General features: G+C 48.3%; 34 protein-coding genes. 8 read left to right on the plus strand and 26 right to left on the minus strand.

Annotated elements, in window-relative coordinates; genetic code table 11:
* From ACJAYR_RS13460 to ACJAYR_RS13480, 5 genes are all read right to left on the minus strand, one after another.
* Window positions 1–649 (minus strand): sulfatase-like hydrolase/transferase (locus ACJAYR_RS13460; RefSeq protein ID WP_415237082.1); only part of this gene is annotated, 649 nt, incomplete at its 3' end.
* A gap of 6 nt (window positions 650–655) precedes the next feature.
* Window positions 656–1,288, minus strand: a complete 633-nt coding sequence (locus tag ACJAYR_RS13465) for a membrane integrity-associated transporter subunit PqiC (RefSeq protein WP_415237083.1) — start codon at window positions 1,286–1,288, stop codon at window positions 656–658.
* A gap of 2 nt (window positions 1,289–1,290) precedes the next feature.
* Entirely contained in the window at window positions 1,291–3,006 is a 1,716-nt protein-coding gene (locus tag ACJAYR_RS13470; RefSeq protein ID WP_415237084.1) for an intermembrane transport protein PqiB, read from the minus strand.
* The gene (locus tag ACJAYR_RS13475) at window positions 2,999–3,625 is read right to left on the minus strand and encodes a paraquat-inducible protein A (protein WP_415237085.1); all 627 of its coding nucleotides are present in this window, start codon (window positions 3,623–3,625) and stop codon (window positions 2,999–3,001) included. The genes ACJAYR_RS13470 and ACJAYR_RS13475 overlap by 8 nt, the downstream gene beginning before the upstream one ends.
* Complete coding sequence (locus ACJAYR_RS13480) at window positions 3,625–4,263, minus strand: paraquat-inducible protein A (RefSeq protein WP_415237086.1); 639 nt, start codon at window positions 4,261–4,263, stop codon at window positions 3,625–3,627. The genes ACJAYR_RS13475 and ACJAYR_RS13480 overlap by 1 nt, the downstream gene beginning before the upstream one ends.
* A 263-nt stretch (window positions 4,264–4,526) precedes the next feature.
* On the opposite strand from ACJAYR_RS13480, the gene cysD reads away from it, so the two are divergent.
* Together cysD and cysN are read left to right on the plus strand one after the other, a co-directional pair.
* Window positions 4,527–5,453 carry a sulfate adenylyltransferase subunit CysD gene (gene cysD / locus ACJAYR_RS13485; RefSeq protein WP_415237087.1) on the plus strand — a complete coding sequence of 309 codons (927 nt, stop codon included), beginning with the start codon at window positions 4,527–4,529 and terminating at the stop codon, window positions 5,451–5,453.
* Between the two features lie 11 nt (window positions 5,454–5,464).
* The gene (gene cysN, locus ACJAYR_RS13490; protein WP_415237088.1) at window positions 5,465–7,351 is read left to right on the plus strand and encodes a sulfate adenylyltransferase subunit CysN; all 1,887 of its coding nucleotides are present in this window, start codon (window positions 5,465–5,467) and stop codon (window positions 7,349–7,351) included.
* Here the strand turns inward: cysN and rfbA are convergent.
* Window positions 7,348–8,223: a glucose-1-phosphate thymidylyltransferase RfbA gene (gene rfbA, locus ACJAYR_RS13495; protein ID WP_415237089.1), complete on the minus strand. Its 876-nt coding sequence runs from the start codon at window positions 8,221–8,223 to the stop codon at window positions 7,348–7,350. The genes cysN and rfbA overlap by 4 nt on opposite strands.
* A 161-nt stretch (window positions 8,224–8,384) precedes the next feature.
* On the opposite strand from rfbA, the gene ACJAYR_RS13500 reads away from it, so the two are divergent.
* Both ACJAYR_RS13500 and ACJAYR_RS13505 read left to right on the plus strand, forming a co-directional pair.
* On the plus strand, window positions 8,385–9,545 hold the full coding sequence (locus ACJAYR_RS13500; RefSeq protein WP_415237090.1) for an adenylate/guanylate cyclase domain-containing protein: 1,161 nt from the start codon (window positions 8,385–8,387) through the stop codon (window positions 9,543–9,545).
* Between the two features lie 79 nt (window positions 9,546–9,624).
* The gene (locus ACJAYR_RS13505; RefSeq protein WP_415237091.1) at window positions 9,625–13,251 is read left to right on the plus strand and encodes a hydantoinase B/oxoprolinase family protein; all 3,627 of its coding nucleotides are present in this window, start codon (window positions 9,625–9,627) and stop codon (window positions 13,249–13,251) included.
* A gap of 43 nt (window positions 13,252–13,294) precedes the next feature.
* Here ACJAYR_RS13505 and ACJAYR_RS13510 read toward each other — a convergent pair whose 3' ends face one another.
* The 5 genes from ACJAYR_RS13510 to ACJAYR_RS13530 all read right to left on the minus strand — a co-directional run bounded on the left by ACJAYR_RS13510 (window position 13,295) and on the right by ACJAYR_RS13530 (window position 20,478).
* Entirely contained in the window at window positions 13,295–14,227 is a 933-nt protein-coding gene (locus tag ACJAYR_RS13510) for an ornithine cyclodeaminase family protein (RefSeq protein ID WP_415237092.1), read from the minus strand.
* 82 nt (window positions 14,228–14,309) lie between these two features.
* Window positions 14,310–14,768 carry a YHS domain-containing (seleno)protein gene (locus ACJAYR_RS13515; RefSeq protein ID WP_415237093.1) on the minus strand — a complete coding sequence of 153 codons (459 nt, stop codon included), beginning with the start codon at window positions 14,766–14,768 and terminating at the stop codon, window positions 14,310–14,312.
* Between the two features lie 80 nt (window positions 14,769–14,848).
* Complete coding sequence (gene metH, locus ACJAYR_RS13520) at window positions 14,849–18,556, minus strand: methionine synthase (protein WP_415237094.1); 3,708 nt, start codon at window positions 18,554–18,556, stop codon at window positions 14,849–14,851.
* A gap of 54 nt (window positions 18,557–18,610) precedes the next feature.
* Window positions 18,611–19,525 carry a methylenetetrahydrofolate reductase [NAD(P)H] gene (gene metF / locus ACJAYR_RS13525; RefSeq protein ID WP_415237095.1) on the minus strand — a complete coding sequence of 305 codons (915 nt, stop codon included), beginning with the start codon at window positions 19,523–19,525 and terminating at the stop codon, window positions 18,611–18,613.
* Window positions 19,522–20,478, minus strand: coding sequence for an ArsR/SmtB family transcription factor (locus ACJAYR_RS13530; protein WP_415237096.1), 957 nt, complete (start codon window positions 20,476–20,478; stop codon window positions 19,522–19,524). Before ACJAYR_RS13530 ends, metF begins: the two co-directional genes overlap by 4 nt.
* 307 nt (window positions 20,479–20,785) lie before the next feature.
* Between ACJAYR_RS13530 and ACJAYR_RS13535 the strand changes: the two genes are divergently transcribed.
* Together ACJAYR_RS13535 and ACJAYR_RS13540 are read left to right on the plus strand one after the other, a co-directional pair.
* Complete coding sequence (locus ACJAYR_RS13535; protein ID WP_415237097.1) at window positions 20,786–21,643, plus strand: VacJ family lipoprotein; 858 nt, start codon at window positions 20,786–20,788, stop codon at window positions 21,641–21,643.
* Window positions 21,644–21,659: 16 nt separating this feature from the next.
* Entirely contained in the window at window positions 21,660–22,304 is a 645-nt protein-coding gene (locus ACJAYR_RS13540) for an MlaC/ttg2D family ABC transporter substrate-binding protein (RefSeq protein WP_415237098.1), read from the plus strand.
* A 43-nt stretch (window positions 22,305–22,347) separates the two neighbouring features.
* Here the strand turns inward: ACJAYR_RS13540 and phoB are convergent, their stop codons facing one another.
* The 8 genes from phoB to ACJAYR_RS13580 form a co-directional block, all read right to left on the minus strand.
* A complete protein-coding gene (gene phoB / locus ACJAYR_RS13545) occupies window positions 22,348–23,028 on the minus strand; it encodes a phosphate regulon transcriptional regulator PhoB (RefSeq protein WP_415237099.1) in 681 nt (226 codons plus the stop codon).
* Window positions 23,028–23,771: a phosphate signaling complex protein PhoU gene (phoU, locus tag ACJAYR_RS13550; protein WP_415237100.1), complete on the minus strand. Its 744-nt coding sequence runs from the start codon at window positions 23,769–23,771 to the stop codon at window positions 23,028–23,030. Before phoU ends, phoB begins: the two co-directional genes overlap by 1 nt.
* Before the next feature lie 24 nt (window positions 23,772–23,795).
* Complete coding sequence (pstB, locus tag ACJAYR_RS13555; RefSeq protein ID WP_415237101.1) at window positions 23,796–24,596, minus strand: phosphate ABC transporter ATP-binding protein PstB; 801 nt, start codon at window positions 24,594–24,596, stop codon at window positions 23,796–23,798.
* A gap of 28 nt (window positions 24,597–24,624) precedes the next feature.
* Window positions 24,625–25,932 (minus strand): phosphate ABC transporter permease PstA, encoded by a 1,308-nt coding sequence (gene pstA / locus ACJAYR_RS13560; protein WP_415237102.1) that lies wholly within the window; start codon window positions 25,930–25,932, stop codon window positions 24,625–24,627.
* Window positions 25,925–27,166: a phosphate ABC transporter permease subunit PstC gene (pstC, locus tag ACJAYR_RS13565; RefSeq protein WP_415237103.1), complete on the minus strand. Its 1,242-nt coding sequence runs from the start codon at window positions 27,164–27,166 to the stop codon at window positions 25,925–25,927. The genes pstA and pstC overlap by 8 nt, the downstream gene beginning before the upstream one ends.
* Window positions 27,167–27,241: 75 nt before the next feature.
* Window positions 27,242–28,270 (minus strand): PstS family phosphate ABC transporter substrate-binding protein, encoded by a 1,029-nt coding sequence (locus tag ACJAYR_RS13570; RefSeq protein ID WP_415237104.1) that lies wholly within the window; start codon window positions 28,268–28,270, stop codon window positions 27,242–27,244.
* A 131-nt stretch (window positions 28,271–28,401) separates the two neighbouring features.
* Window positions 28,402–29,778, minus strand: a complete 1,377-nt coding sequence (locus ACJAYR_RS13575) for an ATP-binding protein (protein ID WP_415237105.1) — start codon at window positions 29,776–29,778, stop codon at window positions 28,402–28,404.
* 62 nt (window positions 29,779–29,840) lie between these two features.
* Window positions 29,841–30,593: an SIR2 family NAD-dependent protein deacylase gene (locus tag ACJAYR_RS13580; protein ID WP_415237106.1), complete on the minus strand. Its 753-nt coding sequence runs from the start codon at window positions 30,591–30,593 to the stop codon at window positions 29,841–29,843.
* A 129-nt stretch (window positions 30,594–30,722) separates the two neighbouring features.
* Here ACJAYR_RS13580 and ACJAYR_RS13585 point away from each other — a divergent pair, with 129 nt between their 5' ends.
* Complete coding sequence (locus ACJAYR_RS13585; protein WP_415237107.1) at window positions 30,723–31,169, plus strand: hypothetical protein; 447 nt, start codon at window positions 30,723–30,725, stop codon at window positions 31,167–31,169.
* On the opposite strand, the gene ACJAYR_RS13590 is transcribed toward ACJAYR_RS13585, so the two are convergent.
* Window positions 31,163–31,585 (minus strand): VOC family protein, encoded by a 423-nt coding sequence (locus ACJAYR_RS13590; protein WP_415237108.1) that lies wholly within the window; start codon window positions 31,583–31,585, stop codon window positions 31,163–31,165. The genes ACJAYR_RS13585 and ACJAYR_RS13590 overlap by 7 nt on opposite strands.
* A 229-nt stretch (window positions 31,586–31,814) precedes the next feature.
* Between ACJAYR_RS13590 and ACJAYR_RS13595 the strand changes: the two genes are divergently transcribed.
* Window positions 31,815–33,611, plus strand: a complete 1,797-nt coding sequence (locus ACJAYR_RS13595; RefSeq protein ID WP_415237114.1) for a tetratricopeptide repeat protein — start codon at window positions 31,815–31,817, stop codon at window positions 33,609–33,611.
* Window positions 33,612–34,045: 434 nt separating this feature from the next.
* Here the strand turns inward: ACJAYR_RS13595 and ACJAYR_RS13600 are convergent, their stop codons facing one another.
* From ACJAYR_RS13600 to ACJAYR_RS13625, 6 genes are all read right to left on the minus strand, one after another.
* Complete coding sequence (locus ACJAYR_RS13600; RefSeq protein ID WP_415237109.1) at window positions 34,046–35,026, minus strand: type II secretion system F family protein; 981 nt, start codon at window positions 35,024–35,026, stop codon at window positions 34,046–34,048.
* 13 nt (window positions 35,027–35,039) lie between these two features.
* Window positions 35,040–36,041: a type II secretion system F family protein gene (locus ACJAYR_RS13605; protein WP_415237110.1), complete on the minus strand. Its 1,002-nt coding sequence runs from the start codon at window positions 36,039–36,041 to the stop codon at window positions 35,040–35,042.
* The gene (locus ACJAYR_RS13610; RefSeq protein ID WP_415237115.1) at window positions 36,041–37,552 is read right to left on the minus strand and encodes an ATPase, T2SS/T4P/T4SS family; all 1,512 of its coding nucleotides are present in this window, start codon (window positions 37,550–37,552) and stop codon (window positions 36,041–36,043) included. Before ACJAYR_RS13610 ends, ACJAYR_RS13605 begins: the two co-directional genes overlap by 1 nt.
* Window positions 37,553–37,944: 392 nt before the next feature.
* The gene (locus tag ACJAYR_RS13615; RefSeq protein WP_415237111.1) at window positions 37,945–39,186 is read right to left on the minus strand and encodes a hypothetical protein; all 1,242 of its coding nucleotides are present in this window, start codon (window positions 39,184–39,186) and stop codon (window positions 37,945–37,947) included.
* A 25-nt stretch (window positions 39,187–39,211) separates the two neighbouring features.
* Window positions 39,212–39,904, minus strand: a complete 693-nt coding sequence (locus ACJAYR_RS13620; RefSeq protein ID WP_415237112.1) for a CpaD family pilus assembly lipoprotein — start codon at window positions 39,902–39,904, stop codon at window positions 39,212–39,214.
* 4 nt (window positions 39,905–39,908) lie between these two features.
* Window positions 39,909–41,127, minus strand: a 1,219-nt coding sequence (locus ACJAYR_RS13625; RefSeq protein WP_415237113.1) for a type II and III secretion system protein family protein, incomplete at its 5' end; no start/stop codon positions are given.

The raw sequence follows: 41,127 nt of genomic DNA on the forward strand, positions 1-41,127 counted from the left end.
TAAACGGTGGGTGCGGTCTTAAATAACTGAGATGGCAAAAGAATTTATCCTGCCGATCAAAAGTCATATACTCCAGCGCCCGTTGGGTAAGCCAGGCTGTCTCGCTATGCTCTGACTTAAAAACAGTAGGCGCTTTTGTAACATGCTCGCCGTCTTTCAGCGAATAGGACGGATCAGGATGATAAATATCATACCCCATTTTATTCACTGAATATCCCTGCTCTTTTAAGTATGACAGCCATGGCGTACCGTCTTCCGACAGACAAACCCCAACATCAAACCCCGGTAAAATACCTTCGTAACTTCGTAGCGCAGGATCATCAGGGGCCCGGTATCTTGGATCGGCCGATGTATCTGTATAACCAAACAAAGTCGGGCTATAGCCCGCTTTTCGCGCTTCCAGAGCAATATTGGTAAGAGTCTCGTTTAACGGGGTTCCGTTTCTGATGGACCGATGATTACTGGGATACATTCCCGTATGTAAGGTCGCCCGTGATGGACCACAAGGTGCAGAGTTTGTATAATGACGGCTAAATAACACGCCCTCTTTTGCCAGCGCATCCAGATGGGGTGTCTGGATAAAATCGCTTCCATTTGCACCAAGCCAGTCAGCCCGCCATTGATCGATCGTAATAAACAGTATGTTCATTTGATATTATCCAACCGTCGCAGTCTGAATGGATTTTACGATTTCAACAGATAACTGGCGCAACAATTTGCTCATATCGGCTGCGTAAGCACTGTAATCATTGGTGACAGATGCCTGCTCGAAACGGGCGGCGTTTCTGATCAAAAGAGTATTGTCCAGAAGCCGTTTAACATTCCAGCTGACAGTAAGCTTTGCCATGCCTGTATCATCTTGTATGAATTCACGGATTTCGATGGAAACCTGCAAACTGTTTGCTGACGGGTGAAAATTTGCTGGATAGGCAAAAACCTGCTGCGGACGAAGGAGGGTCGATACATTTTCGATCAATACCCGTTTCACACTTTCCTGAACAGGCTCTGCCCAGTGATGAAGGTCCGCCACAACCAATGTATTACCCGAACCAATAGTGACCATTTGAGGCCGATCCACATATCCCGGAATTTCAACCGGCCCAATGCCAATTTGGATGTGAGCGGGAACCTCCCCAACGGATGCTTCATTGCTGGCCGGCAAGCCCGCGCTCAAAACATAAAACTGAGTTGGTGCCGATGGTGTAATCACACTGCATCCGGACACGCCAAATACCAGCAACGCAATCAGCAGGTATTTTATAGGCAGGTTTGAAACCAATTTAGTCATGACTATTTATTCTTTCCGCTCAGCAGCGAGCTAGGATTGCGTTCTAGAAAATCTGCGAGATTACGCACAGACCGGCTGGCTGCGGCAAGCTCCCGAAGCATTATGGACAGGTCATATTTTAACGGTGATCCATCCTTTAATAACGCATCAGCGTTCTTGAACAAAGACGTTGCCGTGCCGAGGGTTTCATCCACTCTTTGCAACGCAACGCGGGTATCTCCGACAGTGGCTTCAATGGAAGGCAAGGTATTTTTGTCGATATTATCGATCATCGACCGGACCGAAACAGCCAACTTACTATAATCTTTGATCGCCTGATCCAGATCACCCGAATTTACGATCCGCTCCAGTCCCTCAGCTGTGTTTAGAAATGACTGAGAAATACGATCAATCGGCAACCGCTCAATTTTTTCAACAAGATGCGTAAGCGATGTAGTGATTTCTTCCAGCTCCATCGGCAATGTGGGAATCTCGTTGATCTCTTCCCCTCTGGCGCGATAGAGGGCTGGTTTATTGGGAAACATATCCAGATCCACAATCAACTGCCCGGTCAGAAAATTAGCCGATTTCAATCGAGCTCGAAGACCCCGTTCAATAAGCAGTTGCAGAACTTCACCGCGTATCTTTTCCGCCTCTAATACAGAGTAAATTTTATTCTCGCTCCCCGCGATTTTCACCCTTTGAGGCTCAATATCAATAATTACTGGGAGAAAATAATCACCCGTATCCTGATTGAATTCGAGATTAATCTGGCGAACAGAACCAATTTTCATACCTTTAAATTCAACGGCAGCACCGACTTCCAAGCCGCTAACAGAACCATCGAAGTATAAAATGTAGCTAACACGTTCTGTATATTTTGCCTCTTCCATGGCGCTACGGCTTTTATACAGAGCAAATTCACGCCCTTCTTCTGCGACCCACGTGTCCTTGAACAATTCAGGCGTCTCGAATTCAACAGCACCAGACAACAAGGTTTCAAAAGATTCCGATCCCACTTCAATCCCCGAAGTGGACAGCGATACAGTGACCCCGCCAGCATCCCAAAAGCGGGACCCTTCTTGAACCAATTCATGATAAGGGGCTTCAACAAACGCATATAATTCAACCGACTGTTTATCTTCAGCCAGTTTATGGCCCAGTATTTTACCAACCCGAATGCCGCGATAGATAATCGGGGTGCCCCGTTTACTGTTCCCAAGCCGTTTGGTCCGCAAAAGAAATTCCCGGCCTGCAGTACTGGAGGTAATAACAGGCGCCGTATCCAAGCCAACAAAATCAAATTTTTCCTCGCCCCCATCGCCTGGATCAATTTCCAAATAAGCCCCTGACAACAAGGTTTCCAATCCAGAGATACCCTCCAGACCAATTGCCGGAGCCACAACCCAGAACCGGGCTGTATCGGTCAAATATTTTTCCGCAAATTGCTGAACAGAAACAATAACCCGGACATCACTTTCTTCATCTGGAATTTCAATCCGGTCAACGACGCCAATAACAACATCTTTATATTTCAGGGGAGTTTTGCCGGCCTCCATCCCACGTGCGGTCTGGAGTGAAATACTGATTTCCGGACCCTTTTCACTGACCGTTTTCACGACAAGCCAACCGGCGACAGCAATTGCGATCAATGGGACGAGCCAGATGCTCATCAATCCGGCATAGCCTTTTTTTACAACAGGCTGCTGCCCTTCAACATCATTCATGTCTTCAACCATTTTTCTTTTGATCCAATCGATCCCAAATCAGACGCGGATCAAATGTCATTGCTGCCAGCATCGTTAGGATAACCACGACGGCAAACGCCAATGCCCCAATTTCAGGCTCCACCGTTGCAAGCGCCTTTAGTTTCACGATAGCGGCAAGAATCGAAATCATAAAGACATCAATCATTGACCAACGGCCGATCGTTTCAATAAACCGGTATAACTTCGTCCGTTCAACCGCCCGCCATTTCACATTCATTTGCACAGAGACGACAAGATAGAATAGTGCAATAATCTTGAAAATGGGCACAAATACACTGGCGACGAAAACGACGACAGCGACCACCCATTGTCCCGTTGAAAAGAGCGTGAAAATTCCACTGAGTATGGTTTCACTTTTTTCCTCACCAAAGGATATCAACGTCAGAATGGGATAAAAATTGGCGGGCACATAAAAAATTGCCGCGGCTATTAGCAAGGCAAACGTACGTCTTAAGCTGTCTTTTTTTCGGCTACTAATGACAGCATGACACCGCGGGCACATCGGATAAGAAGGATCATACCGCCCCTTCTCTACCAACAAATGACAGGTTGGACAGGAAATCGCGCCAATTTGCTTCGCGGTTTTCATCAACGTTTTTGCCCCCGAACCAATGCCAGGCGTTCCCACAAGATGTCCTGATCCAGCGAAATATACGCCATGACGGTGGTCGCGACCATACACATGAACGCAATCATGGAAAGTCCGATATTCACTTCCGCAAAATCACCAAGTTTCACAAACGCAACCATGATCCCCAGTACAAAGATTTCAGCCATCGCCCATGGGCGGACATGCTCCAACATTCGGATCTGGGTTTCAGGCCACAAAGGGGCCACTCCCAATTTTAAGGGTAGAAGAATTCCAATGAGGAAAAGAAGAACCAGCAGCGGGGCAAGCGCGCTCGAAATTAAAACAAGAATACCCAACATCCAGTAACTGGAATCTAAAAACTCCACCGCCCCATCGATAAGCCGATTGACCTGCATGTTTCCGTTCATCTCGAAAATCAGGATCGGGAACAGGTTAGCCAGAAAAAAGAAAATCAAACCCGTTGCGGCAAAAGCCAGTGGTCGGTTCAGCCCATTGAGTTGATGACGAAACAAAATGGCATCGCATCGACAGCAACGCCCAATGTCCCCGGAATCCAATACGGGTGTTGTATGCAAGAGATCGCATTCCGGACAAGCGATCAAAGCTTTCTGGGTTTCGTTCCGTATTTTTTTCACGCGCCCCTCAATCGTCCTTTCTCATCAAAAAAAGACTTCTTAGATTAAAATAGAAGGAATTATCGACTTTGCATCAAATATTTACATGGCCCCAACCGTCATTCGATTGATTTTGATGGTAAAAAGTGAAATTCATCACTTTTTTTGAAGAATATACATTAATATACATATAATTTATGTGAAATATTGCTGTTTGCCCTTGTAGAGGGCCTTAAAAGCCTATAACTGCTTAAGGCATAGAAACTCTTTTTTTCTTAAATTCCTTGAGTAGGCAGGCAAGTATGAGCCGTTCACGACTATCCCATCTCCGTCAACTTGAAGCGGAAAGTATTCATATTTTTCGCGAAGTCGCCGCTGAATTTCAAAAGCCTGTCATGCTTTACTCCGTGGGAAAAGACTCCTCCGTCCTGATGCACCTTGCGCGAAAAGCGTTCTACCCCTCGCCTGTTCCTTTCCCGTTGCTGCATGTTGATACGACCTGGAAATTCAGGGAAATGATCGAATTTCGGGATAAAATTGTAAAAGAATATGGTCTGGACCTGTTAATCCATATTAATGAGGATGGCGTCGAAAAAGGCATCGGGCCGTTTACGCACGGCTCCGCCCTTCATACCGATGTGATGAAAACAGAAAGTTTGAAGCAGGCGCTTGACCATTACAAGTTCGACGCTGCATTTGGCGGTGCCCGCCGCGATGAGGAAGCCTCACGCGCGAAAGAACGGGTCTTTTCCTTCCGGTCTGAAAATCACCGCTGGGATCCTAAAACCCAGCGCCCGGAATTATGGAACCTGTATAACGCCCGTGTCAGAAATGGGGAAAGTATCCGGGCTTTCCCACTCTCTAACTGGACGGAACTGGACATCTGGCAATATATCTATCTGGAAGATATCCCGATCGTGCCGCTATATCTTGCTAAAGAGCGCCCTGTTGTTGAACGGGATGGAATGCTGATCATGGTTGATGACGACCGGATGCCATTGCAAGAAGGCGAAACGCCTCAGATGAAATCCGTACGTTTCCGGACCCTTGGCTGCTACCCGCTTACAGGCGCTGTTGAATCAACCGCGAACACCCTGCCCGAAATCATTCAGGAAATGCTGGTGGCGCGAACTTCCGAACGACAAGGCCGATTGATCGATAAAGATCAATCCGGATCGATGGAGAAGAAAAAGCAGGAAGGTTATTTCTAATGGGCATTCAAATGAAAACGTCAAACCATGAAATTGACCTTTATCTTAAATCGCAGGAAGAAAAAGGCATGCTGCGCTTCATCACCTGCGGAAGCGTTGATGATGGTAAAAGTACACTGATCGGGCGGTTGCTCTGGGATTCCAAACTGTTGTTTGAAGACCAGTTGGCAACCCTGACGGCGGAAAGCAAACGCGTTGGCACCCAAGGCGGCAATATTGACTACGCACTATTGCTTGATGGCCTCCAGGCAGAACGCGAACAAGGCATTACCATTGATGTGGCCTATCGGTTCTTCGCCACTGATAAACGAAAATTTATTGTCGCCGATACACCGGGACATGAACAATATACCCGCAATATGGTGACCGGCGCGTCCACCGCCGACATTGCGGTGATCCTGATTGACGCGCGCAAAGGGGTGCTGACGCAAACCATGCGGCACAGCTTTCTGGTCTCTCTACTGGGCATTCGTAAAGTCGTCCTGGCGGTGAACAAGATGGACTTGAAAGGCTATGACGAAAAAATCTTTCATCAAGTAGTTTCCGATTATGAGAATTTTGCCACCCAATTGGGCTTTGAAGAAATTCAGGCAATCCCGCTATCGGCACTGAACGGTGACAATATTGCGTCCACCAGCACAAAAATGCCTTGGTATTCCGGCCCCTCGCTCATTCAATATTTGGAAACTGTGCAGATTGACGAAGACCGGGACAGCAAACCCTTTCGCCTCCCAGTTCAATGGGTTAATCGACCCAACCTCGATTTTCGTGGATTTTCAGGAACCATTGCCAGCGGTACAATCCGGGTAGGCGATCCTGTTGTAGAGCCAGCATCAGGACAAACCAGTACCGTTAAAGAAATCGTGACCTATGACGGTAATCTGGACGAAGCCAGTGCAGGGCAGGCCATTACGCTAACGCTGGAAGATGAAATCGATATTAGCCGCGGTGATATGATCTGTGCGCTTCAGGATCGTCCGGCGACAGCCGACCAATTTGAAGCCAAGCTTGTTTGGATGGGGGAAGAAGAATTACTGCCCAGCCGGAATTACATCTTGAAACTGGGCACAAATTCAACCACCGCACGGGTAAGTTCGCTTAAATATAAAGTGAACATCAATACGCTGGAACATACAGCAACCAAAACCCTTGCACTCAACGAAATAGGGATCTGCAATCTGGCACTTGATAAGGCTATTTCGTTCGATCCGTATGTGGAAAACCGTGATACCGGTTCCTTTATCCTGATTGATCGCTTTACCAACGCGACAGTGGGTGCCGGTGTCATTGATTTTGCCTTGCGACGGGCAGACAACATCCATTGGCAATCCGTGGATATCAATAAAGAAGCCCGGGCCGAACAAAAAGGGCAGAAATCCTCTGTCCTCTGGTTTACCGGGCTGTCTGGCTCCGGAAAATCAACAATTGCCAATCTGGTCGAGAAAAAGCTGTTTAGCCAAGGCAAGCATACTTATCTGCTGGACGGAGACAACGTTCGGCATGGACTGAATAAAGATCTTGGTTTTACAGATGCTGACCGCGTGGAAAATATCCGTCGTGTGGGTGAAACAGCCAAACTTTTCGCCGATGCCGGATTGATTACTCTGGTGTCGTTTATCTCTCCGTTCCGCAGTGAACGACAGATGGCCCGCGGTCTTCTGGAGGAAAGTGAATTTCTTGAGGTGTTCATTGATACGCCGATCGAAATCTGTGAAGAGCGGGATATCAAGGGTCTGTACGCAAAAGCAAGAGCCGGCGAAATCAAAAACTTCACCGGAATTGATTCAGATTATGAGCGTCCGGAAAACGCGGAAATTGTCATTGATGGCGCAAAAATGACGGCTGAGGAAGCAGCCGACGGCATCATCGACTATTTAAAAGAAAAGCGCTTTATCTAAGCGCCTTTCAGCAAACTCATCAAATAGGCGCCATACCCGCTTTTTAACAGCGGGGTGGCCAAGGCTTCCAGTTCATCAGGGGTAATATAGCCCCGTTGATACGCAATTTCTTCAGGGCAGGCGACTTTCAGCCCCTGCCTTTTTTCAATGGTTTGAACAAAGGACGACGCATCCATCAGGTGATCATGGGTCCCCGTATCAAGCCATGCACTGCCGCGTCCCAGATGTTCCATATGAAGCTGGCCTTTTTCGAGGTAAAGGCGGTTCAAGTCCGTAATTTCCAATTCACCCCGCGCACTAGGCTTAAGATTTTTTGCCATCTCCACCACCTGATTGTCATAGAAATACAAACCCGTAATTGCAAAATTTGATTTCGGATTGACCGGTTTTTCTTCGACACCAATGACCCGCCCCTCGCGATCAAACTCGGCGACACCATATGCTTCGGGGTTGGAAACGTGATATCCAAAAATAGTGGCCCCGTCCGTTCTGGCGGCCGCACTTTTCAACAGTTTGGTAAATTGGGTCGCATAAAAAATGTTATCGCCCAGGATCAACACAGACGGATCATTACCGATATGCGCTTCGCCGATTGTAAAAGCCTGCGCCAACCCATCGGGGGACGGCTGCACGGCGTAAGTGATCGAAATGCCCCATTTTTCACCATCCCCTAACAGACGCTGAAAAAGATATTGTTCTTCGGGTGTGGTAATGATCAGAATATCCCGAACGCCGGCAAGCATCAGCGTTGTCAACGGATAATATATCATAGGTTTATCATACACCGGCATAAGCTGTTTGCTTACACCCAATGTCAGCGGATGAAGCCTTGACCCCGTTCCCCCAGCCAGAATTATTCCCTTATGCGCCATTTCCGTTACCCCTCGTTCGTCAGATTAAACACAACAGGCCCCCTAGCCTGTTAAGCCCTATGTCCATGCATAGGTTAAACTAAACCCGCTATGACTTGATCCAATTGTATTCATACCCGATATTTAGGATACAAACTATTAACAATCCGAAAAGAGCCCGAATGACAACAGTTGAAAAATGGCTACTGACAGAAGGCCGTCTGATTCCAGAAGTGCTGGAGTTCATTGAACAACTTTGCGAACGGATCAACCAAACGGGCATTTCACTTTCACGATGCCGGATTGGTGTGCGAACTATTCACCCGCAAAATGACATCTGGGCGTATACATGGACGGATGAAGATAGAAAAGCAGAAATCTGGGGTGCCGCCCATGGCATTCGTTCAACAGATAGCTACTTTGGAAGCCCTGCTGAATTCGTGCATTCACAGAAAAAGCCGTTCCGAAAGATCCTGACAAACCTTGATCCGGATAAAGACCACCTTGTTCTTTTCGAACAACGGGATGCCGGACAAACTGATTATATTATGTTTCCCTTGCCATTTTTAGATAAAAGCAAGGCCTTGATCTCTTTTGTTACAGCCAACCCAGGCGGGTTTTCTGATGATCAACTGACGGAACTTGAGGGACTAGTTGACTATATAGCGCCGATTATGGAAATCCATTCCACTCGCAAAATCGCTATTACGTTGCTGAACACGTACCTTGGCCGCAGATCAGGGGAACAAGTTATGAACGGCCGAATTCAGCGAGGTACCGGAGAGACGATTGAAGCCGCACTCTGGTTCAGTGATATCCGTGGATATACCCGGCTCTCTGAAACACTTGATCCTCCCGACGTCTTTTCGCTGCTTAACACCTATTTTCAAATATTGTCTGATCTGGCACTGGACTACGGCGGCGAGGTTCTAAAGTTTATTGGGGATGCTGTCCTGATCATTTTTCCTGTCGATCAGAAAATGAATGCTCAGGTAGCCTGCGAGAATGCTATACATGCCGCTCAGAATGCCTTCAAACAGTTTGAATTAGAAAACAGAAAACGGGCTTTGGAAAAACAGCCTCTTATTGATTCTGGGGTCGCGCTTCATTTCGGAGAGGTAATGTATGGCAATGTCGGTGCCGTCGATCGTCTGGACTTCACGGTTACGGGACCGGCTGTCAATCTGACGGCCCGTTTGGAAGAATTGACTAAAGAAACCAAGGAACCCCTTCTTTTATCGGCTGCCCTTGCAAATCAACTCACAATACCCACCAAACATATCGGGACTTTCCCACTAAAAGGGATCCGCGAAGCAACCCCGGTTTTCGTCCTTGCCGATTAACGATCGTGTCTTGGAATGACTTTCCAATTCGCGTAAAAAAGAAATCACAAAAAATTATTCCACCCAAGGGATTAAAATAATGAACGACATCTCCGCTTCCCAAAAAACAAAAAAATGGCAGTTTTGGGTTGATCGCGGGGGTACCTTTACAGATCTGGTCGCCCGCACGCCATCCGGGGCAATCAAAACACACAAGCTTTTGAGCGAAAATCCGGAACAATATGAAGACGCGGCGATTGAAGGCATTCGGCAGCTTCTTGGTATAGAAAAGGGCCACGCGATCCCCGATGATTTGGTTGATGCTGTCAAGATGGGGACAACGGTTGCAACCAATGCTCTGTTGGAAAGAAAGGGTGAAAGAACCCTTCTTGTAACAACACAAGGGTTTCGTGACAGTCTTAGGATTGGATACCAAACACGGCCCCGATTATTTGATTTGAAAATCACACTTCCTGAAATGCTGTACGAAACCGTCATCGAGGTGACAGAGCGAATTGGCGCGCGCGGCGAAGTCATAACATCATTGGATAAAGAGGACGCCAGACAAAAATTTCAGGCCGTCTTTGATACGGGGATCAGGGCTTGTGCCATCGTTCTGATGCATGGCTACCGATATACACAGCACGAAGCTGAATTGGCGGAAATTGCCGCTGAAATCGGGTTCACGCAGATCTCGACCAGTCACGGGACAAGCCCTCTGATGAAACTGGTCAGTCGCGGCGATACAACCGTTGTCGATGCCTATCTCTCCCCTATTCTTCGGCGCTATGTGGAACAGGTGGCCACTAAACTGGGAGATAGCCAGTTGATGTTCATGCAGTCCAATGGCGGACTGACAGATGCTCATTTCTTTCAAGGCAAAGACGCAATCCTGTCGGGTCCTGCCGGGGGTGTTGTTGGCATGGTTCAAACTTCTGCCCTTGCCGGTTTTGAGAAGGTCATCGGATTTGACATGGGCGGGACGTCAACCGATGTCTCTCATTATGGTGGCGAGCTGGAACGCACTTTTGAAACAGAAGTCGCAGGCGTTCGCATGCGGGCACCAATGATGCTGATTAATACGGTTGCGGCCGGTGGTGGCTCCATTCTTCATTTCGACGGCGCCCGCTATCGGGTCGGACCGGACAGTGCCGGAGCCAATCCTGGGCCTGCATGCTATCGCAAAGGTGGTCCTCTAACTGTCACTGATTGCAATGTTATGCTTGGTAAACTCAATCCGGATTTCTTTCCACCTGTCTTCGGCCCCAATGCAGATTTGCCGTTGGATGCCGATATCGTCCGAGAAAAGTTCCAAGCCTTAACGAACAAAATTAACGAAAGTACCAACAGCAACAAAACACCGGAAGAAGTTGCGGAAGGGTTTCTCTACATTGCCGTTGAGAATATGGCCAATGCCATCAAGAAAATATCGGTCCAGCGCGGCTATGATGTATCTGAATATGTCCTGACCTCTTTTGGGGGGGCCGGTGGGCAGCATGCCTGCATGGTTGCGGACAGTTTAGGCATCAAAAAAATTCTTCTTCATCCTTATGCAGGTGTTCTTTCCGCGTTTGGCATGGGGCTGGCCGATTTGCGTATTATGAAAGAACAGGCCGTCGAACAGGAACTAACCTCAGAAAACCTAACGTCCATTCAAACTGTTTTGGACGAATTGGCAGACAATGGAACAAAAGAAATGCAGGCACAGGGGGTTCTACCGGTTCGCATTCTTGCCGAAAGAAAACTCCACATTCGGTATGATGGGTCAGATACCAGCCTTGTTGTTGATAACGATACACTGCAAAATGTTCGGGACAGATTTGAAATGGCTCACAAGCAGCGGTTTGGCTTTATCAGCCCCGACAAAACTTTAATTGTCGAGGCTGCTTCGATCGAGGTCATCGGAAAATCAGAAGAAGTTTTACTGCCCCTGCTTGAAAAGCCCGAAACGCCCCCTACCCTAACGGCCATCGCAACACATCCGTTATTCACAGGGAACAAGCATCATCGCTGCCCCTTTTATGAAAGAGAAACGCTTGTCTTCGGTCAAACCGTTACGGGCCCTGCCGTTATTGTCGAAAAAACCGGAACAACCGTGGTCGAGGAGGGTTGGCAGGCTGAATTAAACAACCGCTCCGATCTGGTGCTAAGTCGTGTTGTGCCTCTTGAGCGCGTGCAGGCAATTGGTACAACTGTAGACCCTGTTATGCTTGAAGTTTTTAACAACCTTTTCATGAATGTCGCCGAACAGATGGGCACTGTTCTGGAAAAGACCGCGTTTTCCGTCAATATTAAGGAACGGCTCGATTTCTCCTGCGCTGTTTTTGATCTAAATGGTGATCTCATTGCCAACGCCCCTCATATGCCGGTTCATCTGGGGTCAATGTCCGAAAGCATCAAATCAGTTATGCGCAAACATGGTCCGGCCATGAAGGCAGGAGATGTATTCGTCCTGAATGCGCCCTATAACGGTGGAACCCATTTACCCGATGTCACTGTTATTACGCCAGTTTTTGACGAGGATGGAAAAGACATTCTGTTTTATGTGGCCAGCCGGGGCCATCATGCCGATATCGGTGGCTTGACCCCCGGCTCCATGCCCCCCGATAGCCGACGAGTGGAAGAAGAAGGCGTGTTGCTGGATAACATTCTGCTGGTCGACGGCGGTCGGTTTCTCGAAGACGAAATGACGGCCATTTTGAAGTCTGGCGAATATCCATCACGGAATACACACCAGAATATTGCGGACCTAAAAGCCCAGATCGCAGCTTGCGAAAAAGGGATACAGGAACTTCGAAAAATGGTGGACCATTTTGGCTTGGACGTGGTGCACGCTTATATGGGGCACGTTCAGGATAATGCGGAAGAATCTGTCCGGCGGGTTCTGGATGTTTTAAAAGAAGGATCCTTCACTTATCCAATGGATGACGGATTTGAAATTGTCGTCTCTGTAACGATTGACCGGAAAACCCGATCTGCCGTCATTGATTTTACCGGCACCAGCGGCCCTCACCCAACAAACTATAACGCGCCCCGGGCCGTAACCACCGCTGCTGTTCTTTATGTTTTCAGATGTTTGGTTGATAGTGATATCCCGCTGAATGCGGGGTGCCTGAAACCACTTGAAATTATTGTTCCGGACGGCTGTATGCTCTCCCCCGAATACCCGTATGCTGTTGTGGCGGGTAATGTGGAAACATCGCAATGTATAACCGATTGCCTGTTTGGCGCACTGGGAGTTATGGCCGCTGCCCAAGGCACCATGAATAACTTCACTTTCGGAAATGAAACCTACCAATATTATGAAACGATCTGCGGCGGTTCTGGTGCTGGGCCAGATTATGACGGGACAAGTGCCGTTCATACCCATATGACAAATGCTCGCCTTACCGATCCAGAAATTCTAGAATGGCGTTTTCCTGTCACACTCGAAAGCTTTGAGATCCGAAAAGGTTCAGGTGGGAAAGGCCGTCATGTCGGCGGCGATGGCACTTTGCGCAAAATAAAATTCCACGAAGCGATGACAGCCGCCATTCTCTCCAGCCACCGTAAAGTCCCGCCTTTCGGTCTTGAAGGCGGAGAGGACGGACAGCCCGGCAATCAATGGGTGATCCGAAAGGACGGCTCGAAAGAAGCGTTGGAAGGGCGGGATAAAACAGAAATGGCCCCCGGCGATACATTCGTTATTCAGACCCCAACGGGAGGAGGCTATGGGCGCGAAAATTAGCGCCCCCCCTTTTAAGGATTGAAATCGTAAGATGGCCGGTGTCTCAGCCGCTCATCTTCTGAACAATCATGGTGCCTGTCATTAGGTCCAGATGAGCACCGCCGCCATTTTTGAAAACAGTGATATCGGAAGAATGGCGACGCCCTTCGCTGCCATTGCACAGATCGGTGAGATCGCCCAGGATATCCGCTTCGTTAATAACGCCCGCTGCCATCGGGATCATCAGCTCGCCAATTTCTCCGATCGTCGTTTCTCTTGCGTCTACAAAGATTTTGGCTTTTTGCATCAAGATATCATCGGCTTCTCGCATGTCCGGTCGATACGCACCGATCAGGTCCACATGGGTCCCCGGTTTAACCCACTCTCCTTTTAGGACAGGTTCCTTGGACAGGGTTGCCGTTGAAATAATATCTGCGGCTGCCGCTGCTTCGGCCAAATCAGTGGCGACGTGAACGGGAAACCCTTCAGCTTGCATTTCCTTTGCAAATTCCCTCGCTTTTTCCGGGGATCGAGCCCAAATAGTGAAGGTTTCGATACTGGGGAAAACTTCGCGGTAAGCTTGCAGGAGCGTTTTAGCCACGGTCCCGGCCCCCACGACCAGATAGGATTTGGGGTCATCAGCGGCGAGCAAACGGGCGCCTAGCACACTATCTCCTGCGGTTTTCCACTTCGTTACCAAGGGGCCATCAACGATTGCCGTCAATGCACCGCTGCTGCTATCGAAAAGCAACATCGCGCCTTGAATTGAAGGCTCCGGAGGTTGTTTTTGGGTATTTTCAGGAAACACAGTCACAGATTTCAGGGCCAATCCCACACCATCGATCCATGCGCCACGACTCAACAGGCTTCTATCGCCTTTTGAAAGCAGCAAATCTCCAATTTCAGCTTTTTCCAGCTTATGACCGGCATACAGCGCATCCGCTGTTTCTTTCCAACTTAATCTGCTATCTGCTGCGTCAAAGCTAATGAATTGCATTCCAAATTTCCCGATATTTTTAATCGAGAGAGATTAGTCATCCAGCCCCTAAACAGCAAGCGAGTGTTCCTCACAAAGAGTGTTATTTTTTTGCAAGATACTTTTTCCAGTTTTTATCAGCATCTTTTATCCGGGCGTCAATACCGGTTCGCTCCCAACGGTCTTTACCCGCCTGATGCCCAAAGAAATACAGCTTACCCTGATGGATAAGCCACACACCCGGATCGATGTCTGATAGATTCCCCAGACTCATCTGGTTAGAACAATATCCGCCATATTGGGGTGCATAGGCTGCCGGGTCTGCAGCAAACAGGTCACGACTTTGTGCGTCAGCAAACCGCCAGGTCGCCCCCTTCCATTCAAAAAAGAAGGCTTTTTCCCCTTCAATCGAGCGCTGCGACGAGTGATAGGCCGTACTGTCATAGCCCTTCAAAGCTGTTGATCCCAGATATCCGGTATTGATTTCATCAAAAGCGAAAGCGGGAGCCGCAACAAACAGTACAATAGCAACCGACAATGACATAAAAATTCTGGAAAACATGCATAGCTCCCTTGCCTAACCTGTTTTCCAGTTTTCAGATTTCATCCCGAAAAGGAAATCAAAATTCCGTCATTTATCAATTAACTGCGGCTACGCCCCCGATCATAACCCAAGTTAGAGGCTAGAATACGCTCCGCTTCTATCATTGATATCTGCTTGCGTTTTGCGTAATCCTCGACCTGATCTTTTGCAATTTTCCCCACACCAAAATACTGTGCATTGGGATGGGCAAAATAATATCCAGAAACAGAAGACGCCGGCATCATCGCGTAAGACTCGGTCAGCGATATTCCAATTCTGTCTTCAACCTCCAACACTTCAAACAAACCCGGTTTTTCTGAATGGTCGGGGCAGGCAGGATAACCCGGCGCAGGACGGATACCTTGATAAGCCTCACGAATAAGTTGGGCATTTGAGAAGTTTTCATCCTTCGCATATCCCCAAAGCTCCTGCCGGACATAGGAATGCATATACTCGGCTGTAGCTTCAGCAAAGCGGTCGGCCAAAGCCTTCAGCAAAATGCTGCTATAATCATCGTGGGTCCGTTCAAAATCAGCAAGCTTCCCTTCAATTCCAAGTCCCCCCGTGACGGCAAAACCACCAATATAATCAGGAACACCCGCCTCCTCCGGCGCGATGAAATCGGCAAGACAGTGATTAGCCCGGCTATTGGTCCGGTTCATTTGCTGGCGTAGGAAATGGAACCGGTGTTTCTCAGTTGTCCGGCTTTCATCTTCATATACCACCACATCATCGCCGACACTTGCCGCCGGGAAAAAGCCAACAACCGCTCTAATGGTTAGCCATTTTTCTTCGATGATCTTTTTTAGCATCGCCTGAGCATCATTATACAGTTCGGTTGCCGTTTCACCGACGACGTCATCCTCAAGAATCTTAGGGAAATGCCCGGCAAGTTCCCAGGTTCTAAAGAACGGGGACCAGTCAAAGAACTCTACAATCTTTGATGGATCTATATCATCGAATTGCTTTAAACCAATAAATGTTGGTTTAACCGGTTTAAATTGACCCCAGTCGATCTTGGCCCCGTTTTTCCGGGCAACCTCAATTGGAGCAAAATTATCGGGTTTCTGTTTGCGGTAATAATTCTCTCGCACCTGTTCATACTCAGCTTTAATATCCTGAACAATCGAGTTGCTGGTATCGTCACTGATCAAAGACGTGGCTACGCCAACAGCGCGCGATGCATCGGTAACATAAATCGTTGATCCTTCATATTGCGGAGCAATCTTGAGCGCTGTGTGTACTTTTGATGTCGTCGCCCCCCCAATCAACAAGGGCTTGCTAAAGTTCCCCCGCTGCATTTCCGAAGCGACCGTTGCCATTTCTTCCAAAGACGGCGTAATCAATCCACTCAGGCCGATGATATCGACATTTTCGGCAATCGCTGTTTCGAGGATTTTTGTATAGGGCACCATCACGCCAAGATCAATGACCTCGAAATTGTTGCATTGCAGGACCACACCGACAATGTTTTTGCCAATATCGTGAACGTCACCTTTCACCGTTGCCAAAAGGATTTTACCTTTTGTTGAAACTTCTCCGCCCTTTTCTTTTTCGGCTTCGATATAGGGTAACAGATACGCAACAGCCTGCTTCATCACGCGTGCGCTTTTAACGACCTGCGGTAGGAACATTTTACCCGAGCCGAACAGATCGCCCACAATGTTCATGCCGTCCATCAACGGCCCTTCAATGACCTGAATAGGGCGGGCAAATCCCTGGCGAGCTTCTTCCGTATCTTCTTCAATATAATCAGAAATTCCTTTTACCAGCGCATGGCTCAAGCGATCCGCCACATCAAGTTCACGCCAGGAAAGGTCCTGCACATTATCTTTTATCTGACCAACCGCCTGCTCGGCAACTTCCAGAAGCCTTTCTGTTGCATCCTCGCGACGGTTTAAAACCGCATCCTCGATCCGATTGCGCATATCCTCTGGAATGTCCGAATAAACAGCCAGCTGACCCGCATTCACAATCCCCATGTCCATACCTGCTTGCACGGCATGATACAGGAAGACAGCATGCATGGCTTCTCGCATCGGATTATTACCACGAAGCGAGAAAGACATATTCGAAACACCGCCACTGATCTTGGCATGAGGCAGGGTTTCCTTGATGATTTTGGTTGCTTCAATATAGTCTTTAGAGAAGTTGTTATGATCATCAATCCCGGTTGCAATTGGGAAAATATTTGGATCAAAAATAATGTCTTCAGGTGGAAAGCCGACTACTTCTGTCAGTATCTTGTAGGATCGTGTGCAAATTTCGACCATCCTCTCTTTACTATCAGCCTGCCCGTCTTCGTCGAACGCCATCACGATGGTCGCGGCGCCATAACGGCGAATTTCCCGAGCTTGGGTAATGAACGCCTCTTCTCCTTCTTTAAGAGAGATAGAATTGACGACGGCCTTCCCTTGAACTGTCTTCAACCCGGCTTCAATCACATTCCATTTCGAACTATCTATCATAACCGGGACCCGGCAGATATCAGGTTCTGAAGCGATAAGATTAAGGAATGTCGGCATGGCTGTTTCAGCCTCCAGCATGGCGTCGTCCATATTGACGTCCACCACCTGCGCGCCATTCAGAACCTGATCCCGGGCAATATCCAGCGCAGTATCGTAATCGCCGTTCATCACCAGTTTTTTAAACTTGGCGGAACCGGCCACATTGGTCCGCTCTCCCACATTGACGAAACCAACTGTTTCATCCAGATAAAGCGGCTCCAGTCCAGACAGCCGTGCAATATGGTCAGCTTCAGGAATTTGCCGCGGGGCAATTGTCGATACCGCCTCGGCTATTGCCTTAATATGTTCCGGGCGCGTACCACAACATCCTCCAACAATATTTACAAGGTTGCTGGACGCAAATTCCTGCAACTGCTCTGCCATATAGGCGGGTGTATCATCATATTCACCCAGTTCATTGGGAAGTCCCGCATTCGGATGAACGCTCACCCCGGTCGGTGCGATTGCTGAAACAGCCTGGACGTGAGGTCTCAGGTCTTTTGCCCCTAGCGCACAGTTGAACCCGATGCTGATGGGTTCGGCATGAGCCATGGACGCCCAGAATGCTTCGGCAGTTTGCCCGGACAAGGTCCGACCAGACGCATCCGTAATGGTTCCTGAAACCATGACAGGGTAACGAACACCAACTTCATCAAAATATCGTAAGACTGCGTAAATAGCGGCTTTACAGTTCAAGCTGTCAAACACGGTTTCAATAAGGATGATATCAGCGCCACCATCAATCAATCCCCGCAAGGCGCCATCATAAGCCGTGACAAGTTCGTCGAAAGTCACATTTCTAAAACCCGGGTCATTCACATCCGGCGAGATGGAGGCTGTTCTATTGGTTGGTCCCAGAACACCCGCAACAAATCTTGGTTTATCGGGCGTTTTTGCAGTCCAGCGATCAGCAACCTTACGCGCCAGTTTCGCACTTTCACAATTTATGTCGTAGACCGCACTTTCCAAACCATAATCAGCCTGCGCAATTGTCGTGCCACTGAAGGTATTTGTTTCAAGGATATCAGATCCGGCAGCCATGAACTGGTCATGGATATCTTCGATGACATCCGGACGGGTCAGGGTTAACAGGTCGCTGTTGCCTTTCAGGTCAATCGGAGATGCCTTGAACCGATCCCCACGGTAGTCTTCTTCCTGCAGGGAAAAAGTCTGAATCATCGTGCCCATGGCCCCATCCAGAACAAGAATTCTATTCTTTAGAGCGTCTTCGATTGTTGCGTAGGAGGCAGATTTTTTCATGGGAATGTTCCCGTTCCTGATCAATTACTAATAAATAATTCGGTTGCGCGTTACTTAACGGTTGGGCCGGACACCCATTGTGTGACAAATGGCATATACCAGATCGGCACGATTTAGCGTGTAAAAATGAAAATCCTTCACTCCGGCACGCTGTAGCTGACGGCATTGTTCGGACGCGACCATCGCCGCCACCAGATTCCGGGTTGCCGGATCATCGTCCAGTCCTTCAAACAGATGAGTGAGCCATGACGGTATTTGTGTCCCACATTGCCCACTGAACTGCCGAAGTTTGGAATAACTTGTTACCGGCAATATGCCCGGAATTATTGGAATATCAACGCCTTGGGCCTGTGCCCGGTCAATAAAGCGTAAATAGGTATCCGGATCAAAGAAAAATTGCGTGATTGCCCGGTCAGCACCAGCATCCATTTTCCGCTTCAGATAATCAATGTCAGCAAGACTTGACGCAGCATCTGGATGGATTTCTGGATAACAGCCCACGCTGATCTCAAAATCGTGCATCTTTTTAAGATGCTCGATCAATTCAACAGATCCTTTAAAGCCGTCCGGATGGGCGACGAAACCGTCTTGCCCTTCAGGCGGATCCCCTCTAAGCGCAACAATGTGTTTTACGCCACTTTCCCAATACTGCTGGGCAACTTCTTCGATTTCTGATTTTGAGGCACCTACGCAAGTAAGGTGGGCTGCAGGCTCCAAATCCGTCTCTTTCCGAATTCGGCTAACAAGGCCATGGGTTCTCTCCCGCGTAGATCCCCCTGCCCCGTATGTCACCGACACAAAAGAAGGAGAGAGAGGTCCAAGGCGCTCAACAGTATCCCATAACTTGCTCGCCATCTTCTCGGTCGTTGGCGGGAAGAATTCAAATGAAATTGATAAAGGGTTGGACCCGCCAATATTGGACAAACGTTCAGTTTCTACCCGTTCTAAAAACTTGTCGGGAAGTGTCATTCTCTCTCTCCTGAGGGATTATCAGTATTAGACTGCTCAGCAATCCAGATATTTACATTCAGCGGGTCACCCGCAAGCATATGAAAATCTTTTCTTTTAAGACCGGCCTCTTCGCACCATGACCAAACCTGATCCGCATCAAAACCCATCTGGGTATGAGCATGTTCTGTGCGCAGGGTTTCAACTTCATGCGGTGCAAAATCGACGAGAACAAGGCGTCCGTTCTTCCGCAATACTCTTTTTGCTTCTGCAATGACCATTTTCGGTCGGTCTGCATAATGCAACACCTGATGGATGACCACGACGTCCTGTGAGTCATTTAAAAAAGGCAGAGTATACATGTCGCCGAGACGCACCTGACAGTTTCGCAGGTCTGCCCCCTCAATCGCCGCGCGCGCGAAAGCAAGCATTTCGCGGCTGGTATCCACGCCAACGGCAAACTGGGACAAAGGCCCAAATAGCTCCAGCATTCTACCCGTTCCGGTGCCGATATCCAGAAAGTCAGTGATTTTCATGTCCTGAACGGAGGATAGAATCAACCGTTCGACTTCTTTTTCAGCAACATGCAAAGATCGAATCTTGTTCCAATGCTTTGCATTTTCCCGGAAATAATCGTCCGCAGCGTCCAAACGGGCCTGTTTTATGGTATTCAGACGCTCCAGATCCCGAGAGACGACAGGATCTTCTTCAGGAACCAGATCAACTAAATACCGGGCTAATAAAGACGTCCCGCTTTTATTGGCAAGCCTGTAATAAACCCAACTACCTTCTTGAAAGCGATCCAGCAAACCAGCGTCGCAGAGGAGCTTGAGATGCCGGGAAACCCGCGGCTGACTTTGCCCCAAAATCTGAATGAGCTCGCTAACGGTCAGTTCTGCGTGGCCACACAAAACAAGAAGACGCATCCGCGTTTCTTCCCCCGCAGCCCGTAAACCTTGTAGCAATTGCTCCACGCATCAATCCAATCATCAAAATGTCTTTGTAATGATATAAACATATATTTATATCTTTGTACAGATGATTTTTGAGCGACTTTTTAGCAACATTTGAATTAATGAAATGTGCGAAGGTGAGTTTCCCCACTGGTATATGCCCCCTCTCTATGATACGTCTTCCAGATGTTTGGTAAAAAATTGTAACAAAGTCATGATTTTACTTTGGTCAGGTTTTATTCTGATATAAATAAAGACTTCAGTAACGATTGTTGTGTTTTTATCATGATAGATAAGCCGCGTTAGAAAGCTAAAGCTGGGTATGAATATGAGTTCAAAAAAATTCAGAGCATCATTGTTGTCAGGATGTATAGCGACTTTGGCGCTTGGTCTACTGGGCGGCTGCACAACACCTCCAGGAGAAGATCCTGCAAATGTTGTCTATAACGAGGTTCAGGATCCGATCGAACCATTAAACCGTTATTTCTTCGATGTAAATAACGCACTCGACGCTTTGGCACTTAAGCCGGTTGCGCATATTTATAATGAAGCTCTGCCTGATGCTGTACAAGACAGCGTCACCAACTTCTTGAACAACCTGTCCCAACCAATGTATTTCCTAAACAATATTGCTCAGGGCGATCTTGATGGCGCTGGCGATAATATGGGTTCCTTCTTTACAAATACATTCCTTGGATTTGGTGGCCTTTTTGACATTGCTCAAATCGACTATGATGAAGAAGATCTTGGTCAGACTTTCGCGGTTTGGGGAATTCCTGAAGGCCCTTATCTGGTTTTGCCAGTCCTTGGCCCAAACACATCACGTGAAGCCGTCGGGATCGCTGGCGAATATTTCATTGATCCGGTGAATTTGATCGCCCGCAATAATGACGTTGACAACGTGCCGCTTTATCGTGGTGCAGCACACGCAATTGACTTCCGGTCACGTTCATTGGAATCACTCGATGAAATCGAGAAGAATTCTATTGATTTTTATGCGACTGTTCGCAGTCTGTATCGTCAAAACAGGAAAAGTGAAATTCTGGATGGAGAGGGTGACTTGACACCGCTTCCGGATATCTCATTTGAACAGGATGAGGATGCACCGCTGGCAACTGATCGTGTTTCCCTCTTATTCCAGGAAGATGAAGAGACTGTAAGAAGATCTGTCCCTTCAACTAAATAAAAGGAATCTTGAAGGGATGACTTTACGCAAATTACTCGTGGTATCGGTCGCTGCATTTACACTAACCGTTGCCCCCGCTCTTGTTAGCCCTTCTTTCTTTTCAGCGCATGCTGAAGCGAGTTCAGAAAAGTCTGCAACGGCCCTTGTTGAGAATCTCGGCAAGGAAGCCGTTACGCTTCTTTCCAATGAGAAACTGGATGCTGACGCTAAACGGGCCGGTTTTGATAAATTAGTGTCTCGCGACTTTGACATGAATTTGATCGGCCGATTTGTGCTCGGAAAACATTGGCGCAAAGCCTCTTCCGAACAAAAATCCGAGTATCAGGAACTTTTCAAAAGATACATTATTACAACCTACCAGAAGCGTATTGGTGAATATTCAGGCGAGAACCTGACGATTCTCAAAGCAAAACCTCTTAACAAGAACGAGTATCTGGTCAAATCACAGATCATCCGCCCCAAAGGGCCGCCCATTAAACTTGACTGGCGCGTTCGAACCAACAAGTCAGGCGAACAGAAAATTGTCGATATCGTTGTTGAAAATGTCAGCATGGCATTGACGCACCGTGATGAATTTTCATCTGTCATCAGCAAAAATGGCGGGAATGTTGATGGCCTGATTAGCACTTTGAAAAAGCATATTGCAGCTGCTGAAAGCTAATCAAGGTTTCACATTCTGGTGGTGAAAAGGGGATTATTTTCCCCTATTCCTTTTCAAAACAATATCCAACCGCACGAACAGTTCGTATAAGGTCAACTTCATTTTCACTGTTCAATGCTTTGCGCAACCGCCTGATATGGACATCAACCGTCCTGTCCTCAACATACACATTCTGCCCCCAAACTCCGTCAAGAAGCTGCTCTCTTGTCAGCACCCGACCGGCGCGCTCCATAAAGTATCGCAGGAGCTTGAACTCCGTAGGACCTAAATGCAGCTCTCTCCCTGCCCGACTGACCTTATAGGCAACCAGATCCATGGATACATCAGCGACGGAGATCATGTCGCTTCCCAAATTTGGGTTATGGCGCCGCAATACAGCGCGAATTCGCGCCAGAAGTTCGTTCGGAGAGAACGGCTTTGACATATAATCATCTGCGCCCACATCCAGTCCACGAACCCGGTCGGTCTCTTCGCCGCGGGCTGTAATCATAATAACCGGTAGATTGCGCGTCTCTTGTTTACGGCGCAGCATCCGGCATACTTCTATTCCGGAAAGTTTTGGCAACATCCAATCCAAAAGAACCATGTCCGGAGTTTGCTCATCGATAAGCATCAATGCCTCTTCTCCGTCCATGGCGGAACTCACCTCAAAACCGGCACTCACAAGATTGTAGCGCAGCAACTCGATCATCGAGGGTTCATCTTCAACAATTAGGACTTTCATTAGTTTTCAGTTCCTCGGGTCGCAAGATCTTCTGGAAGGTCTATCATTGTAATGCTGGTCTTATCGCCTTTCGGGCGCTTTTCCTTCGGGGCTTGACCCGTTATCTGATACACGATGATTTCAGCGATATTTGTCATATGATCGCCTACTCTCTCAATATTTTTCGCCATGAAAATAAGATGGGTACAACTTGTTATGCTGCGCGGATCTTCCATCATATAAGTCAAAAGCTCACGGAACATGCTGTTGTATAACTGGTCAACATCACGGTCGCGCCGCCAGACGTCATAGGCCAGATCGACATCCTCCTGAGCATAAGCGGTCAGTATGTCATCAATCATGTGACGAACCATTTCACCCATCCTTGGGATGGCGGACACCGGCCGAATGGCCGGCGCAAGGTTGAGGGCAATCACGCGCTTTGCAATATTGGCTGAATAGTCAGCAACACGTTCCAATAACGACGCTATTTTCAGGGCAGAAATCACAAGGCGAAGATCGTCGGCAACCGGATTACGCAAGGCCAATAATTTTATCGCCAAGCTATCAATTTTCTGTTCCAGTTCATCCACAGCCACATCGGCTTCAATCGTCGCCTGAGCAAGATCCGTATTGCGGTCCATAAGCGCCCGAACAGCCGCTTCCAATTGACTTTCGGCAAGTCCCCCCATCTCGATGATGGTGTTACGCATTTCCTGAAGATCTTCGTCAAAAGACCGGACGATATGTCCTGTTCCACTCATTCTGTTTCTCCTCGATCTTCGAAATTAACCGAAACGACCCGTAATATAGCCTTGTGTGCGTTCATCTGACGGGCTTGTAAATAATTGCTCCGTGTCCCCAACCTCGACAATTTCTCCCAAGTGAAAGAAAGCCGTCTTCTGTGAGATGCGGGCGGCTTGCTGCATGGAATGGGTCACAATAATGATGGTATAATTTTGCCGTAGTTCCTCGATCAACTCTTCAACCTTTGCTGTTGCAATAGGATCAAGTGCTGAGCATGGCTCGTCCATCAGAATAATGTCAGGCTGAACCGCAAGCGCGCGCGCGATACACAGTCGCTGTTGCTGCCCCCCAGAAAGACCGGTGCCAGAGGCGTTCAGGCGATCTCGAACTTCCTTTAACAACCCAGCTTTCTCTAGGCTTGTCAGGACAAGATCGTCCAACTCGTCCTTATCCTTGGCAAGGCCGTGAATACGCGGACCATATGCGACGTTATCATAAATCGATTTTGGAAACGGATTAGGCTTCTGAAAGACCATCCCTACCCTTGCACGCAACAACACCTCATCAACGGAAGAGGCATAAATATCCTCGCCATCCAAAAGAATAGTACCTTCAACGCGACATCCAGCAACCGTATCATTCATCCGGTTCAAACACCTTAAAAAGGTGGATTTTCCGCACCCTGATGGGCCAATCAACGACGTTATTTCATTTTCGAAAACGTCGAGTGAGACGTCCTTCAACGCCTGCTTGTTATCATAAAAAACGCTAACATCCCGAGCTTCAATCATCGCGTTTTTTTCGGCGGTGTCTGTTGACGCTATATCTGCAAGCATCTGCATATCCTTGTGTCCTTGTTCCATCGCCAGTCTACCAGCGGCGTTCAAATTTCTTGCGCAGCAGAACTGCCAGTGCATTCATAATCACCAAAAAGCCGAGCAAAACCATAATTGCACCAGAAGTTTTCTCGACAAATGCCCTCTCTGGGCTATCGGCCCAAAGGAAAACCTGAACGGGCAAAACAGTTGCCGGATCAGTTACTGAGCCTGGTATATCCACAATAAAGGCGACCATTCCAATCATCAAAAGCGGCGCAGTTTCCCCAAGGGCTTGCGACAATCCAATAATCGTTCCCGTTAAAATTCCCGGCATGGAGAGCGGCAGGACATGATGAAAGGCGGTTTGTTGACGCGATGCTCCCAACCCCAGAGCTGCACTGCGGATACTATCCGGTATGGCCCGGATCGCTGCCCGCGCGGCAATAATAATGGTCGGTAAGGTCATCAACGCCAAAGTCAATCCGCCAACCAGAGGCGCGGATCTTGGAAGATGGGCAACATTTAGAAACAACGCCAAGCCCAGCAGCCCAAATACAATGGAAGGAACCGCTGCCAGATTGTTAATATTGACCTCAATAATATCCGTCAGTTTATTTTGAGGCGCAAATTCCTCCAGATAAATGGCGGTCATGACGCCGATGGGGAAGGCAATGACAAATGTGATCAGCAATGTATAGAAAGAACCAACCGCCGCGCCCCAAATTCCTGCGATTTCCGGCTCACCGCTATCACCCGAAGTAAAGAAGCCACTATTGAAAACGGTTTTCACGGCACCTTTGCTATCCAGCTGATCAAACCAACGAATTTCATTATCTTTCACGCGACGATCGTCTTGCGGAATATCACGTTCAATATATCCTTTATTGAACATGTCCATATCATCACTTGCGATCAGGCTCACTGTCTTCGTCGTGCCGATCAATTCTGGGGTCTCCATCACCAATTTGCGAAGCTGAACATTAGCCCCCTTGCTAATGATACCGAACAAAGCCCTTAACTCTTTGCGCGACTTTACATCGGGAAATTCTGATCGAAGAGCATTCCGAACCAAGCTACCATAACTGGCTGCCCGCAAAACTTCCGGGTCATTCGTTTTTTCTGGATCCAGAATGTCTGTTGAGAAAGTGATCTCAATATCAAACCGTGTCTGCACAAAGGCGGTATATCCCTTGCTTGTGATACTTACAATCAGAGTTGTCAGCATGCACAGGGCAATAATAATCGCGCCTAATCCAAGGGATTTAAAAATCTTCTCCGAGCGATGCCGCTTTGCCAACTTGGCCCGGCTCTCTTTCGAACCCCACCCGGCATTCTTTTCTGTCTGAGCAGTATCAGTCATATTTTTCTCGATATTTGCGAACAACCACAAGGGCAATTACGTTAAGGGCAAGGGTAATAACAAACAGCACCAACGCGAGTGCGAAAGCCGCCAGCGTCTTAGCGCTGTCAAACTCCTGATCACCGACCAGCAATCCGACAATCTGTACGGTCACTGTTGTCACCGCCTCCAGCGGATTGGCCGTCAAATTTGCAGCGAAACCGGCCGCCATGACCACAATCATTGTCTCGCCGATCGCCCGGCTAACAGCCAGTAAGACTGCCCCGACAATACCTGGAAGAGCGGCTGGAAGTATAACCTTTCGAACGGTCTCTGAATGGGTCGCCCCCAAACCGTAAGATCCATCCCGAAGGCTTTGCGGAACTGCCATAATAATATCGTCACTCAGCGAAGAGATAAACGGAATGATCATCATTCCCATAACCACACCTGCGGCCAATGCACTTTCCGAGACAACGGATAGGCCTAAAGACGAGCCCACATCCCGAAAAAACACGCCCACTGTCAGGGCTGCAAAAAAGCCATAAACCACCGTTGGAATACCAGCCAGAATCTCCAGAATTGGCTTCACAACGGCTCTAAAACCGTTCGACGCATATTCTGTCATATAGATCGCGCTGAACAAGCCCAAGGGAACTGCGACGATCATCGCTATTAGGGTAATCAGCATTGTACCGGCAAAAAGCGGTATGGCACCGAATGCACCTGATGAGCCTACCTGATCCGCCCTCAAGGCGGTTTGCGGGCTCCAGTTCAAGCCTAGGAAAAACTCCGATAACGGTACTTTTTCAAAAAAGCTAAGCGTTTCAAATAACAGGGAAAATACAATTCCAACGGTTGTAAAAACTGAGATGGTCGATGCCAGGATCAATATGGCATAAACTGAACCCTCTAGCGTCTTACGAACCCGTAATCCCGGCTTGATATTCTGAATACCCAGATATAAACCGCCCGCCGCGGCCAACATGGCCAGAACAGGAAAAATGATCTGATCGACCTGTTGCAGGGGCCCCGTGGTGCGATCCAACGGAAGAAGTGTGAAGACAAACCAAACCAAAAATAGAAGAAGTGGCGGAAGCAAACCCCACACCACAACATACATTCCGAACTGGTGAGGGCGACCAGCATATCCGCCGCCGTCTGTTCCTTTTCCTGCAAGAACCTTCTTGGTTGCATACCAATAGCCTGCAGTACACATGGCCAAAAGCAGGAATATCAAAGGGGAGAAACTCATTATAGCGCCTTATGCTGTTCAGCAGTCGAAGGAAGGAAGAAGGGGCAGAAAAACATTTCTCTGCCCCGCCGCCACTTACATCATCAGGTTCGAAAGAGATGTACCAGCTTTACGTACTTTCGCCCGTTCTGCCTCAGAAAGCGGGATCAACCCTTTTTCAGAAAGATACCCGAACTCACCAAAAGCATCTTCACTTGTAAATTCAGCAACGAATTCTTTGATACCAGGAATTTTGCCAACATGGGCTTTCTTTACATAGAAAAACAAAGAGCGGGAGATGCCGTATTTTCCAGAAGAAATATTTTCGAATGTCGGCTCAACACCGCCAATGACGCCGCCCTGAATTTTGTCAGCATTCTGATCAAGGAAACTGAAGCCGAACACACCAACCGCAGAAGGGTTTGCAACCAGTTTCTGAACGATCAGATTATCGTTTTCACCCGCTTCAATATAGGCGCCATCTTCGCGTACGGAGTGGGCCACTGCCTTAAATGCTTTTTTGTCTGATTTTCTCAGTGCTTTCAGGCTTGGGAATTTCTTCGCGCCGCCTTCCATTGCCAACTCTGAAAACGCATCCCGCGTTCCGGAGGTTGGAGGAGGGCCTAGAACTTCAATTTTTGTGTCTGGCAAGGAAGGATCAACATCTTTCCAAGTTTTGTAAGGGTTATCGACGAGCTTTCCATCAATCGGAACCTGTTTGGCAAGCGCCATGAAAATCTGCTTTTTGGTCAGCTTGATAGGGGCCGTAGATTTGGAATTTGCCAGTACAATGCCATCAAATCCAACTTTAACTTCAGTAATTTCTGTAATGCCTGCTTTGGCACATTTTTCGACTTCAGATTTTTTAATGCGACGGGAAGCATTAGTAATATCAGGATGTCCTTCACCGATACCCGCACAAAATAGTTTCAGTCCGCCACCGGAACCGGTGCTTTCCACAACAGGCGTCGCAAACTTGCCTTTGTTGCCAAAATTCTCAGCAACCGTTTTGGAAAATGGAAAAACCGTAGAAGATCCAACAATTCTGATCTGATCGCGGGCAATAGCCTGTCCAGCGAATGCTACTGTCGCAATGACAGCAAGTCCGAGAGTTTTCTTTAACACGTCTAGTCTCCGTTCATTTGAGCGACAGTGTTTCCTGCCGATTTCGGGAACTTGCTCTTCGATGGTGACCGGAGTACTACATTTTTATGACACTATTGTTACAGCCCCACAAATGGCTATTTTATGGGGTTTTATATAACAAGTGCAGGCAGATGAATTGTAAAGCGAGAGCCTTTTCCAAGCTCAGAGTCGATTTCCAGCTGCCCCCGATGCCGACTCACAATATGTTTTACAATGGCAAGCCCCAGACCGGTTCCGCCCATTTCCCGGCTCCGGTCGCTATCCACACGATAAAACCGTTCCGTCAATCTGGGAATATGTTCAGAGGGTATCCCCTCGCCCTGATCAATGATTGAAACGGCGATGCTTTTCTCCGACCGCGTCAGAAATATGGACACAGCAGTATTTTCCTTGCCATATTTCAGAGCATTATCCACCAGGTTAGTGAAAATCTGTGCCAACTGATCCTTGTCCCCTGAAACCAGCAAAGGCTCTTCTGGTGCCATAACATTAATTGTCTTCCCAAGATCACTGGCTCTGGTTGTGATAAGCCCGACGACCCTTCGCAGTACATCCGTTACATCGACCTGATCGGAAGGACGTGCATGCTCGTTCATCTCGATTTGAGATAAAGACAATAGATCATCAATCAATTGGGACATCCTGCGGGACTGAGCGTGCATCATACTCAAAAACCGCGCTTGCGCTTCCCGGTCAGTGGCTGCTGGCCCTTGCAATGTTTCAATCGCACCGATCAAAATTGCCAGAGGCGTTCGCAATTCATGGCTTGCGTTCGCCACAAAATCCACCCGCATCTGTTCCGTTTTCTTGGCCGTGGTCAAGTCGTGCAAAGTCAGGATAACCCGTAAATCTTTCCCGCCGTCGCCCGGAATTTGTGTCACATGTGCTTCAATATAGCGCCCTACGCTCCCTGCCATCTTGAACTCAACGACCTGCGATTCAATCTCACCGCCCAGGGCAGCGTCAACAGCCTTGATAAGGGATGGATGACGCAAATACGCCGTCAGGTCAGTTTCCGCTAAATCAGCACTGAAAAAGTTTCTGGCCGCGCTGTTGAACCGACTAATGCGGCGTTTTTGATCAAGAACCAAAACAGGGTCAGGAAGCAGATTGAACAGCAAAATCGCGTCGTCCTGGTGGGACCGGGCTTCCTTGAAAAGGTTCTGCATACTGCGGCGATATTGCTGAATTGCCAGCAATAAATCATTGACTGGAAGCAGGCCCGACCGAATTGAGCCTGGCAACAGATGCCCAAAAAGTGGAGCGCTTGCCTCATGTTCGATCCGATGCGACAGCACTGTTGTTTCCCGAAGAAGGCGATTGTAAATCAAAACACCGGGTCCGACCGGAGTAAGAATAAGCAGCACCGCATATTCAGCAGGCAATAACCCCTGCGATACCAGCCAGATTGCAACAATGGCAACTGGTGTAGTGATCAATAGAAGGAAAACGAACATTTTCCCAATAAATCCGGTGCTATTCAGCATCTAAATTCTCTTCTCTGACTGAATTATGACAAATTTTGTTCAAGACACCCACTATGAGTCATTCACGCTACAAATTTGTGACAGCGAGTTAGGGTCTCTCCGATTTCACGATTAAGCGCGAGTGTCGCAAATCTGTCGAGTGCTGTTTCTTCCCGGTTGATAATAACAAGCTCAGCACCGTGCTGGAGCGCGATTACCGGAATATCTGCCGCCGGATAAACAACGAGGGAAGATCCTACCACGACAAATAAATCACAATTAATCGCCTCCATTTCAGCGCGTTGCATAGCCTCTATTGGCATTGCCTGACCAAATGAAATGGTAGCGGTTTTAACTATTCCCCCACATGCCGGGCAGACAGGCAACGTTTCGTCGACCTGAAAAACGGAGCGCACATCTTCCAAGCTCATCCGTTGATGGCAGTCGAGACATTTTGCGTAGGTTGTATTCCCATGAATTTCGATGACATCCTTTTCATCGACGCCTGATACCTGATGTAAACCGTCAATATTCTGTGTAATGACAGATGACACCTTGCCCATTTTATAAAGAGACGCGATCACTTTATGGCCATCATTCGGTGCGGCTTTAGACAACACCGTTTCCATATTAAACTTTCGGCGCCAGGATTCTTTACGCGCGTCTTCAGACGCCATGAATTCAGAAAAATCAATAGGCCGGTTCTTCTCCCAAAAACCTCCAGGGCTTCTGAAATCCGGTATGCCTGACTCAGTACTTATTCCCGCGCCAGTGAAAAAAACAATATTTTCACTTTCCGCCATCAATCGCGTCAGATGGTCAATCGCGTCATCCATTCCAAGCCTCCTTGATCATTTTTTGCCAGTATAGCAAGTGGCCTGAACAATTTCACAAATATAAACCACGCGCGTCTTGCAATCATAGACGCATACAAGGATAGGTTCCACTTGTTGAGGAGATCATAAATGACAGCGGCAAACACCAACAACATCGTCGCAAAAGAACTGTCTGATGCACTTGCAAAATGCAAAGGACAAGGCGTTGATGAGCAAACCCTCAGAACAGGGCTTCTTACAATTACGATAGCAAATTTTGTGAACCGGATCGGTATGGCAAATACAATTTCCTTGTTTCAGGCCTTACCTGAACAAATAGGATCCGGAATGTTCGATCGCTATATTGATCCAAATACAAACACGCCTCAAGCCGCACCTTATCAGGCGGCGGGCGCAAATCAATCCTATTCAAATAACGCGCTGCCCGGTAACTTTATCCAGCCGAATGGGGTTCCTTCAAACGGAACCCCACCAGTTGCTCAACCGCAATTTGCCCAAAACGTGCATCCCCCTATGACAGAATATCAGGAGCACACGTCCCCTATTCCGCCCACGCGGAGAAGACTAAATCAGTGACCTTCTTCACCGAGTGTTTCATCCCAATACATGGCTTCAATTTTATTGCCATCCAGATCGCGGACGAAACATCCATAATAAGCCTTGCCATAATGGGGACGATCGCCGGGTTCGCCGTCAGGGCTGCCCCCGGCTTTTACAGCTGCTTCAAAAAAATCCACAACGGCCTGTTTTGAGATAGCCAGAAAAGCCACATGAGTACCATTGCCAACCGTGGCTTTCGATTGATCATGGGGCGCCTGTATCCAAAATTCAGGGAATTGCCGCCCATATGCTGTTGCATTATGTTGATGCAGCTCCAGTATCCTTTTTGCACCAATGGCTGCCAGAACACCGTCATAAAAATCTAATGCCTCTTGATAGCGGTTTGTTCCAAGGGATATGTGAGAAACAATACTAGGAGGTAAATCAGTCATTTTAAGATCCTTTTGCTTAATATGTGAGGCCGCCTGTTGGCGAATGAAAAGGATATTAAAACACGCCAATGACAATTTTTGTCAGGGGCAGGACTGATAAACATACGGGATCCCAATTTTACTAAAATTTTGAGCAAATAGCCGGCCTTTTCTTAACAGTTTTTAAGGATGATTTGGCTATGGTTACCCCTTATTCAGTATTGGATTGGGAGGACGCACCGTGTCCCGGATGAACAATATGCTTTCTATGAACAAACTTGCCTTGCTTATGACGACAAGTTTAGTTGTTGCGGGCTGTAATACGACAGACAATACCCCTGCAGCTTCGAACACGATGGAACCGGTAAAAGCACCTGTCGCTTCGGTGCCACAAAGCGCAACCAAGGGAATGTCCGTACAAAGCTTAATGCGTATTGCAGATCGTGCCTGGAAAAAAGGCAGTCCTGCAACCGCATTGCGTTTATATACAATGGCAGCTCATAAAAGCCCCAAAAACCCAGCCCCTGTTCTTGCAATGGCAGATATCCTGAGGAAAACCAAAAAACCAGACGCTGCGATTGAGCTTTACAAAAGCGTTTTGGAAACATCTCCAGATGTTATCGCTGCGCATACAGGTATTGGATACAGCCTACTCAATCAAGACAAACCCTATATGGCCGCGCAGTCGTTTGAATCAGCGATCGCCCTCGATCCCAACAATGCGCGCTCTCTTGGGGGTATGGCAGTGTCTCTGGATACAGCAGGCGAACATGGCAAAGCACAGGATTATTACAGGCTTGCCATCAAGGCGGATACCAACAATCTGACTTACCAGAACAATCTGGCCTTATCATTAGCGCTGTCCGGACGCACAGATCAAGCCATTGCCATGCTGGAAATCATTACCACGCATCCTCATGCCAATGCGAAACACCGTCAAAATCTGGCGTTGGTTTACGGAATGGCCGGTAAGTCTGCGGATGCAATGCGGTATTCCCGAATGGATTTGAGTGAAAAAGAAGCACGGAACAATGCCCTTTATTTTAAAGCGCTAAACCAGAACACTTCTGACAACCTCAAGGAACAGGAACAGCAGGCAAGTTTAATTGCCCAGCACAACAATATAGAGTACCGGGCGCCGGAAACCTCTCGCAAGCCACACAACCTGCTTGTTGCCCGTGAAGAAAGCACAGAGCTCAACACCGTTGCACAGGTTGCCGAAACAAAGAGCACCCTGCCGACCATCCCTCGCACACCTCATTTTGAACAATATGCGAAGGCCCCTGCTCCAGCTGAAATGATTGCCAGCATCCGCGAACAACAGCCAAAAGCAGAGGGACCAAAAGTCGCGGCGGCTCCCGTTGCGGATGTTGAAGCGGATGCCCTTTCCAAACCTGTGACCTACAGTAAAGTTGATCCTGACTTCAGTAGTTTCGATCCCCCTACCGCTAAAAATGAAGTCTTCGTTCCGAAGGCTGAGGTCTCCAGCGCGAACACAGTCGCAAGCATTCCTGAAAAAGTGAACATGACACCTGAAGACACGTCGCTTGCAAAGGCTGATATTACCCCTGTTGCTGAACATAACACTTCCGAGGCGACTGACAAGGTAATCGGTGAACAGGTTAGAACCCATGACTATTACATACAGCTTGGGTCATTTAAATCTGAAGACCGTGCCAATAGAGGGTGGTCCCTTCTGCAGGAACGCCATTCTGACCTGCTTGGCGATCATAAGCCATTGATTGCCAAAGTAGAACTTGGCGAAGAAAAGGGAACCTTCTATCGAGTACGGGTGGGCGCATTTTCAAATGCCGCAACCCCAATGACAATATGCGAAACCCTCATTCGTCGTTCTGAGGCCTGCTACACACCGCGTGTCCGCATTGATACCGTTGAAAGCCAATCCAACGAGCAAAAGCCCAGCCCCTCTGCGACGGAAAATGTTGTGGCTGCGATCGTCGACCCGACAACACATTATTCGACCTTAAGATCCTATAACCAAGAATGGTCTCAGCGTATTACGGATATTGGGTCTGGGTCATACTAACACTGCTAATTACTTAAAAAACCCGCCTCGTTATGGCGGGTTTTTTTGTCCCTTATCCTTGAACAAGGACCGCCCTCATTCCCTCGCTGATCCTACCACCGGCGAAGATGCCGACAGTTAAGCGGCCCACACAGTATGGAAGGCGCAGAGTAGAAAAGAACAATCTTTTTCCCAGAATAAATGGCACCACGCCCGTGCCTTATTCGCAGCAACTGCAGTACCGACGTTTTGAGCGCCGAATGGACCAACACATATAACAGAAAAAGTTGATGAGACTGGCGATGGATTGGTGTGAAAAACAGACCCCTCGCGGCCTTATTCCGCTATGAACAGTTTTATGATCATTACACTGGAGGGGGCGAACAGCTCAGCTTAGGAAGAAAGTAAACCGAATAGGCGATATAGACTATTCGCAATTGGAGAAAGCCTGAGCGTTAGCCACCACTGAAGGCATCAATTGCTTTAAGAACGGCAGGGCCGATCAGCACAATAAACAGGGATGGCAGAATAAAAACAATCATTGGCACTGTCATGATTGCAGGAAGCCGGGCGGCTTTCTCTTCTGCTTTCATAAGCCGCTCATCCCGCATTTCTGCGGATAGGACGCGCAAAGCGACCGCGAGAGGAGTACCATATTTTTCAGTTTGAAGAAGAGTATTGACCAAGGTGGTCATGGATTGGAAATCCACCCGTCTGGCAAGGTTCATCAATGCTTCCTTGCGGTCAGGCAAAAAGCCCAATTCGATGGCCGTTAGTCCAAATTCGTCCGCTAGCTCTGGTGCGGAATTAGAAACTTCGCGACAAACACGATCGAGGCCACTATCCAGATTAAGGCCTGCTTCCGTACAAATCACCAACAAATCCAGCGCATCGGGCAGGCTTTTTCGCATTGCCGCGTACCGCTTCGATATCTGGTTCTTTAGTATCAGGCGCGGCAACGCGTACCCGATTAGGGCGAGAAAGGCTGACGCCCCAAGTGAAACAGAGGGCACCCATTCGAATGGATTGGTCCCTAAAAGATAAAGTGCACCCAAGCCGCCGAAAACTATCGGCAGACAAATGCGGGCGAAAAGATAGGTGACCAGGGCATCTTTTGAACGCCAACCACCCTGTGCAAGGTGGACAGATATCTGCCGTGCTTTTTCACCCTTCATCAACTGCATCTTTTTAACAACACGATGCATCATGGTTTCGCGGGCAATAAGCTGACTGCGCTGCCGAGTCTGGTTGACCACGTCTTCCCGCAATTTATTGCGGCGTTTTTCAAGATTTTTGATTCTGTCAGGCAGTGTATCCTTGACCAGCAATGCGTTCCATATGATCAGGAAAGAGGCCATGGCTGCGATACCGGCGATCATTGCCAGAACATCTTCAGATTTAAGCCAATCAGGAAGTAACGTTGATAAATCGATCATCTTTCATTCCTTCCTAGATTTCGAATCGAACCATTTTCGCCATGACACCGACACCCGATGCGATCATGACAAGACCAACACCGATCATGTAAACGCCGCGCGGATCTTCGACCAACGCCATGACATAACCATCATTGGCAAGCCACAACAGGAAGAACATGATGAAAGGCAGGGAGCCGATAATCCAGGCACTTGCTCGTGCTTCTGAAGACATGGCCTTAATTTTTAATTTGATCTGACGACGTTTACGCAAAGTGTTAGCAAGGCCGCCCAATGTTTCCGCCAGGTTGCCACCTGTTTCCCGCTGAATTGAAATCGCAATGATTAGAAACTTAAAGTCAGGAAGATCAATTCGTTTTGCAACGTCCCAAAGGCTTTCTTCCAAAGATTTACCCATGCGGACAGCATCCGCAATTCCGCGAAACTCTTCACCGACAGGATCCGGTGCATCTGTACCGACAGTAACAATTGCTTCGCTGATCGGCAAACCAGCGCGCAGGCTTCGAACAAGCAGTTCAATTGCTTCTGGAAAGGTTTTCATAAACTTGTTAATGCGGCGCTTTCCTAAATATCCGATCATAAAATGGGGGAAAAACAATCCACAAAAAATCGCTGTTGGTATGGCCAACATCATTCCAAAATCATAAAGGACTGTCAGAATAATCAGGGCAAAGGCGATCACTACAACAACCACAAGAGAATATTCTGCGATGGTCAGTTTCATCCCCGTCTTTTCAAGACGACTGCGTAGTTTGGCCGGATTAGGGACAAACTTTCGAACAATCATATCCAGGATTTTGATACTGCTTTGTTGGTCGTTCAATCGAGCTGTATTCCGGCGCGTCGGTTTCGTTGGCATAGGGCCATCGCCCCGTCCAACCTCAGCCAAACGCCGTTTTGTGTTGGCTCCGACTTCATTGCCGCCCATCAACGCAAAACCGAGGATAAGCGCAACAATGAGAGTCGCGCCCCCTACAACCAAAGTCATCATCATTTGATCTTCTGCGCCGATCATCACATTGCTCCTATCAACATTTTATCCAGTCCGAAATAGGCCGCTCTTGGTGCAAAATGAGGCCGCAGACCAGACGACTTAAAGTCACCGATCAGGCGGCCGCCTTTATCTTCACCCTGGAATTCATACCAGAACAGATCCTGCATAGTGATCACGTCTTCTTCCATGCCAACAACTTCAGAAATATAGGTAATGCGGCGCATGCCATCGCGCATTCGGCTAACCTGCACGATCAGGTCAATTGCTGACGCAATCTGCATTTTAGTAGCCTTTGCAGGGAGGTTTACCCCTGACATACCCACCATGTTTTCCAGTCGGGTCAAAGCCTCACGCGGTCTGTTGGCGTGAATAGTAGAAAGAGAGCCATCATGGCCCGTGTTCATTGCCTGAAGCATATCAATGGCTTCACCGCCCCTGATCTCACCCAGAATAATTCGGTCCGGGCGCATCCGAAGGGAGTTTTTCAGCAAATCACGCATTGAAATCTCGCCGCCGCCTTCAAGATTGGCGGAGCGGGTTTCAAGACGCACAACATGCGGCTGTTGCATTTGCAGCTCGGCAGCGTCTTCAATCGTTACAATCCGTTCACCGGGATCGATCAGCTGTGAAATAGCGTTCAGCAATGTCGTTTTACCAGAGCCCGTACCGCCTGAAATCAGGATATTAAGGCGACACCGACCCGCCACCCGTAAAACTGTTGCCGCAGCAGGCGACAGGTTTCCCTGCTTTTCCATGACATCAAGGGTAATTTTTTGCTTGGCAAATTTACGAATGGAGATGCTGGGGCCGTCAATGGCAAGTGGCGGGATAATAATATTAACACGGCTACCATCTGCAAGGCGGGCATCCACCAATGGATTGGATTCGTCCACCCGACGTCCGACATGGCTCACAATACGGCTGGCAATACTCATGACATGGGCATTATCGCGGAACTGGCAATCAGAAAGGATCAACTTCCCTTTTTTCTCCACATAGACCTGTTTCGGGCCGTTCACCATAATGTCCGTTACGCCGTCATCAGCCAGAAGAGGTTCCAATGGTCCCAGCCCGAGCATGTCATGCATCAGGCTTTCGATCAGTTCCCGTTGTTCACGTTGGTTCAGCTGAATTTTTTCTTCCAGCAAAATATCGCCGACAATGTCAGAAATATCTCGTGCAAGATCCAAACGGTCCATTGTCACAGCAGCGCTGATATCGATGCGTTCAAGCAGTAAAGGTTGCACCCGTTCTTTCACAACCTCTGTTTGGGACGCTGCACGAGGGGCCGCTTTTTCAGTGACAGCCTGAAGCCTCAGCGTATCGCTGGTATCCTCTGGTTCCGGGATTGGCTCTGGTGAGGTTACTGGCGCGGGTTTCGGTTCCGGACTGGATGCTTTTGGGATAATCGGCTCGGGATAGTCCTCGCCCTCTTCAAAACTATCCGGGCCACGTACCGGTACGTCGATCGGCTGTTCGAATTGAGCTTTCACTTCGACGGGCGCCGCCGTATCTGCGCCGAACACTGTGATCCCTTCTTCAAGGATCTGAGTTGCATCTGGAATGGCCTGGTCGCTTGTGACGTAACCCTGAATACCTGGGTTGTCTGCCTGTTCCAGCTCTGGTTCTACAATTTTTTCGGCAGCATCAGCAAGCAGCCGCTTGGAGACGGTTGCAACAAGGTTGCGTTGCTCTAAAACGTTTAGTTCGACTTTTCGCTGAGAAAGTGTCTCCCGAACAAAAACCTTAACCTGCTGGGCAACATCATTGCGCGGAGTAGTCGCATCGAACCCATCCAACAGGGCTTCTCGCGCAAGCTCTCCAATACTATCGGCCAGCGCAGCACTATCGGTCTCCGGTACCTTATTAGGACCAGAATTGTCTTTCCCGCGCTGATTAGAAGATGTTGAAGAACGCCATAAACTCACGAATTATTACTCTCTACCTTGGATTTGCTTTTTTTCATGCGGCCAAAAAAGCCTTTTTTCTTCGGTTCCTGATAATCAGAAACAACCGCAGCTAATTCTCTCAATGCCTTGGAAATCGGCGCCTTCGTTGCAACAGAAGGAATGGCCTTTCCTGCATTTGCACAAATTGTCAGGGTTTTCGCATCCTCTGGTATCGTGCAATCGATTGGCTCTTCCAGCGCGCGGGCGAAGTCAGATTTTGAAACCTGCGCTGCTCTGTCTGCGCCTACCCGACTAACCACTCGAAGGATACGGCCCTTCGTTGAAAGAGATGTCATGGCTTGCGTAATCCGGTTGATATCGCGAATACCCGCCAATGTCTGATCCGCAACCAGCACAACGGTATCTGCGGAAGCCAGTAATGCACCCTGTGACGGAAGTAAATGACGCGGCAGGTCTATGACAACCTGATTATAATCCTGATTTACTTCACCGATCAGCGCATCAACTGAGTCTGGATTGATATCAACAAACTCATCAATCGGCTCTTCTGTTCCCAAAACTGCGAGCTTGTCACCTGATTTAGAAATAGCACTGTCCAAAAACAGCTTGTCCAAACGATGAGGATTTTCCAGTGCTTCTCTGAAGCCACCGCCCGTTTCGATATCGAGCGCAAGCGTGGTTGTTCCGAAATGCAGATCAAGATCGATCAGAGCCGTCGTCAACTTCTCTTCATTTGCCATTATCCAGGACAGGTTTGTTGCGATCGTCGAGGCGCCAACGCCTCCGCGTACGCCGATGATAACAGTCAGCCGGCTTCCCTTTGACAATTTGTTGGCAGAAGACGCCTGATCCAGTCTTTGAACCGCATCCGCCAATAGTTCTGGGGTAATCGGCTTAACCAGATAATCACTCGCACCCAGCGCAACCATGCGACGGAAAACGCTAACGTCATTTGACGCGCCAAGAATGACCAGCGAATTATCAGGCCCCATTTTACGCACAAGCCGGGTCACGTCCCCTTCAGGATCGATACTTCTGCTAATATCCGCAAAAATAATTTTAGGAGAGTGTCCCGCTTCAATGCGATCCACCGCAACGTGAATACCGCCGTCCAGAATGGCGTCAACGGACCATCCGTTTTCAGACGCTTCCTGACGGAAGATCTCCAGAGTCTGCTCATCGTCAACGAAAGCCATAAAGTCTTCATTGACCTGGTTTCCGAAAAGTGTGCTTAAATTAGATGCTGCACTCGCCATTTGTCATGCCTTCCAAATATTAAGACTACTTTTTCCCGCCAGAAGGCGCTGGTTTTCCGGCCGCACTTTTGCCGCCGGAACGATACTTCAAGATAGACTGTGCGGCCCTGTGGCCGTCATAGGCACCCATTGTCTTCGGATCGACCAGATCTTTTGGATCGGCAATCATTTGAGCAAGTGAAGATGCTGTGGCGCACCCCATATGCGGCAAGGGAAGATTTTCATAGTTCGTGCCTTCCGGACGCCGCCAACCTTTCGCGCAGTCTGGATCGACTGTTGCCACATATTTGGTGTAATAAACACGCAACGAATTTTCCAGACCATCCCGGGCGAGCTTAGGCTCAACAACAAACCCCTGGTCTTGTAAAAAACTTCCAATGGCACCAAACCGGGCTTCATTGATACCTGCAGAATCTGAAAATGGCGGTAGCTCTAATTGCAGCGCATCGCCGAAACCGGTGCCTTGTGCTTCCAGAAATCCGAGAAGACGGCCTTTTTCCAGATCGGAAAAGACATCATCATTTTGCGGAAAGTTGACAACAAAAGTTGGTGTCACCTTGGACACATTAATCTGCTTATTCAGCGTTGAATTTTCAGGGTTCGCCCGCAGGACCTTTTCACCCGTTACAGGATCTGTTGGTGCACAAGCCCCAAGAGCGAGAAGCCCCAGACCAATCAAGCCAAACTTTTTCGAGAATTTTGAAGTAGTGGACATCATCTGATCACTCCATGATAAATCCGGCAGGGCCGAGTAACTTGACATCCTGAGACGCTGTTTCTGTATTTTTCGGCTTTGAAGGTGCCTGAGACGTTTCATCCGCCGGACGGAAATTCTTACCGTCCTTGTAAATATCCGTATCATTTGGTGGTGTATAACCATCCGTTGGCAACGCAATCCGCGAACTTGTAGGCTTCACAAGATAAGGCGTTACGATAATTACCAGTTCGGTCTCATTTTTCTGAAACGAACTTGAGCGGAAAAGCGCTCCGATTATCGGCAGGTCGCCCAACAAAGGTGTCTTGGAAACATTATTGTCCGTGTCACTGTTCAAAAGGCCTCCCAGCACAAAGCTTTGACCACTTGCCAGTTCAACCGTTGTTTCTGCCCGCCTTGTTACAAGCGATTGGATAAAAATACCGCCAATATTAAGGGCCGAATTCGAAGAAAGCTGACTGACTTCCGGTTTCACCTTAAGATTGATCCGGTCGTTTCCAACAAGGTTAGGAGTGAAATCAAGTGACACACCGAACTCTTTATATTCAACAGTTACAGCACCATCTTCACCCGGCACCGGAATAGGAAACTCGCCCCCCGCCAGGAAACTTGCTGATTCACCGGAAAGGGCTGTCAAATTCGGTTCTGCCAATAACGTGATCAATCCCTCGTCTTCGAGCGCATCAATCAATGTATTAATAGAAGTCGTGCCGTCATTAAATCCTAAAAGAGCACTGGAAACTGTCCCTGTCCGCGTTACGGTAGCCGCCCCGCTAATGACATCCCGACCTGTTCCCAAGCCAACCGCAAAATTACCGATATTCGCAAGATTTTCCCAGTTTACGCCCAGTTGCTTGGTCACGGAACGGGCGACTTCTGCCACCTGAACCCGTAAATTAACCTGAACAGCACCTTCGACAACGATACGGTTGAAGACCTTACTTTTAGCACCGTATAAAGAAGCCAATTGAAGGGCACTTGCAGCGACCTCAGCCGAAGAGGCCTGCCCTGACAAAATGATGCCCTCATTCATGGAATGGGCTTTTAAGCTCGAGTTTGGTGATAAGTCCTTCAACGCGGCGTCAAGCGCTGAAATGTCGTGCTCAATAATAACCGGCGAATTAATCAGAACCTGTCCTTGTCCATCCAGCGCAAACAAGTTTGTTTTGCCCGGCTTTTTGGCAAAGATATAAATAATACGAGGGGACTGAACATGCACATCTGCC

It is taken from the genome of Sneathiella sp. (assembly GCF_047631475.1).
Classification (GTDB): Bacteria; Pseudomonadota; Alphaproteobacteria; order Sneathiellales; family Sneathiellaceae; genus Sneathiella.

Bases quoted from the DNA above. Each gene is read 5' to 3' on its own strand.
- phoU (WP_415237100.1), bottom strand. From the start codon at position 23,771: ATGAGTGGAACAGGACATATCGTCCGGTCTTTTGACGAAGATCTTCAG.
- metF (WP_415237095.1), bottom strand. From the start codon at position 19,525: ATGACACTTCCCGACAAGTTTTTAGAACGGGTAGAAACTGAACGTTTG.
- ACJAYR_RS13475 (WP_415237085.1), bottom strand. From the start codon at position 3,625: ATGAAAACCGCGAAGCAAATTGGCGCGATTTCCTGTCCAACCTGTCAT.
- ACJAYR_RS13595 (WP_415237114.1), top strand. From the start codon at position 31,815: ATGAACAATATGCTTTCTATGAACAAACTTGCCTTGCTTATGACGACA.
- ACJAYR_RS13575 (WP_415237105.1), bottom strand. From the start codon at position 29,778: ATGCTGAATAGCACCGGATTTATTGGGAAAATGTTCGTTTTCCTTCTA.
- cysN (WP_415237088.1), top strand. From the start codon at position 5,465: ATGAAAACGTCAAACCATGAAATTGACCTTTATCTTAAATCGCAGGAA.
- ACJAYR_RS13465 (WP_415237083.1), bottom strand. From the start codon at position 1,288: ATGACTAAATTGGTTTCAAACCTGCCTATAAAATACCTGCTGATTGCG.
- ACJAYR_RS13585 (WP_415237107.1), top strand. From the start codon at position 30,723: ATGACAGCGGCAAACACCAACAACATCGTCGCAAAAGAACTGTCTGAT.
- pstB (WP_415237101.1), bottom strand. From the start codon at position 24,596: ATGCAGATGCTTGCAGATATAGCGTCAACAGACACCGCCGAAAAAAAC.
- ACJAYR_RS13615 (WP_415237111.1), bottom strand. From the start codon at position 39,186: ATGGCGAGTGCAGCATCTAATTTAAGCACACTTTTCGGAAACCAGGTC.
- ACJAYR_RS13515 (WP_415237093.1), bottom strand. From the start codon at position 14,768: ATGTTTTCCAGAATTTTTATGTCATTGTCGGTTGCTATTGTACTGTTT.
- phoB (WP_415237099.1), bottom strand. From the start codon at position 23,028: ATGAAAGTCCTAATTGTTGAAGATGAACCCTCGATGATCGAGTTGCTG.
- ACJAYR_RS13505 (WP_415237091.1), top strand. From the start codon at position 9,625: ATGAACGACATCTCCGCTTCCCAAAAAACAAAAAAATGGCAGTTTTGG.
- ACJAYR_RS13620 (WP_415237112.1), bottom strand. From the start codon at position 39,904: ATGATGTCCACTACTTCAAAATTCTCGAAAAAGTTTGGCTTGATTGGT.
- ACJAYR_RS13535 (WP_415237097.1), top strand. From the start codon at position 20,786: ATGAGTTCAAAAAAATTCAGAGCATCATTGTTGTCAGGATGTATAGCG.
- ACJAYR_RS13605 (WP_415237110.1), bottom strand. From the start codon at position 36,041: ATGATCGGCGCAGAAGATCAAATGATGATGACTTTGGTTGTAGGGGGC.
- ACJAYR_RS13540 (WP_415237098.1), top strand. From the start codon at position 21,660: ATGACTTTACGCAAATTACTCGTGGTATCGGTCGCTGCATTTACACTA.
- ACJAYR_RS13580 (WP_415237106.1), bottom strand. From the start codon at position 30,593: ATGGATGACGCGATTGACCATCTGACGCGATTGATGGCGGAAAGTGAA.
- ACJAYR_RS13500 (WP_415237090.1), top strand. From the start codon at position 8,385: ATGACAACAGTTGAAAAATGGCTACTGACAGAAGGCCGTCTGATTCCA.
- metH (WP_415237094.1), bottom strand. From the start codon at position 18,556: ATGAAAAAATCTGCCTCCTACGCAACAATCGAAGACGCTCTAAAGAAT.
- ACJAYR_RS13600 (WP_415237109.1), bottom strand. From the start codon at position 35,026: ATGATCGATTTATCAACGTTACTTCCTGATTGGCTTAAATCTGAAGAT.
- rfbA (WP_415237089.1), bottom strand. From the start codon at position 8,223: ATGGCGCATAAGGGAATAATTCTGGCTGGGGGAACGGGGTCAAGGCTT.
- ACJAYR_RS13510 (WP_415237092.1), bottom strand. From the start codon at position 14,227: ATGCAATTCATTAGCTTTGACGCAGCAGATAGCAGATTAAGTTGGAAA.
- ACJAYR_RS13590 (WP_415237108.1), bottom strand. From the start codon at position 31,585: ATGACTGATTTACCTCCTAGTATTGTTTCTCACATATCCCTTGGAACA.
- ACJAYR_RS13470 (WP_415237084.1), bottom strand. From the start codon at position 3,006: ATGGTTGAAGACATGAATGATGTTGAAGGGCAGCAGCCTGTTGTAAAA.
- pstC (WP_415237103.1), bottom strand. From the start codon at position 27,166: ATGAGTTTCTCCCCTTTGATATTCCTGCTTTTGGCCATGTGTACTGCA.
- pstA (WP_415237102.1), bottom strand. From the start codon at position 25,932: ATGACTGATACTGCTCAGACAGAAAAGAATGCCGGGTGGGGTTCGAAA.